The organism is Lysinibacillus sp. NPDC093190 (genome assembly GCF_050280425.1).
Taxonomy (GTDB): domain Bacteria; phylum Bacillota; class Bacilli; order Bacillales_A; family Planococcaceae; genus Lysinibacillus.
In genome coordinates this window covers 1-56,906 of sequence record NZ_JBNNVG010000032.1, presented here as the reverse complement: position 1 = coordinate 56,906, position 56,906 = coordinate 1, and the positions used below count along the sequence as shown (strand labels likewise).

At 37.5% G+C, this 56,906-nt stretch carries 46 protein-coding genes, 16 tRNA genes, 1 pseudogene, 3 riboswitches and 1 other annotated feature; of the genes and pseudogenes, 48 read left to right on the top strand and 15 right to left on the bottom strand.

Going from position 1 to position 56,906, the window contains the following annotated elements:
* Positions 1-14: 14 nt before the first annotated feature.
* From ACQKOF_RS20830 to ACQKOF_RS20745, 18 genes are all read left to right on the top strand, one after another.
* Positions 15-90, top strand: a tRNA-Asp gene (locus tag ACQKOF_RS20830).
* A 7-nt stretch (positions 91-97) separates the two neighbouring features.
* Positions 98-170, top strand: a tRNA-Thr gene (locus ACQKOF_RS20825).
* 9 nt (positions 171-179) lie between these two features.
* Positions 180-263 (top strand) — tRNA-Tyr (locus ACQKOF_RS20820).
* 4 nt (positions 264-267) lie between these two features.
* A tRNA-Trp gene (locus tag ACQKOF_RS20815) sits at positions 268-341 on the top strand.
* 47 nt (positions 342-388) lie between these two features.
* A tRNA-His gene (locus ACQKOF_RS20810) sits at positions 389-464 on the top strand.
* 9 nt (positions 465-473) lie between these two features.
* Positions 474-548: transfer RNA gene (locus ACQKOF_RS20805), tRNA-Gln, on the top strand.
* A 15-nt stretch (positions 549-563) separates the two neighbouring features.
* A tRNA-Lys gene (locus ACQKOF_RS20800) sits at positions 564-636 on the top strand.
* Positions 637-657: 21 nt separating this feature from the next.
* A tRNA-Arg gene (locus ACQKOF_RS20795) sits at positions 658-734 on the top strand.
* Between the two features lie 17 nt (positions 735-751).
* A tRNA-Pro gene (locus tag ACQKOF_RS20790) sits at positions 752-828 on the top strand.
* Positions 829-843: 15 nt separating this feature from the next.
* Positions 844-919: transfer RNA gene (locus ACQKOF_RS20785), tRNA-Ala, on the top strand.
* Between the two features lie 14 nt (positions 920-933).
* Positions 934-1,026, top strand: a tRNA-Ser gene (locus ACQKOF_RS20780).
* 7 nt (positions 1,027-1,033) lie between these two features.
* Positions 1,034-1,109: transfer RNA gene (locus tag ACQKOF_RS20775), tRNA-Phe, on the top strand.
* Positions 1,110-1,112: 3 nt separating this feature from the next.
* A tRNA-Gly gene (locus ACQKOF_RS20770) sits at positions 1,113-1,186 on the top strand.
* A 9-nt stretch (positions 1,187-1,195) separates the two neighbouring features.
* Positions 1,196-1,272 (top strand) — tRNA-Ile (locus ACQKOF_RS20765).
* Positions 1,273-1,276: 4 nt separating this feature from the next.
* Positions 1,277-1,353: transfer RNA gene (locus ACQKOF_RS20760), tRNA-Asn, on the top strand.
* A 1-nt stretch (position 1,354) separates the two neighbouring features.
* Positions 1,355-1,426 (top strand) — tRNA-Glu (locus tag ACQKOF_RS20755).
* A gap of 166 nt (positions 1,427-1,592) precedes the next feature.
* Entirely contained in the window at positions 1,593-2,066 is a 474-nt protein-coding gene (gene tnpA, locus ACQKOF_RS20750; RefSeq protein ID WP_427561209.1) for an IS200/IS605 family transposase, read from the top strand.
* A gap of 698 nt (positions 2,067-2,764) precedes the next feature.
* Positions 2,765-3,811, top strand: coding sequence for a nitric oxide synthase oxygenase (locus tag ACQKOF_RS20745; protein WP_427561207.1), 1,047 nt, complete (start codon positions 2,765-2,767; stop codon positions 3,809-3,811).
* A 44-nt stretch (positions 3,812-3,855) separates the two neighbouring features.
* Here the strand turns inward: ACQKOF_RS20745 and ACQKOF_RS20740 are convergent, their stop codons facing one another.
* Complete coding sequence (locus ACQKOF_RS20740; RefSeq protein WP_427561204.1) at positions 3,856-5,067, bottom strand: CynX/NimT family MFS transporter; 1,212 nt, start codon at positions 5,065-5,067, stop codon at positions 3,856-3,858.
* Between the two features lie 174 nt (positions 5,068-5,241).
* A riboswitch (Lysine riboswitch) is annotated at positions 5,242-5,418 on the top strand.
* Between the two features lie 85 nt (positions 5,419-5,503).
* Between ACQKOF_RS20740 and ACQKOF_RS20735 the strand changes: the two genes are divergently transcribed.
* Entirely contained in the window at positions 5,504-6,967 is a 1,464-nt protein-coding gene (locus ACQKOF_RS20735) for an amino acid permease (RefSeq protein WP_427561201.1), read from the top strand.
* Between the two features lie 498 nt (positions 6,968-7,465).
* On the opposite strand, the gene ACQKOF_RS20730 is transcribed toward ACQKOF_RS20735, so the two are convergent.
* The gene (locus ACQKOF_RS20730; RefSeq protein ID WP_427561198.1) at positions 7,466-8,731 is read right to left on the bottom strand and encodes an Nramp family divalent metal transporter; all 1,266 of its coding nucleotides are present in this window, start codon (positions 8,729-8,731) and stop codon (positions 7,466-7,468) included.
* A 498-nt stretch (positions 8,732-9,229) separates the two neighbouring features.
* Positions 9,230-9,381, top strand: a riboswitch (cyclic di-AMP (ydaO/yuaA leader).
* Positions 9,382-9,561: 180 nt separating this feature from the next.
* On the opposite strand from ACQKOF_RS20730, the gene ACQKOF_RS20725 reads away from it, so the two are divergent.
* From ACQKOF_RS20725 to ACQKOF_RS20705, 5 genes are all read left to right on the top strand, one after another.
* Positions 9,562-11,385: an APC family permease gene (locus ACQKOF_RS20725; RefSeq protein WP_427561195.1), complete on the top strand. Its 1,824-nt coding sequence runs from the start codon at positions 9,562-9,564 to the stop codon at positions 11,383-11,385.
* 196 nt (positions 11,386-11,581) lie between these two features.
* Positions 11,582-11,683, top strand: a riboswitch (purine riboswitch).
* A gap of 195 nt (positions 11,684-11,878) precedes the next feature.
* Entirely contained in the window at positions 11,879-12,463 is a 585-nt protein-coding gene (locus tag ACQKOF_RS20720) for a xanthine phosphoribosyltransferase (protein WP_387085733.1), read from the top strand.
* Complete coding sequence (locus ACQKOF_RS20715) at positions 12,463-13,761, top strand: nucleobase:cation symporter-2 family protein (protein WP_427561192.1); 1,299 nt, start codon at positions 12,463-12,465, stop codon at positions 13,759-13,761. The genes ACQKOF_RS20720 and ACQKOF_RS20715 overlap by 1 nt, the downstream gene beginning before the upstream one ends.
* 186 nt (positions 13,762-13,947) lie before the next feature.
* The gene (locus ACQKOF_RS20710; protein WP_427561189.1) at positions 13,948-14,469 is read left to right on the top strand and encodes a DUF2179 domain-containing protein; all 522 of its coding nucleotides are present in this window, start codon (positions 13,948-13,950) and stop codon (positions 14,467-14,469) included.
* Between the two features lie 320 nt (positions 14,470-14,789).
* Positions 14,790-15,359: a YitT family protein gene (locus ACQKOF_RS20705; protein WP_427561186.1), complete on the top strand. Its 570-nt coding sequence runs from the start codon at positions 14,790-14,792 to the stop codon at positions 15,357-15,359.
* 44 nt (positions 15,360-15,403) lie between these two features.
* On the opposite strand, the gene ACQKOF_RS20700 is transcribed toward ACQKOF_RS20705, so the two are convergent.
* From ACQKOF_RS20700 to ACQKOF_RS20685, 4 genes are all read right to left on the bottom strand, one after another.
* A complete protein-coding gene (locus ACQKOF_RS20700; protein WP_427561183.1) occupies positions 15,404-16,285 on the bottom strand; it encodes a DMT family transporter in 882 nt (293 codons plus the stop codon).
* A 102-nt stretch (positions 16,286-16,387) separates the two neighbouring features.
* On the bottom strand, positions 16,388-17,548 hold the full coding sequence (locus tag ACQKOF_RS20695; RefSeq protein WP_427561180.1) for a PucR family transcriptional regulator: 1,161 nt from the start codon (positions 17,546-17,548) through the stop codon (positions 16,388-16,390).
* A 201-nt stretch (positions 17,549-17,749) separates the two neighbouring features.
* Positions 17,750-19,168 carry an amidase gene (locus ACQKOF_RS20690; protein ID WP_427561177.1) on the bottom strand — a complete coding sequence of 473 codons (1,419 nt, stop codon included), beginning with the start codon at positions 19,166-19,168 and terminating at the stop codon, positions 17,750-17,752.
* Positions 19,158-19,343: a hypothetical protein gene (locus tag ACQKOF_RS20685; protein ID WP_427561175.1), complete on the bottom strand. Its 186-nt coding sequence runs from the start codon at positions 19,341-19,343 to the stop codon at positions 19,158-19,160. Before ACQKOF_RS20685 ends, ACQKOF_RS20690 begins: the two co-directional genes overlap by 11 nt.
* Before the next feature lie 496 nt (positions 19,344-19,839).
* On the opposite strand from ACQKOF_RS20685, the gene ACQKOF_RS20680 reads away from it, so the two are divergent.
* The 3 genes from ACQKOF_RS20680 (at position 19,840) to ACQKOF_RS20670 (ending at position 23,347) form a co-directional block, all read left to right on the top strand.
* Entirely contained in the window at positions 19,840-20,739 is a 900-nt protein-coding gene (locus tag ACQKOF_RS20680; RefSeq protein WP_427561172.1) for an EAL domain-containing protein, read from the top strand.
* Entirely contained in the window at positions 20,699-21,655 is a 957-nt protein-coding gene (locus ACQKOF_RS20675; protein WP_427561169.1) for a GGDEF domain-containing protein, read from the top strand. The genes ACQKOF_RS20680 and ACQKOF_RS20675 overlap by 41 nt, the downstream gene beginning before the upstream one ends.
* 297 nt (positions 21,656-21,952) lie before the next feature.
* The gene (locus ACQKOF_RS20670; protein ID WP_427561167.1) at positions 21,953-23,347 is read left to right on the top strand and encodes an L-cystine transporter; all 1,395 of its coding nucleotides are present in this window, start codon (positions 21,953-21,955) and stop codon (positions 23,345-23,347) included.
* 116 nt (positions 23,348-23,463) lie between these two features.
* Here the strand turns inward: ACQKOF_RS20670 and ACQKOF_RS20665 are convergent, their stop codons facing one another.
* From ACQKOF_RS20665 to ACQKOF_RS20655, 3 genes are all read right to left on the bottom strand, one after another.
* Positions 23,464-23,778, bottom strand: a complete 315-nt coding sequence (locus ACQKOF_RS20665) for a hypothetical protein (protein WP_427561164.1) — start codon at positions 23,776-23,778, stop codon at positions 23,464-23,466.
* 287 nt (positions 23,779-24,065) lie between these two features.
* Positions 24,066-24,620 carry a DUF1273 domain-containing protein gene (locus ACQKOF_RS20660; RefSeq protein ID WP_427561162.1) on the bottom strand — a complete coding sequence of 185 codons (555 nt, stop codon included), beginning with the start codon at positions 24,618-24,620 and terminating at the stop codon, positions 24,066-24,068.
* Positions 24,621-24,824: 204 nt separating this feature from the next.
* Complete coding sequence (locus tag ACQKOF_RS20655; RefSeq protein WP_427561160.1) at positions 24,825-26,000, bottom strand: DUF418 domain-containing protein; 1,176 nt, start codon at positions 25,998-26,000, stop codon at positions 24,825-24,827.
* Between the two features lie 103 nt (positions 26,001-26,103).
* Here ACQKOF_RS20655 and ACQKOF_RS20650 point away from each other — a divergent pair, with 103 nt between their 5' ends.
* From ACQKOF_RS20650 to cydS, 12 genes are all read left to right on the top strand, one after another.
* Positions 26,104-26,805: a response regulator transcription factor gene (locus ACQKOF_RS20650; protein WP_427561158.1), complete on the top strand. Its 702-nt coding sequence runs from the start codon at positions 26,104-26,106 to the stop codon at positions 26,803-26,805.
* A complete protein-coding gene (locus ACQKOF_RS20645) occupies positions 26,802-28,448 on the top strand; it encodes a sensor histidine kinase (protein ID WP_427561155.1) in 1,647 nt (548 codons plus the stop codon). Before ACQKOF_RS20650 ends, ACQKOF_RS20645 begins: the two co-directional genes overlap by 4 nt.
* Positions 28,449-28,782: 334 nt before the next feature.
* Positions 28,783-29,976 carry an FAD-dependent oxidoreductase gene (locus ACQKOF_RS20640; protein WP_427561153.1) on the top strand — a complete coding sequence of 398 codons (1,194 nt, stop codon included), beginning with the start codon at positions 28,783-28,785 and terminating at the stop codon, positions 29,974-29,976.
* A 25-nt stretch (positions 29,977-30,001) separates the two neighbouring features.
* A complete protein-coding gene (locus tag ACQKOF_RS20635) occupies positions 30,002-30,568 on the top strand; it encodes a hypothetical protein (RefSeq protein WP_427561150.1) in 567 nt (188 codons plus the stop codon).
* Positions 30,569-30,586: 18 nt separating this feature from the next.
* The gene (locus ACQKOF_RS20630; protein ID WP_427561147.1) at positions 30,587-31,993 is read left to right on the top strand and encodes an MBL fold metallo-hydrolase; all 1,407 of its coding nucleotides are present in this window, start codon (positions 30,587-30,589) and stop codon (positions 31,991-31,993) included.
* Between the two features lie 152 nt (positions 31,994-32,145).
* Positions 32,146-32,484 carry a rhodanese gene (locus tag ACQKOF_RS20625; RefSeq protein ID WP_427561145.1) on the top strand — a complete coding sequence of 113 codons (339 nt, stop codon included), beginning with the start codon at positions 32,146-32,148 and terminating at the stop codon, positions 32,482-32,484.
* 315 nt (positions 32,485-32,799) lie between these two features.
* Positions 32,800-33,837: a PAS domain-containing sensor histidine kinase gene (locus tag ACQKOF_RS20620; protein WP_427561142.1), complete on the top strand. Its 1,038-nt coding sequence runs from the start codon at positions 32,800-32,802 to the stop codon at positions 33,835-33,837.
* Positions 33,834-34,466: a response regulator gene (locus tag ACQKOF_RS20615; protein ID WP_427561139.1), complete on the top strand. Its 633-nt coding sequence runs from the start codon at positions 33,834-33,836 to the stop codon at positions 34,464-34,466. The genes ACQKOF_RS20620 and ACQKOF_RS20615 overlap by 4 nt, the downstream gene beginning before the upstream one ends.
* A gap of 477 nt (positions 34,467-34,943) precedes the next feature.
* Positions 34,944-35,720, top strand: coding sequence for a sulfite exporter TauE/SafE family protein (locus ACQKOF_RS20610; protein WP_427561136.1), 777 nt, complete (start codon positions 34,944-34,946; stop codon positions 35,718-35,720).
* A gap of 129 nt (positions 35,721-35,849) precedes the next feature.
* Positions 35,850-37,193, top strand: a complete 1,344-nt coding sequence (locus ACQKOF_RS20605; RefSeq protein WP_427561133.1) for a cytochrome ubiquinol oxidase subunit I — start codon at positions 35,850-35,852, stop codon at positions 37,191-37,193.
* On the top strand, positions 37,190-38,218 hold the full coding sequence (locus ACQKOF_RS20600; protein WP_427561130.1) for a cytochrome d ubiquinol oxidase subunit II: 1,029 nt from the start codon (positions 37,190-37,192) through the stop codon (positions 38,216-38,218). Before ACQKOF_RS20605 ends, ACQKOF_RS20600 begins: the two co-directional genes overlap by 4 nt.
* A 12-nt stretch (positions 38,219-38,230) precedes the next feature.
* Positions 38,231-38,329, top strand: coding sequence for a cytochrome bd oxidase small subunit CydS (gene cydS / locus ACQKOF_RS20595; protein WP_427561127.1), 99 nt, complete (start codon positions 38,231-38,233; stop codon positions 38,327-38,329).
* A 330-nt stretch (positions 38,330-38,659) separates the two neighbouring features.
* Here cydS and ACQKOF_RS20590 read toward each other — a convergent pair whose 3' ends face one another.
* Positions 38,660-39,565: a TetR/AcrR family transcriptional regulator gene (locus tag ACQKOF_RS20590; protein ID WP_370047108.1), complete on the bottom strand. Its 906-nt coding sequence runs from the start codon at positions 39,563-39,565 to the stop codon at positions 38,660-38,662.
* 157 nt (positions 39,566-39,722) lie between these two features.
* On the opposite strand from ACQKOF_RS20590, the gene ACQKOF_RS20585 reads away from it, so the two are divergent.
* Positions 39,723-41,237, top strand: coding sequence for a DHA2 family efflux MFS transporter permease subunit (locus tag ACQKOF_RS20585; protein WP_427561124.1), 1,515 nt, complete (start codon positions 39,723-39,725; stop codon positions 41,235-41,237).
* Positions 41,238-41,441: 204 nt separating this feature from the next.
* Here ACQKOF_RS20585 and ACQKOF_RS20580 read toward each other — a convergent pair whose 3' ends face one another.
* Complete coding sequence (locus tag ACQKOF_RS20580) at positions 41,442-43,628, bottom strand: MMPL family transporter (RefSeq protein ID WP_427561122.1); 2,187 nt, start codon at positions 43,626-43,628, stop codon at positions 41,442-41,444.
* 124 nt (positions 43,629-43,752) lie between these two features.
* On the opposite strand from ACQKOF_RS20580, the gene ACQKOF_RS20575 reads away from it, so the two are divergent.
* From ACQKOF_RS20575 to ACQKOF_RS20560, 4 genes are all read left to right on the top strand, one after another.
* Entirely contained in the window at positions 43,753-44,370 is a 618-nt protein-coding gene (locus tag ACQKOF_RS20575; protein WP_427561120.1) for a TetR/AcrR family transcriptional regulator, read from the top strand.
* A gap of 482 nt (positions 44,371-44,852) precedes the next feature.
* Positions 44,853-45,281 (top strand): DUF1641 domain-containing protein, encoded by a 429-nt coding sequence (locus ACQKOF_RS20570; RefSeq protein WP_079563022.1) that lies wholly within the window; start codon positions 44,853-44,855, stop codon positions 45,279-45,281.
* Positions 45,282-45,331: 50 nt separating this feature from the next.
* Positions 45,332-46,516 (top strand): NAD(P)/FAD-dependent oxidoreductase, encoded by a 1,185-nt coding sequence (locus tag ACQKOF_RS20565; RefSeq protein WP_427561117.1) that lies wholly within the window; start codon positions 45,332-45,334, stop codon positions 46,514-46,516.
* Between the two features lie 214 nt (positions 46,517-46,730).
* Complete coding sequence (locus ACQKOF_RS20560; protein WP_427561114.1) at positions 46,731-47,684, top strand: methyl-accepting chemotaxis protein; 954 nt, start codon at positions 46,731-46,733, stop codon at positions 47,682-47,684.
* Between the two features lie 165 nt (positions 47,685-47,849).
* On the opposite strand, the gene ACQKOF_RS20555 is transcribed toward ACQKOF_RS20560, so the two are convergent.
* From ACQKOF_RS20555 to ACQKOF_RS20545, 3 genes are all read right to left on the bottom strand, one after another.
* On the bottom strand, positions 47,850-49,091 hold the full coding sequence (locus ACQKOF_RS20555) for an MFS transporter (protein ID WP_427561111.1): 1,242 nt from the start codon (positions 49,089-49,091) through the stop codon (positions 47,850-47,852).
* A gap of 67 nt (positions 49,092-49,158) precedes the next feature.
* Positions 49,159-49,423: a binding site (T-box leader), on the bottom strand.
* A 110-nt stretch (positions 49,424-49,533) separates the two neighbouring features.
* Complete coding sequence (locus ACQKOF_RS20550) at positions 49,534-49,731, bottom strand: hypothetical protein (RefSeq protein WP_427561108.1); 198 nt, start codon at positions 49,729-49,731, stop codon at positions 49,534-49,536.
* The gene (locus ACQKOF_RS20545; protein WP_427561106.1) at positions 49,707-50,150 is read right to left on the bottom strand and encodes a hypothetical protein; all 444 of its coding nucleotides are present in this window, start codon (positions 50,148-50,150) and stop codon (positions 49,707-49,709) included. Before ACQKOF_RS20545 ends, ACQKOF_RS20550 begins: the two co-directional genes overlap by 25 nt.
* A 63-nt stretch (positions 50,151-50,213) precedes the next feature.
* Here ACQKOF_RS20545 and ACQKOF_RS20540 point away from each other — a divergent pair.
* From ACQKOF_RS20540 to ACQKOF_RS20530, 3 genes and pseudogenes are all read left to right on the top strand, one after another.
* Positions 50,214-51,183: pseudogene (locus ACQKOF_RS20540) on the top strand (quinone oxidoreductase family protein).
* A 674-nt stretch (positions 51,184-51,857) separates the two neighbouring features.
* On the top strand, positions 51,858-53,315 hold the full coding sequence (locus ACQKOF_RS20535; protein ID WP_427561103.1) for an MBOAT family O-acyltransferase: 1,458 nt from the start codon (positions 51,858-51,860) through the stop codon (positions 53,313-53,315).
* A gap of 18 nt (positions 53,316-53,333) precedes the next feature.
* Positions 53,334-54,371 (top strand): hypothetical protein, encoded by a 1,038-nt coding sequence (locus tag ACQKOF_RS20530; RefSeq protein ID WP_427561100.1) that lies wholly within the window; start codon positions 53,334-53,336, stop codon positions 54,369-54,371.
* A 240-nt stretch (positions 54,372-54,611) separates the two neighbouring features.
* Here ACQKOF_RS20530 and ACQKOF_RS20525 read toward each other — a convergent pair whose 3' ends face one another.
* On the bottom strand, positions 54,612-55,988 hold the full coding sequence (locus tag ACQKOF_RS20525; protein ID WP_427561097.1) for a PLP-dependent aminotransferase family protein: 1,377 nt from the start codon (positions 55,986-55,988) through the stop codon (positions 54,612-54,614).
* A gap of 94 nt (positions 55,989-56,082) precedes the next feature.
* Here ACQKOF_RS20525 and ACQKOF_RS20520 point away from each other — a divergent pair, with 94 nt between their 5' ends.
* On the top strand, positions 56,083-56,700 hold the full coding sequence (locus ACQKOF_RS20520) for a GNAT family N-acetyltransferase (protein WP_427561094.1): 618 nt from the start codon (positions 56,083-56,085) through the stop codon (positions 56,698-56,700).
* Positions 56,701-56,906: the final 206 nt, after the last annotated feature.

Below are 56,906 nucleotides of genomic sequence, written 5' to 3'. Positions count from 1 at the left end.
CCCGCAACCAAAATGGTCCCGTGGTGTAGCGGTTAACATGCCTGCCTGTCACGCAGGAGATCGCCGGTTCGATCCCGGTCGGGACCGCCATTTTTATGCCGGTGTAGCTCAGTTGGTAGAGCAACTGACTTGTAATCAGTAGGTCGTGGGTTCGACTCCTATCGCCGGCATCATCCCATGGAGGGGTAGCGAAGAGGCTAAACGCGGCGGACTGTAAATCCGCTCCTTAGGGTTCGGCGGTTCGAATCCGTCCCCCTCCACCATTTTAGGGGCATAGTTCAACGGTAGAATAGAGGTCTCCAAAACCTTTGGTGTGGGTTCGATTCCTACTGCCCCTGCCAGGTTTCGAGGTACTCGTTATCAAACACTGCTGTGATTACATATAGTGGCGATTGTGGCGAAGTGGTTAACGCACCGGATTGTGGTTCCGGCATTCGTGGGTTCGATTCCCATCAGTCGCCCCATTTAATAATTGGGGTATAGCCAAGCGGTAAGGCAACGGATTTTGATTCCGTCATGCCTAGGTTCGAATCCTAGTACCCCAGCCATTCATTTCTTAATATGAGCCATTAGCTCAGTTGGTAGAGCATCTGACTTTTAATCAGAGGGTCGAAGGTTCGAGTCCTTCATGGCTCATCATGTTTTTATAAAAATTATGCGCCCGTAGCTCAATTGGATAGAGCGTCTGACTACGGATCAGAAGGTTATGGGTTCGACTCCTGTCGGGCGCGCCAAAAAAGCCTAATAGTATCGGAATGTAGCTCAGCTTGGTAGAGCACTTGGTTTGGGACCAAGGGGTCGTAGGTTCGAATCCTGTCATTCCGACCATCTTTCCTGATTGTTGGGGCCTTAGCTCAGCTGGGAGAGCGCCTGCCTTGCACGCAGGAGGTCAGCGGTTCGATCCCGCTAGGCTCCACCATTTATATAATTTCCGGAGGTATACCCAAGTCTGGCTGAAGGGATCGGTCTTGAAAACCGACAGGCGGGTAACACCGCGCGGGGGTTCGAATCCCTCTACCTCCTCCATTTTTCCGGGTCAGTAGCTCAGTTGGTAGAGCATTAGATTGAAGCTCTAAGTGTCGGCGGTTCGATTCCGTCCTGACCCACCATCTGCGGGTGTAGTTTAATGGTAAAACCTCAGCCTTCCAAGCTGATGTCGTGAGTTCGATTCTCATCACCCGCTCCAAAAAATAATGGGCCTATAGCTCAGCTGGTTAGAGCGCACGCCTGATAAGCGTGAGGTCGATGGTTCGAGTCCATTTAGGCCCACCATTATTCCGAAGTAGCTCAGTTGGTAGTAGCACCTGACTGTTAATCAGGTTGTCGCAGGTTCGAGTCCTGCCTTCGGAGCCACGGCCCGTTGGTCAAGTGGTTAAGACACCGCCCTTTCACGGCGGTAACACGGGTTCGAATCCCGTACGGGTCATCAAGCATGTTGCACATTCGTGCAACATGCTTTTTTGTATGCTTTGAAAACCCCCTGCTGTGCAGGGGGTTCCGGAAAGCTTTTAGCTATGGACAACAAAAAAGCTCCAATCGTACAGTCAAGTCAGGTCTGGTTAACCGACTTCGTACGAAAGGAGCCTCCAAAAATGGATAATAAAAGTTTAGCACATACAACATGGAATTGTAAGTATCACATCGTGTTTGCCCCAAAGTATAGAAGACAAATTATTTATGGTCAAATTAAAGTCGATGTAGGAAGAATATTACGCCAATTATGTGAAAGAAAAGGTGTAGAAATCATAGAGGCAACAGCATGTCCAGATCATATTCATATGTTGGTAAGCATTCCACCAAAATTAAGTGTATCTGCGTTTATGGGCTATTTAAAAGGGAAGAGCAGTTTAATGATTTTCGATCGACATGCGAATTTAAAGTATAAATATGGTAACCGTCAATTCTGGTGTCGAGGATACTATGTGGATACAGTCGGTCGGAATAAGAAAAAGATACAGGAGTATATAAAAAATCAATTACAGGAAGATATCCTGCAAGATCAAATGACAAAGAAAGAATTCATAGACCCGTTCACAGGAGAAGAAATTAAGAGAAAGAAAAAATAAGTAAGCCGCTTTAGCGGTTTGTGTGGAAACGGAGTGCGGTTGGCAGACCTTTCAGAATGTCTTTAGACATGGGCCAGTCCCCCCAGCGTTTTACGCGCAGAGCAAACCACCAGTTATACTGGTGGTTCTGATTTATGCCAACTAAACTGACAAACAAAGGTCACCATTCGTTAAGGAAATTTTATTTCTAATGCACATGTAATAACGTCTGCTCCTAAATACTGCGAAGGTAGTGACAATGATAAACAAAATTGCAAATGTGACTGAAAGTGTCTCGTGTATTACCTACTTCGAAATAAAAGAACGTTATAATAGCAAGTCTATACTCAATAGTTTTTTCCTCTGTAACTTCCTCTAATTTTTATAATGTCTACTCAAAATAGGAACCCTAATCCATAAATAACTTTAGTTTTAACTTCTTTCAGTAAGTGTTTTGGTAGCGAAAGCGAAGCGTCAGCTACACAGACAAAATACGTTGTTGCTGACGCTACGCTTTCGTGCATAAAACATCTGCAGGCCTAAGCACAAAGCCGAATCTGGACGCAATTATGCCGAGGTATAATTGATAAAAAAGAAGAAATGATATGAAATATTGAACAAAGTATTTCATATATAAAATATGTATGTTTTCAGGCAGATTTTTTCGTGGTGATTATAGTTCCATTCCTCTAATATGAGGGTAGATGGAGGAATTCGATATGAATTTACATGAAGTACAGCGGTTTTTAGAACTTTATCAAGTAGAACAAAATGAGCCTAAAACATGGCTAGAAAATAAATTACAGCAAATTAAAAAAGCAGGCGAATATATACCGACAACGGAAGAATTAATCTTTGGTGCACGAGTAGCATGGCGCAATAGTAATAAGTGTATTGGTCGATTGTTTTGGCAATCGCTGCATGTTGTTGATGCCCGAGATATTTCAAAAGAAGAGGATATTTTCAACGCATTGCTTGAACATATTCAATATGCAACAAATGATGGGAGAATTCGGCCAACAATAACGATTTTTGCACCGGGGCGAGTTCGTGTATGGAATCATCAGCTAATCCGTTATGCTGGCTATGAAACGGAATCTGGAACCGTTGGTGATTCGCATTCTGTTGAGTTTACAAAAGTATGTGAGTCACTTGGCTGGCAAGGTAAGAGAACAGCATTTGACGTGCTTCCGCTCGTTGTACAGGTGGATGGAAGGGAACCACAAGTCTTTACTATCCCTGACGAATATGTACTAGAGGTGCCGATTCGTCATCCGGAATCTGCTCAAGTAGAGAAGTTAGGATTAAAATGGTATGCAGTGCCGATAATTTCGAGTATGCGCTTCCAAATGGCAGGTATCGATTTTGAAGCAGCCCCATTTAATGGCTGGTATATGGGTACAGAAATCGGGGCACGTAATTTAGCAGATCATGAGCGTTATCATATGCTGCCCGTTATAGCAGAAATTTTTAACCTTGATACAACGAAACAGGCTTCTCTATGGCGTGATCGTGCATTAGTTGAGCTGAATATTGCAGTCCTACATTCCTTTAAAGAAGACGGTGTCAGCATCGTAGATCATCATACAGCTGCACAGCAATTTAAATTGTTTGAGGAAACAGAAGAAGCAGCGGATCGTGAAGTTACAGGTAATTGGACGTGGTTGATTCCACCTCTTTCACCAGCTACAACTCATATTTTCCATAAGCCTTATGTTAATGTTTACAATACACCTAACTATTTCTATCAGAAACCACCTTATTAGTAGAGAAAGGCAGCTCACTTTAACTATGAGCTGCCTTTTTTAATTCACATATTCACATATTCATTTTTAGAAGCCCTGAATGAACATAAGAAAAGTATCAATACTACGATAACAAATAACCAACCAGTGATATTCCAGCCACCAAATAAATCATGCAAATAACCAAATAAGATTGGACCGATTGCGGCTAATAAATATCCTAATGATTGTGCAAAACCTGATAAATCAGCTGCCTCAAAAGCTGTACGGGTACGTAGAGTAAAGAACATCATCGCTAATGCGAATGAAGCCCCTCCTGCTAAGCCTAGTAGCACCATCCACAGTACAGCGAGGCTTGTCCATTCCATCACTACTCCGATAAAGCCAACTAAGTAAAATATCGTAAACATTAATACGAGAGGACGTTGAGATGTCATTTTACTAGCGATAATAGGCACAGCTAAAGCCATTGGAACTTGTGAAAATTGCATGATGGAAAACATCCAGCCTGCACGATCAGCAGCTAATCCTTGTGATATATATATTTCAGGAATCCAAGCGGCAGTTGTATAGAATAATAATGACTGAAATCCCATAGCCCCCGCCACTGCCCAAGTAACAGGTGATTTCCATAATGGTGTACGTTCTTTCGTCGTTTTAACAGTAGACTCAGGCTTATTAAATTTCAGCTGTGGAATCCAAATTAATATGGTTAACACCACAAGAACAAGTGCGATTGCTAAAGCTCCCTGCCAGCCAAATGATGAATTGGCAATAGGATAACTAATGCCAGCACCGAGTCCAGCTGTCAAATTCATCGACATTGTGAACAATGCCATAAGTAAACCTACGTGATAGGGAAATTTCAATTTAAGTAATCCGGGAATTAGTACGTTACCGAATGAAATGGCTATACCAATTAGCATAGTACCAAATATGAGTAAACTAGTTGTGCCAAGGGAGCGTAGGACAATTCCTACCGCTAAAAGAATAGTTGATAAAAATAATGTTAATTCTAGTCCAAATTTACGTGCGACAATTGGTGCGAATGGTGAAATGATTGCAAATGCTAGCAATGGGATCGTTGTTAGAAAGCCCGCTAGTACATTGGATATGCCGAGGTCTTCACGGATAAAGGATATAATAGGTCCAACAACTGTTAGCGGCATCCGTAATGTCGAGGCAATACAAATTACTCCGATAACTAGTAATAAGGTTGTACCTTTCCAGTTAATTTTCCTGCTAGGATAAGTATCGGTATGTTCATGAGTAGTCAAATAAGTCCCCCCTGTTAGAACAATTTTGATTGAATCACTATACCACTTTATCACACTAATGAAAATAGTGGAAAATTCGCAAAATAAAGAACATTACTCGAGTTATTGAAATGTCATAGGTCGTATGTTAAACTAATACCCATCATAAATTTAATATTTAATGCCTCATGTTTATATTGAGGTAGAGGTCGCGGTATTTAAGAGTATGTTAATGGAAATGACAAGCATTAGAGAAATTAACTGAAAGGAAATACTGCCGAAGTGTGAGGGGACTTGAAAACCTCATGCTGGGGCTGTCTCCGAAAGGAACAGAACTGTCACGTTTGGACAACGTGTTGAGCTATCATTTTGAAGGAACAGAGGATTTACTTAGCCATCACAGCAACGTTCATGTGATGGCATTTTTTTGCCTCTTAAAAAGGAAGGAAGCTATATTGTGAGTGAAATAAAAGTCAATCAGCTCGGCCATAAAGCACCGAAGCTGAAAAAAGAATTAAAAAGCCGTCATATTACAATGATTTCATTAGGCGGTACAATCGGTACAGGATTGTTTTTAGCAAGTGGTGGTGCCATTGCACAAGCAGGCCCTGGCGGTGCACTACTCGCCTATGCATTAATCGGTATCATGGTGTATTTTTTAATGACGAGCTTAGGCGAAATGGCAGCTTATATGCCATCATCGGGCTCATTTAGTACGTATGCTACAAAATTTGTAGACCCAGCTTTAGGCTTTGCACTTGGTTGGAACTACTGGTACAACTGGGCGATTACAATTGCGGCAGAAATTTCTGCTGTCTCATTAATTATGAAATATTGGTTCCCAGATAGCTCATCAGCACTTTGGACTGTTTTATTTATTGCTGTAGTTTTAACGTTCAATCTATTATCGGTAAAAAGCTATGGTGAAAGTGAATATTGGTTTGCAATGATCAAGGTTGTAACTGTAATCATTTTTATTATCATCAGTTTCTTAATGATTTTTGGTATTTTAGGAGGACACGCTCCGGTAGGCTTTACGAATTTCTTTATCGGTGATGGACCATTCCATGGTGGGCTCCTTGCTACATTTGGTATTTTCTTAGCTGCGGGATTCTCATTCCAAGGGACAGAGCTACTTGGAATAACAGCAGGTGAAACGGATGACCCTGGTAAAAATATTCCGAAAGCCGTGAAGTCTGTTTTCTGGCGAATTCTATTGTTTTATATTTTAGCGATTGCTGCAATTGGGATGCTGATTCCATTTACAGATGCACGTTTGCTATCTGAAGATATCGCTGTTTCACCATTCACACTTGTGTTCGACCGTTTAGGAATTGCCTTTGCTGCATCATTGATGAATGCTATCATTCTAACGGCAATGCTGTCAGCAGGGAATTCAGGGCTTTACGCATCGTCACGTATGCTTTGGCAATTAGCGGTAGATGGACATGCACCGAAAATTTTCACTAAACTAAGCCGTCGAGGTATTCCGATTTACGCATTAATGGCGACTTTAGCAGTAGGGTGCCTAGCATTTTTAGCTTCATTCTTTGGTGATGGTGTAGTCTATATGTGGCTGCTAAATGCCTCTGGGATGTCTGGCTTCATTGCCTGGTTAGGAATTGCATTTAGCCATTACCGTTTCCGTCGAGCGTTCGAGGTACAAGGCTTAGATCCGAAATTGTTACCGTATAAAGCAAGGCTATTCCCATTCGGCCCGCTATTTGCCTTTACGGTTTGTATGATTGTTGTTATTGGACAAAACTACAATGCCTTTATGGGTGAAACAATAGATTGGTACGGAGTCCTTGTCTCATATATCGGTATTCCACTGTTCTTATTCTTATGGCTTGGCTATAAAATCAAGCATAAAACAAAAATGCTTCCATTAGAGCAATGTGATTTAAAAGTCGAACAATAAAAAATAAAACTGTCCTGTGAGCCATAGAAAATGACTTGCAGGGCAGTTTTTTTAAGTTAGAAAATATTAATGAATTTGTAACCCCAGACGTACATTCAAAATACTAAAATAATGTTTAACGTTTAAGCCCCAAAGCCTCGTATCCTCATAATAGCAATCATCGATCCGTAGATGACAAGAATAAGCAAAATGATGAGTAATCCTAAATATTTAGAAATACCTTTTCAGCGGGTGTCCAAACATCCGCTGCGTTAGCACTACGCTTTCGCGCAAAAAACATCTGCCGCTGACGCTTCGCTTTCGCGCAAAAAACATTTGTTGGCCTAAAGCTTCCGGCGGATGGATAAAAAATAGCCCATCACCAAAAGTAGGGATGACGTTTGTTAGACTAGACACCCAGGAAAGTGCCCAGTCGGAACGGAAATCAGCCCCGGAGCCCCTTACATGTAGAAATGCCAGACACAAAACCAAATGAAGGTCTTTGTGTCTGGCATTTTTTTAGCCAAATACCGTTTGCCATAATAAATAAAGATTTAAAGCAACTACAATCGCCACGACAATCCATCCTAATATGGTTGTAAAACGATGGTTGACTAGGCTTCCCATGACGTCGCGCTTACTTGTAAACATAACAAGCGGTACAAGAGCAAATGCAATACCAAAGGACAAAACAACTTGACTTAGGACAAGTGCATAAGTTGCATTAACACCGGATGCAATGATAACCAGAGGAGGTAGCATTGTAATAGCACGGCGTAAATAGAGTGGAATTTTCATTCTTATAAAGCCTTGCATCACAACGTCACCGGCAAGTGTACCAACTGAAGAGCTAGCAAGACCTGCAATGAGAAGGCCAAGACCAAAGGACACTGCCGCCATCGGACCAAGCGCCTCTTTTAATCCGTTATAAGCGATATCTAAATCTTCAACTACTACACTTTGTGTATGGAATACTGCTGCAGCAATAACAAGCATACTCATATTGATAGCGCCAGCGATAATCATTGCGATAATAATATCAATAAACTCAAAACGGAATATCCGTTTTTTTTCAGCATCATTTCGACCAACGACCCGATTTTGGGTTAATGAAGAATGCAAGTAAATAGCGTGTGGCATAACAGTTGCCCCTAAAATACCTGTTGCAAGTAAAATAGAATCTACTCCATCAAAGCGCGGTGTGAACATGCCTATTGTTACTTCGCCCCAATTTGGCTGTGCTAAAAATGTCTGGAATGCAAATGCTAATACGACAATAAGCACCATACCAGAAATGCCCGCTTCAAAAGCTCTAAAGCCTCTGCGCTGTAATTCTAAAACAGCAAATGAGCCGACTGCTGTAATAAGCGCTGCAGGTAACATTGGAATATTGAATAACAAGTACAGCCCGAGTGCAGCTCCAATAAATTCTGCTAGGTCTGTTGCAATAATGACCAATTCAGCCTGTATCCATAAAAAAATAGAAGTTTTTTTAGAAAAATGTTCACGTGCTACTTCGGGTAAATTTTTTCCTGTCGCAATACCAAGCTTTGCCGACAAAGATTGAATTAACACCGCCATTAAATTAGAAAAGGCGATTACCCAAAGCAGTAAGTATCCATATTTTGAACCTGCTGTAATATTTGTTGCGAAGTTACCTGGATCAATATAGGCAACTGCTGCGATGAATGCTGGGCCAAGAAACGGTAAGATTCGTCGCCAGCCTTTTATATCTCCATCTAAAACCGCCTCAGCAGGCGATTTATTCATTCGTTTGTAAACCATGTTGTTCCCTCATTTCAAAGAGTATCGCAAGCGAAATAAAGTTTCCTAGAGGAAAATGTATAGTACTATTTTATAGCTAGAACCCAAAAATGTGAAGAAGTTTGCTCAATTTTTTACTTAATTCGAAATGTTTTTGATATAGTAAACCAATTGTAATTGAAGAATTCTGCTTTTGTATCAATGATGGAAGCATCATAGTGGAATATTCGATTCATATGAAAACGATCAAGGATTAATGTACGTATCCATTTTAAAAGAGGGAATATACTTATAAAGAGCTTTTTTATTTGATTTCCAATTCAGGTATTCACATATTTTCTACCAATATTAAAATGTTATTCTTCAAATAATAATTCATCACCAAAAGTTGGAATGGCATTTTGAGGGTCATATAAAACTGTTCGAAATATCGAGTGAAAAAAATTTTTTGAAACCATTCTTTTCATCTTTACTTTTTTAAATTACAGGCGTAATATGACATCATTATAAAAGTTTCAAATTTCTAAATCGCTGAAGCAATTAAACGCGGGGGACCCAATTTTTACGGATTACATAGGTAATCCTTGGGGTGAATCTCTTCATTTATTGAGGGGTAGGGCTACTCAGGCCCGAATCCGACAGCTAACCTCGTAAGCGTTAAGAGCAGAAAAGTGGAGCTTGGCAGACGAATGAGTGTCTACAAGTCTTATTTAGTGATGACTTGTAGACTTTTTTTATCTTCATTCTAAAAGTGAAACAAAGCCCCGGTGAACGGCACAAAAACGATTATGCTAAAGTGTAATCGATTTAGAAATGTGAAACACATTCTATGAAACTAGAAGGTGTCGAATATGAAATCCTCATTAAAACGTTATATTATCGGTAAACCATTGAGATCTGATGTGTTAGGGGAACAAAAGCTTAGTAAAACAAAAGCACTTGCCATACTATCGTCTGATGCTTTGTCATCAGTAGCGTATGGACCTGAGCAAATTTTAATTGTACTCATGACGGTAAGTACTATTGCCTTTTGGTATTCTCTACCGATTGCTGCTGGGGTAATTGTGTTACTGACAGCACTTATTTTCTCGTATCGTCAGGTTATTTACGCGTATCCACATGGTGGTGGAGCATATGTAGTTTCTCGGGAAAATTTAGGTGTCAATGCTGGCCTAGTCGCTGGTGGATCATTGCTTGTTGATTATATTTTAACCGTTGCGGTAAGTGTATCGGCTGGAACAGATGCCATTACTTCAGCATTTCCAAGCTTGCATCCACATAACGTTGTAATCGCTGTGTTTTTTGTTATATGTTTAACGATTTTAAACCTACGTGGTGTCACAGAATCTGCATCTATTTTAGCGTATCCAGTTTATTTGTTTGTGATAGTGATTCTGATGTTAATCGGGGTAGGGGTTTATAACGTAGTAACAGGGCAAGTTCCAGCAGATTTGCATCCAAAGGTCGGTACACCAGTTGCAGGTATTAGTCTATTTATATTATTAAAAGCATTTGCATCAGGAAGCTCAGCTTTAACTGGTGTTGAAGCCATTTCAAATGCTATTCCTAATTTTAGAGATCCAGCACCGAAAAATGCATCTAAAACATTATTGGCTATGGGCGGTATTTTGGCAGTGCTATTTATTGGTATTGTGAGTCTAGCTTATTTTTATGGAGTTGCTCCAAATGCGAAAGAAACGGTTGTCTCACAAATTGCGGAGGCAAGTGTAGGTCGTAATTTCTTTTATTATATAGTACAAGGAACAACAGCGATGATATTAGTACTTGCTGCGAATACAGGTTATTCGGCCTTTCCTTTACTAGCTGTCAATTTATCGAAAGACGGTTTTATTCCGAGAATATTCCAAATTCGTGGGGATCGACTTGGCTATTCAAATGGCATCATGATGCTTGGTTTAGCTGCCATTGTTTTAATCATTTTATTTGATGGAACAACAGAGCATTTGATTCCACTTTATGCAGTTGGTGTGTTTATTCCGTTTACGTTAGCGCAGGCTGGAATGATGCGAAAATGGTGGCGTGAACAGCCAAATGGTTGGGTGGCTAAATTTGCAATCAATACGATTGGAGCGGTCATTTCCTTTATTGTAGCCATGATGTTTTTTGTGACAAAATTACCTCAGGTATGGCCAGTGTTTATCTTTTTACCGATTATTATTTGGACGTTTCACCGTATTAAGCAGCATTACAAAACAGTTGGTGAACAACTAAGATTAGATAATGAGGAATTACCGAATGTTGAGGGTAATGTTTTCATTGTCCCCGTCGCTGGTATTACGAAAGTAGTCGAAAATACATTGCATTACGCGCAGTCATTAAACGTTGATAAAATTATTGCCTTTTATGTAGCCTTCGATCAAGCGGACGCAAAAGCGTTTGAGGAGAAATGGAAAGCTTGGCAGCCAAATATACGGCTTGTAACATACTATTCACCCTATCGAAGTATTACACAGCCGTTGATGAAATTTATTGATAAGGTTGAACATCATTGTACGAAAACGGGCCATCAAGTAACAGTGATCATCCCACAGTTTTTACCGAAAAAAGGGTGGCATCATATGTTACACAATCAATCGAGTCTATTAATTCGCGCTTCGCTATTATTTCACAGAAATATCGTCATTATGACAGTGCCCTTCCATTTATCAAAATAATGACTAGCAAGCTCGAAAAGAGTCTGATATAATCATAACGTTGATTGTAAAACACGAACGTTTACAATTGAAACTTACTAAAATAATAGTAAATTCCGAAAAACAGACTTTATTCAGTGTAAGATATAAGCACATACCGAATAAAGTACCAATTTTGGAAATGACGCTAAGGCGTAATGAAGATAAGGAAGTTCTTACAGCTTAATACTATTTCACTCATATAATAGCGAGAATCTGGCTCGCAAGTTTCTACCGATTTACCGTAAATAAATCGACTATGGGTAGCAATGCTTTAGAAGACTTCATATAAGATGTTTTCTATTTGTTTCGACGTTTTTACGCTGAATGCTTTGCTCCACTCGTAGATGATTGGAATCAAAGTATTCAGCGTTTTTATTTACTTGGAATGAGCATTTTCTGTGATGCTGCCGTTGCGCTTTCGTTTATTTGCTCATAAAAAGTTATTACTATAAGAAAGAAGGATATCAAAGAAATGAAGTTATTACACGACAAAATCATGCAAGAGGGTAAAGTTCTATCTTCATCTGTATTAAAAGTAGACTCATTTTTAAATCATCAAATTGACCCAATGCTTATGAAGGAAATTGGTCATGAGTTTGCAAATCGATTCTCTGATCAAGTCATTACAAAAATATTAACGATCGAATCTTCAGGTATCGCACCATCTGTTATGCTAGGGCTTGAAATTGGTGCCCCTGTAGTGTTTGCACGAAAACGTAAATCATTAACACTTTCAGATAATCTTTATTCTTCAAAAGTACATTCTTTCACAAAAAATGAAACAAATGATATTTCAGTATCACGTAATTTCTTAAATGAAGATGATAACATTCTAATTGTAGACGATTTCTTAGCTAATGGGGAAGCTGTCAAAGGTTTGCTTGATATCGCAGCACAAGCTGGTGCAAATGTTGTCGGTGTAGGTATTGTTATAGAAAAAGGCTTCCAAGACGGTGGGAAATTATTACGCCAGCAAGGGGTTCGCGTGGAATCATTAGCAATTGTAGATTCTCTTGAGGATGGCAAAGTAACATTTGCTGCGGAGGCTAATGCGTAATGAATACCGTTAAATCGACGACGCTAGCTATTCAACATTTACTTGCGATGTATGCAGGAGCCATTTTAGTGCCGCTGATTATCGGTGGGGCAATTGGCTTTGATTCAACACAAATGACGTATTTAGTAGCGATTGACATTATGATGTGTGGGATCGCAACGCTTTTACAAGTGTATTCAGGTAAAATGATCGGTATTGGTTTGCCAGTAGTACTAGGCTGTACATTTACAGCAGTTAGTCCAATTATTGCAATCGGTACAAATCCCGAACAAGGTATTACTGATATTTATGGATCTATTATTGCATCAGGTATAATCATTATGATTATTGCAGGCTTTTTCGGTAAGCTAGTAAAATTCTTCCCGCCAGTTGTTACAGGCTCGGTGGTGTCGATTATCGGTATCTCTTTACTACCAGTAGCTTTAAACAATATGGCAGGTGGACAAGATGCAGCAGATTTTGCATCTAGTTCTAATGTAACTTTAGCGTTTATTACATTGGTTATTATTTTAGTCGTTTATCGTTTTTCTACGGGCTTCATTCGTGCAATTTCTATTTTAATCGGATTAGTTGCGGGGACAATCCTAGGAGTATTTATGGAGAAGGTTGATTTTAGCCCTGTTTCAGATGCTGCCGTATTACATATGGTTCAGCCATTTTACTTCGGGATGCCAACATTTAATGCATCTGCGATTATTACAATGACGCTTGTAGGAATGGTTTCTTTAGTAGAATCAACAGGGGTTTATTTTGCGCTAAGTGATATTTGTAAGAAAAAATTAGATTCAAAAGATTTATCACGTGGGTACCGTTCAGAAGGTCTTGCCTCTGTTATCGGTGGTATTTTCAACGCTTTTCCATATACAACATTCTCACAAAACGTGGGACTTACTCGTATGTCAGGTGTAAAAGACCGTAAAGTCATTTACATCACAGGTGGATTACTAGTAGCACTTGGTTTCCTACCAAAAATCGCAGCGTTAACAACAATTATTCCAACACCAGTACTTGGTGCGGCAATGCTAGCAATGTTCGGTATGGTAATAACTCAAGGTATGGGCATGCTAGTACCTGTTATGAATGAATCAGCGGAGAACGCCATGATTGCTGCCATTGCAGTTAGTCTCGGTGTCGGTGTATCGGTTGTTCCTGGAATTTTCGATGCACTACCAGAAAGCGTTTCTCTTCTAACATCTAACGGTATCGTCTGTGGTTCTGTTACAGCGATTATCCTTAATATTTTATTCAACATGATTGGGCCTAAGCATAAGGAAGACCCGATGCATGGGGAAGCTTAACGGATTTCTATAATCAAAAAAATGTCATCTACTTTGATAGTAGATGGCATTTTTTTATAAAAAGAAGATGTTTAAATTTTAATTGTTAGGGAATCTAGAAAATAGATACATCTTAATAGAATGCAAGTCGATGTCTCGACATACATTTATAGTATATAAAACTACTTTTGGAAAGGTCTCTTACAAATGCAAAGTATATTTCTGATTTTAATACTGCAATTAATTTATGTGCCTTTTTTAACGTTACGTACAATACTTTTAGTGAAGAATGTTACTTTCCTTGCCGCCATATTCGGTATGCTGGAGATGTTAGTGTATGTATTTGGCCTTTCACTCGTTTTTAGTGGGAAACAAAGTATGTTAGCTATGGTCTTTTATGCAGTTGGCTTTGGGTTAGGAATATTTTTAGGGGCAACAATTGAACGTAAACTAGCGATAGGCTATGTTTATACGACCATTAATACGCAAAATAAGAATGAGGAACTTGTGAAATTTCTTCGTAATGAAGGGTTTGCAGTCACGATTTACATTGGTGAGGGGCGAGATAGTAATCGTTATAAATATGAAATATTAACAAAGAGAAATCGCGAGACAGAATTGTTCCAAATTGTTGAGCATTATGAACCGAATGCTTTTATTATTTCTTACGAGCCCAAATCATTTAAAGGCGGATTTTTGCTGGATCGAATGAAGGCGAAACGCAAATAGTTTTTCTAACATTGCCCTCTGTTTATATGCAGAAGGGCATTTTTTTGTGTGTCCACACAATCCATCGAAACGACGAATTGTGTTCATTGTGCTTCGTCACCAATTCTCAATCAATTATGCCTCGGCATAATTGCGTCCGGAGGCTTTAACTTCTTTCAGCGGATGTTTGGACACCCGCTGAAAGAAGTTAAATATGAGAAATTTAGCGACCAAGCTCGATAAAAAATATTAATACTATTACACCGACAGACATGAACAATAACATGTTCAAATCGATTTTTTCATACTATAAAAACATGCAAGTCTCGGAGGGGTGTTGTATGTATTTTTTTACGAAAGGCTTGGTCATTCTTATAGGAAGTGCCGCGGTATCATTAGGAATTAATTTATTCTTAACACCCTATCAAATTTTAGATGGGGGCGTTGTAGGAATAGCGCTTATTTTACACTATATATATAAGCTTAAAATAGGTTTAATGATCATTGTTATTAGTATTCCAATATTTGTTATTTCTTGGTATAAATACAGAGCGTATTTTTACAATAGTATACATGGATTATTCGCATATTCTCTTAGTATCGATTTACTAAAGCCCGTACGGAATCTTATCCATGTAGATGCCATCTATAGTGCCATATTTGGAGGGGTACTTATGGGTTTTGGTGTTGGTTTGATGCTTAGATTTCAGACAAGCACTGGTGGTACAGATTTGATTGCACAATTTTTAAGTGATAAAACCGGAATTAATGTCGGGATGCTTATTTTTATGATAGATTCAATCGTCATCGTCATAGGGGGACTGCTTTTATCTTCTAGTACATTATTGCTTTCTATTATTACAATTTTGGTAGCAGGGATTACAACAAGTATCATGACTAGCCGTGTTTAATAAAAAATAGCTTCAGTATAGGACTGAAACTATTTTGATATTCGTTATCGAGAGCTTTTCATCATTCGTTTTTTAGGGTGTGCAGGCTTTACTTCTGCAATTAATATGGCGAGTAAAATCAGTACAGCCCCTACAACCATCCGACTTGTTAATACCTCATGTAAGAATATAACGGATAGTACCATGCCGAAGAAGGATTCTGTAGACAGGATAATAGCTGCCTTTGTAGCAGATGTATATTGATTCGCAATATTTTGAAAAAGATAGGCGAGAGTAGTTGAAAAAATGGCTAAATAAATGATTGAATAGATTGCTTCTTTTTCAAGAGTAGTTGGGATATCTCCCTGACTGACTACGACCAAGACACCTAAAAAAGATGCTGTGATAAATTGAATAATCGTCAGAGCAATGGCATCTTCCTTTTGGACAAACAGGTTCGTACAGAAAATATCAAAAGCAAAGGCGACAGCACAAGCTAAGGAAAGCGCATCGCCGATATTCATCGTCAGTGAGCCCTGTAAAGATAAAAAACCGATGCCGGCAATAGCTATAATCGAACCGATCATCTCATAGCCATCTATACGACGCTTGTAAACCGCAAACGCAATTAATGGAACAATAATGACATTTACAGCAGTTAAAAATGCATTTTTAGATGGTGTTGTATATTGTAACCCTACTGTCTGAAGGGCAAAGGCAATATATAAAATGGTCCCTAACAAAATACCTTTCCAGATAACTGATTTAGAAGCTTTTTTTAATCGATACCCAAATAAGACTGTCAGTATAATCGAAGCTAATAAAAATCTACCTGCCATTACTTGATAGGCTGTTAAATATTCCAATGCGATAGCCGTTATGACAAATCCGCTACCCCAAACGATTGCAGTGACTAATAGCATACCATCAGCTATGTATTGTTTCATCATTCGTCCTCCTAACTTCAATAGAATAGCATGAGAAGGAAGAAAATAGTTTGATTTTAATTCTAAAAATTCAGGTGTTTTTTTGTACTTATTCCAAAGCTGTCATTCGACATTCATTTTGCTATGTAATAAGTACAATTTAACGGCTGCAGCTATACGCTCATAAAAAACATAATCATTTTCTAAAGGTGCTACTAGCTGACGTATTTTTGACATACGATAACGGATTGTGTTTGGATGGCAGAAATGAGCCACTGCTACTTCCTTAATGTTGCCTTGTTTTACGACATAAGTGATTGCTGTGTTCATTAAATCTGGATCAACCTTTTCCTCAAGTAGGGGACCAAGATAGCTATTTACATAGTCCATAGCAAATGTAGCGTCCTTACGAAACAATTCAATTAACAACCAATCAGAAGCGAGGTTCTCATAATGACATATAGGAGCCGTTTCTATTTCAGCCATGATACGTGCATAAAAAGCTTCACGAACAGCAATAGGGAATTCTGTTTGTGTTACGTGACAACGACTATAGCCAAAGGTCATTGATTCAGTTGAGATTGCATACATCGTCAACCATTCATTGAGAAGTTTTTCAAATTGAAATGACTGTGATGGATGGGTCATTAAAATAAAGAGGCTCTTTTTATAGGTACACATCATACTAGATTTCAATAGAGGCTCTAATTGAAAAAGAGATTGCATCCATTGACTATTTGCATGATCTTGCATTTGAATATTAGTTACAAATACATATTTTTCAAAGGGCTTATTGATTTGCTGTAATATCGACTTTATTTGTTCATCAGTTACTTCTTCCTCCATAAGTCGTCGCATAATCGTTTCTAAAAAGTATGAATAATCCTGTGTTTTTGCATAGGCCATCGTTTCTAAAATAATCTTTTCAAAAAATTCGTCTCCGCCAAATCGCAATATCGGGAAATTTTGTTCATCTGCATAGACTAGCACTTCCTCTGGTAACTCCTCATAGATGACCGGCTTATAAGCTAAAGCACTTGCCCCCAGCTCAATAAGGCTTTTCACGGCATTCCATAAATATTCTGGCTTTTGCTTTGCGAATAATAAACTGCTTAAAACAACACTATTCGGTGTGAAAATCGTTTCTCTCACAGTTTGAATATCAGGCGAAAATTCAAAGTCTAGAATTTCCACATTTTGAACGGGTTTATGTAAACCATTGCGACCAGCAACGACTGTAAAATCTTTTGTAATTGGGAGTTGTAAAAAGTTTTCTACGTTCATTGAGATATCAAGCACCCTTTCTTGTGATTGAGCTTCTATTACTTATTATAACTGATAAAGCACAGTGAAATAGCTGATAAGGCAATTCGAATCGCTAATAAAGTACCTCAAATCGCTGATAAACCAACCAATTAAAAAGAATCTGCTGAAGTTCTACAGACAAAGTCCGTAAAGCAAGCAGATTCTTCTACATTATCAAAATTAGATGTTAGCGAAAATATTTGGTTTTCTATTTTTCATAGGATTCGTTTGTTCAATGGCGTAACCAACGTTAAGAATACGACCTTCTTTAAAGGCTGGTCCAATGATTTGGAGACCAACTGGTAAATTACCTTTAAAGCCACAAGGAACGGAAAGGGCAGGTAACCCTGTTAAGTTACTTGGGCCTGTAAATCGAATGATATTATCAATTAAATCAACTTTTTCACCATTTAAATATGCAAAGTCATCACCAACAGTACTTGCCACTACAGGTAATGTAGGGGTAATAAGCACATCAACCTGATTGAAAATTTTTGTGAACTCCTGTTTTATTTGTCGTCGTACCTGTTGAGCCTGTAAGTAATCAACTGCAGACGGTAATTCACCAAGTTCAAATAACAGACGAATATCATCTCCGAAATCCTGTGGTCTTTTCTGTAAATCAGAATGATGGATTGCAGCTGCCTCCGAAAGGGAAGTAACGAGCTCTGCCCATTCTGCATATTGCAAGGATGGGATTCGAACGATTTCAACCTTTGCCCCTTGATTCACTAAGCTTTGAATACTTGCTCGAACAGCCTTTTCTACATCTGAATCTACGCGGTTAAAGAAATATTCTTCGTTGATGCCGATGACTAAATCCTTCACATTACCCGAGATTTGCTGTACATAATTCTCTGTTGGAACGTCTGTACAAGTAGGGTCTCTGTGGTCAAATCCAGAAATAATCTCAAGTAAGCCGGCTGCGTCTTTTACTGTCTTTGTCATTGGACCAATATGGTCTAAGCTCCAAGCAAGAGGGTAGCAGCCATATTTACTTACGCGACCATGAGTAGGCTTTAAGCCGACAATCCCACAGGCAGATGAAGGGATTCGAATAGAGCCGGCAGTATCTGTACCTAATGATGCAACGCTTGCCCCTGCTGCAACTGCTGCGCCAGAGCCGCCACTAGAACCGCCAGGGATCTTATCTAAATCCCATGGATTGCGAACGGGTCCGTAATGAGGGTTATTATTCGTGATGCCCCATGCGTACTCATGCATGCTTAATTTACCCGTGAAAATAACACCGGCATTACGAAGCTTTTCTACAACCGTCGCATCATAATTTGAAACGAAGTCCTTATGAATCTTTGATGACATCGTTGTTATCTTATCTTTAAAGTACAAATTATCTTTTAATGCCATAGGAATCCCGTGATACATTCCTCGATACTGTCCATTCAAAATTTCTTTTTCTAACACTTGCGCTTGTGCTAGGGCTTCTTCACGATAAAAAGCCATGTATGAATTAATTTTAGGCTGACTTTCTTCAGCAAAATCTAAAATTGCTTTCGTCAACTCGACAGGAGAGAGTTTTTTAGTTTCAAGTAAAGGTGCTAACTCTTCAACAGATTTTAAGTGTAAATCAGTTGTCAATGTGGTCACCTCCAGGAATGCTGCGGATAGCGATATCAGCATCATCAATAGCGATGCCTTCTAAATTACCACGAAGGTATTGCATACCTTCCCACCGTGCTTTTAGAAGTTCAAGGTGTTCAGATTTTGGTGTAATTTCTTTGTTCTCCAATAATTGTTGAATCGACAAACTCATTAACAGGATCCTCCCTTGAAAATAGTTTTTATCTAAATAGGTTTCCCTATAAAGAACAGATCTTTTATTATAAAAAATCATCGCCATAACGTGAGGGTGATTTCGGTTCCGATTGGGTGCTTCCCTGGAGTCCGATGAGACTTGCGCACTGGGTTATCTGTGACGCTATGAGCGTTTTTACAAAATGTCATCCTTAGTGTATGGAGATGAGTTATTATCTTACTATAAAAATAACAAATTTCTATAAAAGGTAATAAAATACTATTATCACAAGCATACACTATTTACGATATATAGCAATAAATTGAATGAATATATAGTATATTGCGAAAAATATACTACTCTATCAAGTAATTAAGATTACTTTTAATAGAGCGATGTCAACTGTTGAAAAGGAAATCTAGTGCTAGAGACACCTGTTTTTACATAAAATTCACAGTGCTTTTACAATGAAAGCGTACAATAGATCCTAATAACCGGTTTAAGAGGTGCGAGAATGGAGTCTGTTGTGAGACAAAGCATAAAAACAAGTAATTTATTTTCTTATTTAAAGTATTTATACGGGCAGCATCAAAACAATACGCTCTATATAAAACGTTTAAAAGCATTGAAGCAAATTATTCAGGACAAGAATTTACATACTTATTTTCAGCCTATCGTCGATTTACAGACGAGGCAAACGGTTGGTTTTGAGGCACTGAATCGTCCAGAGCCTTCAGAATTGTTTCATAGTGTCGATCAGTTTTATGAATTTGTTGGGCAAACGGACTGTGTATTTTTATTTGAATGCTTTTGTCGTAATCTTTCATTGCAGCGTTTTAAAGAACGACTGCACGAAGAATGGGTGAACAGAGATTTTTTAGTGTTTGTTAATATACATCCTAATGTTTTACTAGATAAGAGCTACCATAGTGGTGAAACCTTGCAGCTATTAAAGGAGCTTGGCATAAAACCGCAACAGGTAGTGTTTGAGCTCACTGAACGTAGTGCAGTGGTAGATTTTGTAGAGTTTGAACGTGTATTATCGCATTATCGATCACAGGGTTATCGAATTGCAGTGGATGATGTGGGTTCAGGCTATAATAGCTTGAAAACTCTAATTTACTTAAAGCCTGAATTTATTAAACTAGACCGTTCTTTAATACAATTTATTGATAAAAACAGCGAGCAGCAGCAGCTTGTTACATTGCTGATGCGATATGCAGAGCAGGGTGAGACGAAAATTATTGCAGAGGGTATTGAACGCCAGGAAGAGCTGCATTATTTACATAATATTGGTATCCACTATGCGCAAGGTTATGCGATAGGGAAACCCGCAAAGGAATTACATTTGGGGAAAATAAGGATGGATGACCATGATGATAGGGGAAGTCATAGAAAACGTTCCTTGTATTGATGAATTTGTGAAAAATCAAGAGGTGGATTTGCTTTTTACAAGTAATCCGTCATTACGGAGTGTGGTTGTTGTTCGAGATGACAAACCAATTGGGCATATAACGCGTACACATTTCTATCAAAAAATTGGTACACGCTATGGCTATAATTTATTTATGGGGCGGCATAATCAGCTTATTATGAAAGAGAATCCTTTAATGGTAGATCGCAATATACCTATAACAGAAGTCAGTACGTTAGCAATGTCTAGACCTCCAGAGGACTTATATGATGATATGATTGTAACAAGAAATGACTTATATTATGGTGTAGTCAGTATTCGGGAGCTACTGTTAAAGCTCGTAGACACACAAGTAGCTATTGCTAGTTTTTTAAATCCATTAAGTAGTCTTCCTGGCAATAAATTAATTGATGAAAAGCTAGAGGAAGCATTACAGCTACCACAATATAGTTTAATGTATTTTGATTTAGACCATTTTAAATCTTACAATGATACGTACGGTTTTAATAAAGGGGATAAAATTTTACTGTATTTAACAGATATTTTGAAAAGAAATATAGTTTGTACAGAAGATTTTTTAGGGCATATTGGTGGAGATGATTTCGTTGCAACTCTTCCGCATTATGAGGCTGCGCCAATCTGTCAAAGGATTATTGATGAGTTTGATGCATGTATTTTAAGCTTTTATGATGTAGAGGATTTAACAGACTTACAAGTACAAAACAGGGCTGGTAAACTAGAACCTTTATCTTGTACTACGCTATCCATTGCGGTGATTACTAATCAATATCAGCAATTTGAATCTGTTGATCAATTGTCAGATGCGGTGACACGTGTGAAAAAACAATGTAAAAGAATTTCGGGAAGCTGTTACCTTATTAATAACCATGAAAAAGAAACTTACCTCGTTCATTAAAAGAAGTAGGTCAGACTGTTGGCAAGCTCGTAATAATTTGAGCTTGCCCACAGTCTTTTTTTATAACGGACGCTTTCCACAACGGAGATGGGCTGCTTAAGGCGTCATTTACTGTCGTTAAAAATTCAATATCTGTTGTGCATAATTATTAAATTCGGTTTTTGGGGCATAATCAAAAGAAATAAACTGTTTTCACTTTAGGAAATTATTAATCTAAATAAAACATACTTGAATTATAGGGATTATAGGTATATAATTCGATTTACATTATAATTAAACAACTTAGGAGGCTGTCTAGTGTCTACATTACAAATTATTCTTAACGTTGCCGTTTTACTCGTATTCGTTGGGATTTTATATTTTATGAATAAAAAGCACGTTAAGTTTTCAAATCGCGTTTTTACTGGTCTAGGCTTAGGGATTGTACTTGGTCTTGGACTGCATTTAATATATGGTATTGATTCTGATGTGTTAGCTAAAACATCAAGTTGGTACAATATTATCGGTACTGGCTATGTAAAATTACTACAAATGGTTGCAATGCCATTAATTTTTATTTCCATCTTAATAGCCTTTACGAAAATGAAGGTTGGTAAAAACTTCGGGAGAATGGCAGCTCTTATTTTAGCCATTTTAATCGGTACAACTGCTGTATCAGCTGCTGTTGGTATTTTTTCAGCAACAGTGTTTCATTTAGATGCTTCACATATTATGCATGGTGCTGCAGAGGCAGAGCGTGGAGCGTATTTAGAGGAAAAAACTTCTGGATTAACTGCACCGGATTTACCAACGCAAATTATTGAGTTGTTCCCAGCAAATCCATTCCTAGATTTAACAGGTGCTCGTTCTACATCAACAATTGCTGTTGTAATTTTTTCAGCGTTCTTAGGTTTTGCTTACTTACGTGTAGCACGTAAAGATGAAGACACTGCAGCTACTATTAAAAAGGGCTTGGATGCCATCTATGCATTAGTAATGGGCGTTGTAACAATCGTCTTACGTTTAACACCATACGGTATTTTAGCAATTATGGCACGTACAGTTGCTACATCTGATTTCGGGGCAATCTATAATCTTGGTAAGTTTGTTATTGCGTCTTATGTAGCATTATTTATCGTGTTATTCGTACACTTACTAATTCTTACTTTAAGTGGTTTAAATCCATTTACGTATTTAAAGAAATCTGCGGAAACATTATTGTTTGCCTTCACTTCACGTTCAAGTGCAGGTGCGTTGCCAATGAACATTAAAACACAAACGGGTCGTCTTGGTGTACCTGAGGGTATTGCAAACTTCTCGGGCTCATTTGGCTTATCTATTGGTCAAAATGGCTGTGCTGGTGTTTATCCTGCAATGCTAGCGATTATGATTGCACCTACAGTTGGGATTAATCCGCTTGATCCAGTGTTTATCATCACTGTTATTGCAGTGGTAGCAGTCAGCTCATTTGGTGTAGCTGGTGTCGGTGGTGGTGCGACATTTGCAGCAATTCTTGTATTATCAGCACTTAATTTACCGATTGCACTTGCGGGTGTATTAATCTCCGTTGAGCCATTAATCGATATGGGACGTACTGCTCTTAATGTAAGTGGTTCAATGACTGCAGGCGTAACAACAGCACGTATTACAAAAGAATTGGACACTGAAATGTACAACAATAAAGAATTAGGTGCTCAAGTATCAGACCTATAATAAAGTCGGAGCTACTCTCATTTTGAGGGGAGCTCTTTTTTAACGGATATAAAAAGTGGGTTGTTATGTAAGAAACAACCTACCCCACTTTAGTGATATGAAATCAATTCATCACTTTATATTATTTTTACATAAAAATCTTTGCCATTAATTAGTTCGTTAATTTCAATGTCGTAATTGGTTTTATAGTATTTATAGATGCTTTGCGCTAATCCAGAGTGTCCATTTAAATATGTTCCTTTTTTAATCTCCTTACGAGGATTATGGAAATCAAAATACAAGCGTGAATCGTGGCACATTGCATCCAAAATTGCTTTAAACTCTTGTTCTTCAATATGAATCCCACGTGTATATCTGCACTCTCTGCGGTACGTATCATGAGAAACGTTCACCGGTGATGACTCAAGAACCATTTCGATTTTTTTACTCAAATGTTAGCAGCTCCTTTTTAGAAATTAGCACTAAAGGGTAGAAAAAAAGACTTGAAAAAGGAATACCATTTTTATATAAGTTGAGTGGAGACTGGGTGACTCCTTGGGGATCAGCGTCACAGATGAGACCCTGGAGCGAGCAGCGCGAGTGAAGCGGCTCATTGGACGCCCCCAGGAAAGCGCCCAGTCGGAACGGAGATCAACCACACGCTATTGTGATGAGCCATGAGTCTATGACTAATATAGTTCCAGTATATAATTATCAGAAAATTATATCAATACTTTCCCTACCAATCTTGTTGCTGTATTTCTTCTGCTACTACTTGTAAATCATAAGCGGTAATCATTAAAAGTGTATATTCATGAGTTTCCATATATTTTTCTACTAGACGTTTCATATACTTCGGGGAGCCTTCATTTTCTTCATCATAAATTAGCAGCAGACCATCTGTGTTTTGTATAATAAATTTGTCTTTTTCGATAAATTGCCACGGAGCCTCGTATGGCTTTTTCGTTACACTCGTTACGAAGTCTGCTTGAGCTACTAATGTCTGATATTTGTCTTTTTTATGTTCCTGCCAATTTTTCTCCTGCTCTAAAAAAGGAGTGATCACAGCATATTTTAAATGAGGAAATTCATTTCTTAGCGTTAGAATAACCTCAGCGCCCCATGTTTCTACACCTTGCTGACCACTAATAATCACCCATTCCAAACCTTCATCGATCAATTTACGTAGACGGTTTTCGAGTGCTTTTTTTATGATGGCAATGCCAGGGTGCTTGTCATTAAAAATGCCCAATTCATGTGGTCTATAGCCTGTAATAATAATTCGCTGTAGCAAAAAAACGCCCCCTAAGCTTTATAGTATGTGTAGTCATAGTATACAGTAGGGGGCAAGTGAAAACGAATTCCAAAATGTTGTTGTATAGTTGTTCCCAAGTAAAGTGGATTGTTTTATTAAAAAGCAAATAGTGTTAAAACTACAGCTACAGCAGCACAGATTCCTAGGAACCACCATGTATCCGTAAAGTCCTCTTTGGAGTCACTATTCATGTAAAGTACTTCCTTTCTGCTTTATTTTAATCTGTCCGTTCCAAGACCAATTCGTCCAAACACGCAGTATAGTTTCGAATGGTCCGCGTTTAAATTTCTTGAAATAGGCAAGGCTGAAAACACATTGCAAGCTATACACGACGATTCCGAATAAAATACCGCCAAATACGCCGAGCTTGCCGTATAAGCCTAAACCATATCCATAAAATACTGTTGTACAAATAATGGTTTGCATTAGATAATTGGTTAATGATAGTTTACCGACACTCTCAAAGGCGGGAGCGAGACGTTGTACAGGGCGGGTTTTATATATTAAAGCTGCAAGGCAGACGTAGCCAACTGCTAGTAATTCGGATCCACCTGTTAACAACATGCCAGAAAAATTGCTTTCTATAAAACTCAGACTTTTACAAGCTAGCCCTATTGGAACAAGTAGAGCGCCAAGCTTATACCATTTCTTTTCGTCCTCCATATTCACAAAAGCTTGCTTTTTGGCGAGCCCCATGCCGAAAAGGGTCAATGAAGTGGTATACATTGGTGCAAGGAAAATTAATAAGAAAAAGACTAAACCTGCATCATCCATGCCTGGAGGTAGAGCATTTGCACGGAAATCATAAATGTCTAAGTAGCTTCCGTTAGCGTATACATTGTCGGCTTTCTCTACATAGGAAGCTATTTCTTTCTGTTCTTTTTTAGTTTTTTCAGCGGAATCAAATAATGATAAGCTAGTAATAAGTAATAAGAAGATGCCAGCCCAAATAAATAAAGTTTTTGGTTTACGATTAATAAAGGGGATCAAAAATAAAATCATAAATCCATAGGAAAATAGAATGTCGCCTTCCCATAAAAATGTTGAATGGAGCCAACCGATTGCGATTAGTCCTGTTGCACGGCGTAAAATGGACCATCGACTCTTATTCTTTTTTCTACGAATAGACTCTATAAGTTTAATAAGAGAGAAGCCAAATAAAATGGTGAAGATCGGCATAAATGATCCCTCTATAAAGATTTTTACAAAATACCAGGCTCCATGATCGAGGGCGGATAGATCTTTTAGTTCATCGTTGCCATACATGCCAAATTGGAAAATCAACAGATTTGCCATTAAGATGCCGAATAAGCTAAACCCACGCATTGTATCTATGAAGGTAACACGGTTAGTTGTCATTGCGTTTTATCTCCTTAATTAGTTATCTTATACATAGTGTAGTTGGGAAAGCTTATGGTGAAATGATGGTTACCTTAAAGAAATCTTAAAAGAAGGTGATAGCATGCAAGATGCGTCAATTTTAGTATTAGAGGACGAACGTGCAATTGCAGAAATGATTGAAATTATTTTAAGAAAAGAAGGATTTTTAAACATTACACTCTGTGACACTGTTCAAGAAGCAAAAAAGAAAATTGAAACGAAGGTTTTTGATTTTTATCTATTAGATATTATGCTCCCAGATGGTAGCGGACTTGATATGGCGAATATGATTCGAGAGCAAAGTGAAGCACCTGTATTCTTTTTAACTGCAAAAGGTAGTGATGCAGATAAGCTTCGTGGTTTTATGAACGGGGCAGACGATTATATTACGAAGCCATTTAATCCACTTGAGCTTGTTGCGAGGGTGAAGGTGCAGCTTACACGATATATGAAGAAAAAAGATGTGCCAGAAAGTCATTTATTTACATGTAATCGGTTTACATTCGATATCGATGCAGCAGAGGTAACTGTAAATGGCACAAAGGAAATTATTAGTGGTAGGTTATTTTATTTATTGAAATATTTATGTGAAAATGCAGGGCAAGTATTATCGAAGGAGCAAATTTACGAGCGCGTATGGGGTGACTGTTTGTTTGATGATAATACTGTGATGGTTCATATTCGAAAACTGCGAGAAAAAATAGAAAAGAATCCAGGTAAACCAACCTGCATTATTACTGTAAGGGGTATCGGTTATAAACTTGTTGGAGATGTTCATTCATGAAGCCAGCTAGAAGATTAACGCTTCGTTTTGTATCTTATTTCATCATTTTTTATTTACTAATTATTACAGGCTTTATTATAAGTTTGGTGTTTTTTGCAATCTTTATCAATGGTCATGTCGGTGACGATATTCATATCATGAGTTCTTCTGAAATTAAAGATGATGCAGTCGTAGAAAAAGGAAAATCTATTAAGATTGCTGATTATTTAGTGAAGCGAGCCGAGGAGAACTTAGGGCAATTATATTTGTTCAATCAATCGATGGACATTGTTGATTACACGGGAGACACATGTGAACTATGCAGTATGCCAGATAGCGAAAAAATGGTTCTTAAACGGCCAGGAATGCACACGTGGGAGATTCCTAAATACCATTTGTTATTCCTTCCGACTTTACCTGTCCAACCACTTTTTGAGGAAGTAGTGCAGGATTGGAAGGATAAAGGGGAGATTCCTTCAGAACTGCTTCAGCGTTTACAGGATAAGAAGGCCACTGTTGAAATTTATAATGAGCAGTGGGATCGTGTAGAAGTCATTGGTGAACGCCATAAAAAGCTCCATAAGCCTCAACTGCTAGAAGAGAACTACGATATTTTTGAGTATAAAGAGCTTACGCGAAATGCTTCTTTAGAGGATGGCTCGACACTAGTTGTACGGATGCCTAATCCGGCATACAAACCATTTGATGAGCCTTTTACTAAAGCAATGCTTTTATTTGTTTCCATCTTCTTTGGTGGACATATTATATTGATATTAGGGATTATCTTTTTATCGATTAGCATTTCCCGTCAATTTGTGCGTCCACTCGTTTATGTATTATCTCGTATCGAGCGACTAACGCAGTTTGACTACAGTAAAGTAAGAGATAAAAGTATCCATCATCGGGAGACAGGGAAGTTAAAGAGGAAATTTAAATTATTTCAGCCAGTTGATGAATCGATTAATAATTTATCAAAACGCCTCTCTTCCAATGAAAGGCAAATTAAGCATGCAGAGCGATTACGTGAGGAATGGATAACAGGCTTATCCCATGATTTAAAGACACCGTTAAGCTCTATTTATGGTTATTCAACAATGCTAGCTTCCGCGGATTATGAGTGGACAAAGGAAGAAATGCGCGTCTTTGCAACTACGATGCAGGAGAAGGCGACGTATATGGATGCTCTTATACGAGACTTAACATATACGTATCAATTAAAAAATAAAGCGATACAGCTTGAAAAAGTGTTGTTACCACTCAACGTATGGTTACCTCAATTTGCAGATGAGCGAGTGTCTGTAAAGGTTTATGGGGATGTCATGCTTGAAGCGGACGAGCTTTTATTAAAGCGCATTTTAGATAATCTAATAACCAATGCTAAAAAATATACTCCTGAGGGTACAAAGGTAAGCGTAGAAGCGCAACATATAGGCAAGGAGATTATGCTGACAATTGCCGACCAAGGTCCGGGAATTCCTCAGGAAGAGCTCGATAACCTCTTTGAGCGATATTATCGAGGTACGAATACTACGGATGATACAACGGGTACAGGGCTAGGATTGGCTATTACGAAGCAGTTAATTGATTTACATGATGGTACCATTAGTGTCCAATCAGGAGCGGAAGGTACAGTCTTTGTATTGAAATTTAAATGTAAATTGTAGTTTTTTGGCTCATTGTCAAAAGTTGGGGATAATATTTGTTAAAACGTAAGTTGATTGGAGTGAGGCTGGACGCCCCCAAGGAAGACGCCTAGACGGAACGGAAATCAACCCTACGTTATGATGATGGGCTAGTTTTTTATTGAAAAAGTAATACACTGTTAATTTGGGCAGTACAAGTGATGAATCATTCACTTTGTACTGCCTTTTTTGTGGTATTGAACGATGGAGTGTAATTTTTTAGGGGATTACCCCTATATGAACAGTTTTTGCTTACAACTATTATAAAGGTGTAAAAGTTGTATACGAAAGACAGCATGATAAGGAGGATATACACATGAAGACTTCTTTTAAAGTAGTCATCGTTGGAGGAGGAACTGCTGGTATTTCTGTAGCTGCACGTTTACTTCGTCAATCTCATTCACTTCAAGGGGAGATTGCCATCATAGATCCTGCAGAAAAACATTATTATCAACCACTCTGGACATTGGTGGGGGGTGGTGCAGCAAATAAGTGGGACTCTGAACGTGAGATGCTTTCTATTATTCCTGAAGGAGCTGTTTGGTTAAAAGAAGCTGTTAGTAGTTTTGACCCCAATCAAAACCAGGTAATTACACAAGATGGTACAACATATACGTATGATTTTTTAGTAGTTGCTGGTGGTATAGAGGTTAACTGGGGTGCTATTAAAGGGCTGAAAGAGGCACTTGGGACTAAAAGTGTATGCAGTAATTATTCTTTCGAGCATGTGGACTATACGTGGGAAACGATCCGCAATTTCAAAGAGGGGACAGCATTATTTACACATCCAAACTCTCCAGTAAAATGTGGCGGTGCTCCACAAAAAATTATGCATTTAGCAGAAGACCATTTTAATAGAGTCAATGTTCGCGACAATATTAATGTTATTTTTGGTTCGGCTAATCCGACAATTTTCGATGTTTTGAAATATCGTGAAGCACTTGAAAAGGTAATAGAGCGGAAAAATATTGATGCTCGATTCCGTCGTAATTTGATTGAAATTAAGGCTGATGAAAAAATAGCTATTTTTGAAAATTTAGATACAGGCACATTAGAAGAAATTAAATACGACATGGTTCATGTGACACCTTATATGTGTTCACCCGAGTTTATACGAACAAGTGCATTAGCAGACGAATGTGGCTGGGTAGATGTCGATAAATTTACTTTGCAACATAAAAAGTATAGCAATGTGTTTGGAATAGGTGACAATGCCAATCTCCCAACATCTAAAACGGGTGCAGCTATACGAAAGCAAGCACCTGTCGTTGCACAAAATCTTATTGCTCTAATGCGACAACAGCCTATGACGCAAATGTATGATGGTTACTCTTCTTGTCCAATCGTAACAGGCTACAACAAACTGATATTAGCTGAGTTTGATTACAATAAAGAGCCTGTCGAATCTATGCCTTTCAACCAAGCAGTGGAAAGATCCAGTATGTATTTCATGAAAAAGGATTTACTGCCTGTTATGTACTGGGATGGCATGTTGAGAGGTACTATGTAATTACGAATGAAGGGAGGCGGCAAGCATGGCTAATGCAACGGTAAGTATGAGCGAGGAATTATCTCAAATAATTGAAATGCTTGAGAAACCAGAAGTTCGACACTCTTTACAGCGATTGTTAGAAAAATTACCAAATGTAGAACAAACGATAGAATCAGCAGAAAATGTTGTGGATTTTGGAAAATCAGTACTAACTGATGAAAAGATCGTAGATAGATACGAGCAATTTGTTGCTACTTATAATGTAGGCTCAGAAACGATTACGGCTATTGTGCAGCTAATGGAGAAATTGCCGAAGCTTGTTCAAACCATTCATCAGTTAGAAAACATCATTGATTTTGTCACAGCAGTACTTCAGGATAAGCAAACGACAGACTATGCAATGAATAATTTAAAGAGCTATGTCGATCCATATGTTGAAAAAGGAAAGACAGGCACGGAGTTCTTAAAAATGGTACAGCAAAGGGCAGAAGAGAAGCCTCAGCAAATCAATGTTTTTTCAATTATAAAATGGATGAAAGATCCTTCTGTTCAAAAATCACTTAATTATGTTCAGGCTGCATTAGATATTTTAAAAGAAAAAAATAGATGATAAAGGGGAGTTTTACACATGTTATTACGATATTTTTACGATGAAAAATTAGCGCACGCTTCTTATGTTGTGGGATGTCAGGCGAAAGGTGAAATGGTCATTGTTGATCCGATGCGTAATATTGAGCCCTATCTTGCATTAGCAGAAAAAGAGAAGATGCAAATTGTTGGCGCATTAGAAACGCATATCCATGCTGATTTTGTAGCGGGGTCTCGTGAGTTAGCAGACCGTGTTGGAACAACGATGTATATTTCCGACGAAGGGGATGCTGATTGGAAGTATCAAAATCTTGAAGGGATTCCTCATCATTTATTAAAAGATGGTGATGAATTTAATATAGGTAATCTTATCTTTAAAGTCATGCATACACCGGGACATACGCCAGAAAGTATCTCCTTCTTATTAACGGATCGTGGCGGCGTAGCAGATAAGGCAATGGGTATTTTTACGGGTGACTTTGTCTTTGTAGGTGATATTGGACGCCCTGATTTGTTAGAAAAAGCTGCTGGTATTCAAGGTACATCACTATCTGGTGCAAAAGCAATGTTTAAATCATTAGAACGTTTTAAGGCTTTACCAGATTACATGCAGCTATGGCCAGCTCATGGAGCAGGTAGTGCTTGTGGTAAAGCATTAGGAGCTGTGCCATCTTCAACAGTAGGGTATGAGAAGCAATTCAACTGGGCTATGCAATTTGATGATGAACAAAAATTTATTGAAGCGTTACTAGATGGTCAACCGGAACCTCCTTATTATTTTGCTGTTATGAAGCGTGTCAATAAAGTAGGAATAGAACTTCTTAAGAACTTACCAACAGTAAAGGCAGTGTCAAGCTATGAAGAGATTACTCAACTTCTTGCAGATGGGAAGCAAGTGATTGATACTAGACCGGCGGAAGATTTCTCACAAGGATTTATCACAGGTACACTAAACATCCCTTACAATAATTCATTGACCAATTGGGCTGGTTGGCTAGTAGATTATACAAAACCATTATATTTATTAATTAATCCTTCCCAACTAGATGATATTTTAATAGCATTACGTTCTATCGGTATCGACAATGTTGTTGGCTATGGAGATGTGACGAAAGTTTTGGAAGAGGCTACATATCTAGAAAGTTATGAAAATATAACTCCTTTAGAAGCAAAACCGTTAATTGAAAGTGAAAAAGTCCATGTGCTTGATGTGCGCAATCAAACAGAATATGATGCAGGGCATATTGAAAATGCTCAACATATTATGGTTGGTACACTAGCTAGACGTTTAGATGAATTGCAAACAAATAAAAAAATTGTTGTTCAATGCCAAGGTGGTGCTCGTTCTGCAATTGCTGTAAGTGTACTAAAAGCAAATGGCATTCACGACATTGTAAATTTAACGGGTGGTTATATGGCTTGGCAACAAGAGGTAGTGACTAAATAAAAGAGGTTGTTCTAAAAGAAAAATAGCATACTAGTAATCCTAGTCTGCTATTTTTCTTTGCTTAAAAGGTTTTAGTAAGGCGTTGTGAGATTCGTCAATGGAAAGCTAAACGGGTTTAGACAACCTTTTTTCTCGAAAAAAGGGGTTAAAAAATGATTATTGTAAGTATGAGTATATTCCTTCTTATTATTGGTAGAATTATTTATAAACGTCATGTTCCAGTATGTCAAATACAGGAGTGTTTACCTCAGGAGCTAAATGGAGGTATGGCGATAGTGGATGTACGTGATTATAATGACTCTTACAAATCACCTACACCAAATGCGTTAAATTTACCAATTGCCTATTTAGTACGTCATAAACATGAGCTACCAAAAAAACCCCTTCACATTATTGCATCAACACAGCTAGAAAAAAATATGAGTGTTCGTATCATTCGAAAAGCAGGGCATGAAGTGAAGAGCTATAGCTTGATAGAAGGAGAAATATAGGGCAAAGTGTTTATCTTCATTCAACAAACGTCAGTTAAAGAAGACGCCACTCTGAAGGTGGTGAGATGAATGCGGATGTGATTCCTTTTAAGAGGGTGATCAAACACTATTGAATGAAGATAAAGCCTCCGGCGGATGTCACGGATTTTGAAAGGAATGAATTGTGCGGGCACAATTCAAAATCCGGACGCAATTACGCCTAGGCGAAATTGATTAGTAGTAACAAGTAAACTTGAGAGGAAGGCACTAACTTCAAAGTAGAAAAGAAGCTTATTTTTTCAGTGCCTTCATTTTTAAGCCAGGAGTGTGTTTAGATTGGAGAAAGAACAGCTAAAAAATAAATATTTACAGCAAATATTCCAATATATTCAAGATGGAATCATCATTATGAATCACAACCGTGAAATTTTAATGATGAACCCCTCAGCGAAGCGGTTATCGGGGTGGAATTTAGGAGATCGAGTACCCTTTTGTTCATTTTGTGAAAACCGTCAAAAGTCTCCAGGAGAACATACATGTTATTTAATAGAACATAATGAAGTCCCCTATTTTTTATCGAAAATGCCCACGTATCATGGCAGTAAGATAGATGTGGAAATGAGTACGGCCCTAATGTATACAGACAGTAAAACAAACGAGCAGGAGTTTCTTCTTGTATTGCGCGATCAGACAATTCAGTTGAAGGAAGAAGAGGCTCGGATTTCAAAACTTATTATAAAAAAACTGATTGAGGCAAAAGAGGAAGAACATAAAAGGTTAGCGCAGGAATTACATGATGGCGTTGGTCAATCATTGTATACAATATCAGTTGCATTGCAAGCGATTGAATCTTATGTCAAAGACAATGAAAAGCTAAATACGTATATTGAAGAAGTACGCAATGAGCTAGAGCAAGTAATGAATGATATTAAATTATACTCCTATCAGCTTCGCCCCCATAGCATTGACCAGTTAGGGATTTCACCTACATTAGGCACGCTTGTAGATTCAGTTCAGAAGGTTCATCCCGGTATTTCTATAATATTAGAAGCAGATTTTGAAGAACGCTGTCATCCATCTGTAGAAATCAATGTTTATCGCGTCGTACAGGAGGCTTTACACAATATCATTAAATATGCAAAGGCTTCTAAGGTCGTCATTCTACTCGAAAAAAAAGCTGCAGATTTAGCGCTCTATATAGAAGATAATGGTGTAGGATTTGATCTGCAGCATGTGAAAAAAGAAGGGCTTGGCTTAAAGCATATGGAGGAACGAATAACATTGTTAGGCGGATCTTTTACTATTACTTCTGCCCACAATAAAGGTACACAAATTAGCATTCAAGTACCTAATTGGAAGGATGACTATAGATGATTCGTGTTTTAGTAGTAGATGATCATGTGTTAATTCGTAAAGGAATTGTTCTTTTATTGGAAAATTATAAAGATGTAGAGGTTGTAGGTGAAGCAGGCGATGGAGCAGAGGCAATAACTCAAGCAATATCATTGGACCCCGATGTCATTTTGATGGATGTATCTATTCCGAATGGGCTGGATGGGTTTACGGCTACTCAAGAAATTTTCAAACAAATGTCTAACGTGAAAATTATTATGTTAACAATGCACAATGAAGTTGCTTATATTCAAAAAGCAATTGCTGTTGAAGCTCATGGTTATATTTTGAAAAATAGTCAAGGTGGAGTGCTCTATGAGGCTATCCATGCTGTTTATAGTGGTCGCATATATTATAACGTAGGTATTCCGAAGGAACAGATGAATAAATTGTTTGCACATAAAGGGCAGGAAGATAAATGCATTTTAACTGTGCGTGAGCAGGAAATAATGAGGTTAACAGTTCTAGGCTATACGAACGTCCAAATTGCTGAGCAGCTATATATCAGTAGTAAAACGGTTGAGAATCATAAATCAAATATTATGCAAAAGCTCGATTTAAGTAATAAAGCTGAGCTTATTCAGTATGGACTTGCAAATAACTATATGTAACAACTCGTTGCTATTAGAAGCTGGTGCTATCTGTAAATTAAAATATATGACTTTTCGGCAAAACGAGAGGTTGATTTACGTTCCGGCTGGGCGCTTTCCAGGGGGATCATTTTAGTATGTAATCATAGCTATAATGCTAATTTGGTTCAGCTTTTCAACTCATACTGATGGTGAGGAACTGTTGATTTTCACGGAGAGTGGCGACTCCTGCGGGATGAGCTTGCGCTGAAAGCCCCGCAGAAAGAGCCAACTCGGAGTGGAAATCAACCTTTGTATATTGATACATGTTAGTTTATATTTATTCTTTTGTCGACAAGCTGAGATCACTCAAACGATGAGTGGTCTTTTTTTATTTCTATTCAAAATAATTTGCAATATTGTCACAGTGAGTAAAGCTAATAGTGGAAAACCCCTATATGTCTGAAATAGTAGCGGGACTATACTGAAAGCACATGAATAAAAGGAGATGCAAGAACGATGGATATTACATTTATAATTGTGATTTTCCTGATTGGATTCGTTGGCTCATTTGTGTCCGGTATGTTGGGCATCGGCGGTTCAATCATTAAATACCCAATGCTACTATATATACCGCCACTTTTTGGTTTAGCGGCATTTTCAGCACATGAAGTTTCAGGCATCAGTGCAGTACAAGTGTTTTTTGCGTCGATTGCAGGCGTTTGGGCATATCGAAAAGGTGGTTACCTTAACAAGCCCCTCATTATTTATATGGGAGGAGCAATTTTAGCCGGTAGCTTTGTTGGGAGCTACGGATCACAGTTTTTATCTGAAAACGGTGTGAATGTCGTATACGGTATTTTAGCCTTGATTGCAGCTGTGATGATGTTTATTCCTAAGAAACAAATTGATGATAAGCCATTGGATGAAGTAACCTTCAACAAGCCGTTAGCTGCAATTTTAGCATTTATTGTTGGGATTGGTTCAGGGATTGTTGGTGCTGCAGGTGGTTTCTTGCTTGTTCCGATAATGCTTGTAGTACTCGGTATTCCAACGCGCATGACGATTGCCACTAGCTTAGCTATTACGTTTATCTCATCGATTGGTGGAACAATCGGTAAGTTAATGACAGGACAAGTCGAGTACTATTCCGCAGGTATCATGATAGTGGCAAGTTTACTGGCGGCTCCTCTTGGCGCAAAAGTAGGTAAAAAAATGAATACAAAAATTTTGCAAAGTATTTTAGCCGTACTCATTTTAACGACAGCGATTAAAATTTGGGTTGATCTATTATGATAAAAAAACAAAAAGTGGTTGCCTATAAATCACATGAGAAAAAGCTAATAATGATAAGTTTTTTAGTAGCTGGGATAATGTTTCTTTCATTAATTGGAAGAATTTTTGGTACCTAGGAGATGAAATTAAATGAATGATTCAGCTGTAATGTGGAGTCGGGCCTTAACAGAGTTAACATTGTCATTCCATATTGTTTACGCAACAATTGGCGTTGGCATACCTTTAATGATAATGATTGCTCAATGGGTTGGATTGAAAAATAATGACGAACATTATTTACTACTCGCAAGAAGATGGGCAAGAGGGTTTGTGATTACTGTAGCAATTGGTGTTGTGACTGGTACTGCTATTGGATTGCAGCTATCACTACTATGGCCAAATTTTATGGAATTGGCTGGTCAGGTTATAGCATTACCATTGTTTATGGAAACATTTGCGTTCTTTGTTGAAGCAATTTTCTTAGGGCTTTATTTATATACTTGGGATCGCTTCAAAAATCCAAAGCGACATCTATTATTATTGGTTCCTGTAGCTATTGGTGCTTCTATGTCGGCCGTTTTTATTACAATTGTGAATGCATTTATGAATGCACCACAGGGCTTTGATCTTGTAGATAGGGAGCTTGTGAATATTCAGCCTGTACTGGCCATGTTAAATCCTGCAATGCCAACGAAGGTAGCGCATGTATTAGTGACATCTTATATGACGGCAGCATTTTTATTAGCTTCTATTGCAGCTTACCGTATGCTGCGAGGATCGAAGCATGTGTATCATAAAAAAGCATTACATCTTTTATTGAAACTTGGACTAGTATTTTCGCTAGCAGCACTGATTGTAGGTGACTTTTCTGGGAAGTATTTAGCGGAATATCAACCTGAAAAATTAGCTGCTGCTGAGTGGCATTTTGAAACAAAAGAGGATGCTTCGCTTGTGCTATTTGGAGTATTAGATGAAGAAGAGGTTAAGTATGCCATCAAAGTACCGTATGCATTAAGTGTATTGGCGCATAATAATCCTTTTGCAGAAGTAAAAGGTTTAGATCAATTTCCTGAGGACGAACAGCCGCCACTTTATATCCATTATTTGTTTGACATCATGGTAGTTATCGGAACTTTACTAATTGTCGTTGCAGCTATTTATGTGCTAGGTAAGTTACGTGGATGGAAGTTTATTTCTTCAAAAAGTTTTAAGAGAATAGTAGTGGCGGGTGGTCCGCTATCGCTTATTGCTGTTGAGGCAGGCTGGTGGTTTGCGGAAGTAGGGCGTCAACCTTGGATACTTCGTGGTTATATGAAAACGGCGGAAGGTGCTACAACAAGTGGCCAAGTCGATACTATGCTAATACTATTTGCGGGGCTGTACATTGTATTAGCGGTAGGAAGTATCGTAGTACTTATTCGTATGTTCCGTAACAATCCGATTGAACGTGAAATTGAAGAACATAAACAAGTGGAAGGATGTGCAGGGCAATGAGCTTAGAAATATTAGGAATTTCGGTACTGTGGTTATTTCTATTCGGCTATGTCATTGTTGCGTCCATAGACTTTGGAGCGGGCTTCTTTAATGCTTATAGTGTCTTAATTGGTAAAGATCATATATTAGCAAATGTTATTAAACGCTATTTATCTCCGGTGTGGGAAATTACAAATGTCTTCCTTGTATTTTTCTTTGTTGGAACGGTAGGTTTCTTTCCTCAAACGGCTTATTATTATGGCACAATTTTGCTAGTGCCAGTCAGTATCTCATTAATATTAATTGCAATTAGAGGGAGTTATTACGCATTTGAATCCTACAGCGGAAAAGGTGGACATATCGGATATACAATGATGTACGGAATTACTGGTTTATTTATACCTGCATCCCTATCTATTGTATTAACGATATCTGAGGGAGGGTTCGTAAAAATTGTAAATGAAGAACCGCATTTACAATTTGCTAAACTTTTCACCAATCCGTTAACTTGGTCTATTGTGCTATTAAGTATAGTGGCAGTTTTGTATATTTCAGCTGTTTACCTAACATGGTATGGGAAAAGAGCGCAAGATGAACATGCTTCTAATTTAATGAGAAAGTATGCACTCGGTTGGTCTTTGCCGCTCGTAATAAGTGTAATAGGGATTATGGTGGAGTTAAAGGGGCATGTGCCTGAGCATTATGAAAATATGTTAGATCTGTGGTGGCTTTTCGCCATTTCAGGTGTGCTATTTCTTATAACGCTAATTCTTTTATTTAACAAGAAAAACTATGGCATAGCTGTCTTTTTAATGGTTGCCCAATTTGGATTTGCATTTTTCGGCTATGGTATTTCACATTATCCATATTTACTGTATCCGTATATATCAGTCTATGATAGCTTTACAAATGAAACAATGGCAATTGCATTAGTGATAGCGTTTGTTGGAGGATTAGTTCTACTCATACCTTCACTTTATTTAGTAATGAAATGGTTTGTGTTTGATCGTGATTATGCTTGCGGTAAACATGATCACCATGCATAGGGGGGAACTATAATGAATCAATTTATTATTTTGTATGCACCTTTTCTTGTAGTAGCTATTAGCATTGTGATTGGCTTTTGGATAGGGCCGAAAGATCGTCAAATTAAGTAATAAATGCATACATCACTGTAATGTGTGGTTGATTTCCGTTCCGACTGGACGTTTTGTCGCTGACGCTTTGCTTTCGCACAGAAAACATCCGCTTCGCTGCAGGGTCCCGGGCCAACAGGATGTTGGTCACGAAGGCGTTATCACAGGATGTGATGGTATTAGCCTTTGTATCCCCAAGGAGTCGCCCAGCCTCCACTCCAATCAACTTATAGGTTTATCAAATGCGCATAATAAATTAATTTAATAGGATAAAAACCTGAAAAAAGGGGCTATATGGAAAGTCGTGAGTGTTTGACTTTCTATATAGCTCCTTTTGTTTATGTGGTTAATTTACTTGATGCAGCGCTCTGATGGTCGTTCAATTTTTACATAGCGCCACAAGCTATTAGCGATGTCACGTGCCTCTTCTGCGTGTTCGGTCCCAACGAATGCTTTACGGAAAGGCGTAAGAAGTGATTCAATGATAAAGAGTTTTGGTTTCTCGCGCTGTAGTTCCTCTAATAAGAATTCTACGTACTCTAACCCTTCCACTGTTTCATTCTTAGATAACCCTTTTTTAAAGCCTGTTAATTGCTCGATGACTATTTCCTTATTAACTGGTCTATAGTTCACGACGTTTTGTATCGTGTTGATCATTTCCGTACTAATGAGGATCTCTTTTGATTCAAGCATAACGGGTATAATTACGCTAATATTGCGTAATGCTACACGTACAATGGCTTCGCGATTTATATATTTATAGTCAGCGATTAAGACTGCACGCAATGTGAGGTTAATCATACCAAGTGTCTGCACAGCACATTCATAGCTAATTGGGCTAATTTCTTCTCCAAAGACTTGTACAAGTCGGTTAGCAAGCCACTCCAGTTCTTGTAAATGATAGTTTAAAATAATTTTTTTCAGTTCATTATCACGAGAATGGAAAACCGATTCAAAAATTTGAATTAAATTATGTTCTCGATTGACATACATGAGTACTGCAACTTGCTGTGTTAATACTTCTAAATCAGTAGGATCTTTGCCGAAAAGAAGCTCGTGTCGGCGATTACTTGCCTCCTCGCGCCCTTCATCTAATATGGCGATTAAGCATTCATTTTTAGAAGATAAATGATTATAAAATGTGCCTTTTGAGATTTTGGCTTCACTAATGATGTCGTTAATCGATGTATCCACGAATCCCTTTTCAATAAATAGGGCACGAGCAGCAGTAATAATTTGTCTTTTTCTTTTGTTCATAACCTCACCTTTTTTAAAATATTATACTCTTATTCTATATCGAAAACGCCTATATATCAATGTTTTTAAAATTTATAATCTTAATTGTTGAAAAAAGTAGACTGCGAGTATAAAATAAGTTTTATCGAAAAAAACAAGAAAGAATTGAGGGATATAAATGAATAGTGGTCAAACACTACAAAAGCCACCCTATGGTATGATTGGTATTTTATTTGTGGGTGCTTTTGTTGCTTTTCTAAATAACACATTGTTAAATGTTGCATTACCAACAATCATGAAAGATTTTGGTATAACGTATTCAAAGGTACAATGGTTAGCAACAGGTTATATGCTTGTAAGTGGTATTTTAGTACCTGCTTCAGCATTCTTTGTAACACGCTTTAAAAATAGACATCTATTTATTGCAGCGATGTCAGTCTTTACAATCGGTACAATTATGGCTGGCTTTGCACCTAACTTCGGTATGTTACTGGCAGGTCGTATGGTGCAAGCAGCGGGTGCTTCAAGTATGTCACCACTTTTAATGAATGTAATGTTAATTAGCTTCCCGAAAGAAAAACGTGGGGCGGCAATGGGGATCTTTGGTTTAGTCATGATTACAGCACCAGCGATCGGTCCAACATTATCAGGATATATTGTTGAGCATCATGATTGGCGTATGCTATTCCAAATGATTATTCCGTTTGCTGTAATTAGTTTATTGTTTGGCATTTGGAAATTAGAAAACGTGATGGAGACACGTCAAGTTCATTTAGATTTCCTTTCAGTACTATTATCAACAGTTGCATTCGGTGGTATTCTATATGGTTTCAGTACTGCAGGGGATAAGGGTTGGTCAAGTCCTTGGGTATATGGCACAATTTCAGCTGGTCTTCTTGCTTTAATCATCTTCATATTTAAACAACTACGTATGGATCAGCCTTTACTAGAATTACGTATTTATAAATACCCAATGTTTGCGTTAGGGTCAGCTATCTCGGTTATCGTGTCAATGGCTATGTTCTCTGGGATGATTTTAACTCCTGCTTATGTACAATCGATTCGTGGAATTGATCCATTTAAAGCGGGCTTAATGATGCTTCCTGGAGCAGTTGTAATGGGGATTATGTCGCCGATTACTGGGAAGCTTTTTGATAAATTTGGACCGCGTATACTAGCGATTATCGGTTTAACGATTACAACAATTGCGACATTCGGTTTAACAAAGTTAGAAATAGATTCAAGCTATACATTTATTGTGTCCTTGTACACAATTCGTATGTTTGGTTTGTCAATGGTTATGATGCCGATTATGACAAACGGTTTAAACCAATTACCACAAACGATGAACCCGCATGGTACAGCTATTAATAATACTGTACAGCAAGTGGCAGGGGCAATTGGTAGTGCCGTGATGGTAACGTTCATGAATAACCGTACAAAAGCAACAGCCGAAGATTTAATTGCAGAAGCAAAAGCCAATGCAGCGCAATCAGGTGTTGCGATGACACCTGAGCAAATGCAACAAATGCAGGATCACATTACGCAAACTGCTTTATTAGATGGTATTACACACTCATTCTTAATAGCAGCTTGTGTTACAGTCCTTGCGCTAGTGCTTGCCTTCTTCCTAAAACGTGTAAAAATTGAAAGTACAGCGGCTTCTATGGATTTAAAAAAACCAATTAAATAATAATGAGCTGATATGCTCCCCTATAGGTAGACGGATGAAAAAATATAATTCTGTTTATCAAAGGGGAGTTTTTTGATGCTTCACATAGCAATACGTAGATGCAATATTCGATGTATAGGCACTCAAAAAAGCACGGACATTAGCAAAAGCAAAAGGGTGGATAAAATCATCCAAATCTTTTGCGCTAATATCCGTGCAGTAATTTTAAGCATCCTTTTTAAATAATGCTCCTGGCCAAAACGCATATCTACCGAGAACAGTAGTAATGGCAGGTACGAGCAATGGACGTACAATGAACGTATCAAGCAACACGCCAATTGCCGTAACGACACCGAACTGAACAAGTACTTGAATAGGTAAAGTAGCTAGGACAGCAAATGTTCCAGCTAAAATAAGACCAGCAGATGTAATAACACTTCCTGTTCGTACGACACCTTCCTCAACCGCTGTTAAATGATCTTCTGTTCTACGTTTCTTCCAAATTTCCGAAATCATAAAGATATTATAATCTTCCCCGAGTGCTACTAAAAATACAAACGCATATAGTGGGATTGCTCCTGAAATTGCCTCTGCTCCCATTACGTGGTGTAAAATAAGCCATCCTGCACCAAGTGCCCCGAAATAAGAAATAATAACCGTTGCTAATAAATAAACAGTCGCTGTTATTGAACGCAGATAAATAAATAATAGTAAAGCAATTAAAGCAATCATTGTTGGCATAATAACGGTTTCATCACGTACAGTTATTTGTTGTATATCATATTGACTGGCTGTCTCGCCACCAATCCATATATGATTTTCTGCATTTTTTACACCTTCAGCTTCAAGTATTTTTGCAACCTCTGCCTTGAGCTCTGGAATATGAGTTAACGATTCCTTAGCATAAGGATTTGCATTTAAAGAAAGTTCGTACATTTGAATGTCATTATTTTTCTTTCCGATTTGGACCTCTGCAACACTATCGATATAAGAGATTTCCGTTAATGGCTGCTGCAAATTAATATCTGTTCCCTCTGTGTCAAGGACAAGATGTACAGGTGCTAGTTCTCCAGGTGAGAAATTTTCTTCTATTAAAGTAAAGCCTTCACGTGATGGCATATCCTCAGGGAATGACGATAATAAGTCAAAAGTATACTGAATACGTGGTACGAATGCTGCTAATCCACCTAGTAACAGTAAAGTTCCAACAATGACAATCCATGGTTTATGCGTCACGAAGCGCCCAATTTTATGGCTGATTTTATGCGTTGGTTTGTGCTGTTTTTTACCCTTCTTATGAGCCATTTCTTCTGTTCGAGGTATGAATGGGAAGAAGGCAACGCGACCTATCATGACAAGAATTGCTGGAAGAACAACAAGTGCTGCAATTCCCATCACGAGTACGCCAAAGCTAAATGGAACTGCAAAGCGTTGGAATGCACCATAATGGGCAAGACTAAGAGTAGCTAGACCGATGACAACCGTTAAGGCACTCATCATAATTGCACCGCCAGATTCCTTTATAGCAAGCTTCATGGCAGTAGTCTTATCCTCAATATCAAATAATATCTCTCGGTACTTTGATATTAAAAATAAACAATAGTCTGTACCTGCACCAAAGAGTAATACAGTCATAATAGATACGGCCTGCGAATCCTTATCTATCCATCCATGATTGGCCAAGAAGCCGAGCGTTGGACTTATGACACCATAGGCAAGAACAACAACGATTAGTGGAATAATAGCTAATAATGGTGAACGATAAATAATAATTAGTAATACTAAAACAAGGAGCACTGTTGCAATTAATAATTTTACATCAGCCTGAGAGAATAAACTGACAGCATCCGTAGCGATACCAACTGGTCCGGAATAACGCACATGAAGATCGTCACCAGCTAATTTTTTATCTAGTTGGACATTATACGTATCCATTGTTTTTGTTAATGTTTTTAAACTCTCCCGCAATGCATCCGTAGCTACACCTTTTTCAAAGAAAACAGGCGTTACGATAGTCGTGCCGTTTTCAGAAGCAGATGCTACGAAGGCTTGTGGCGGCATTTTATCATAAGGTGGAATAAGAGTTTGGTTTTCTAAAGGTTTATCTTTAAGCTCTCCGTAAACCTTTTGGATGGCTACGAAATCATCGGTAGTTAACCCACTTTCTCGATGCCAAACGAGTAATAATGGTGTGCCTGCTTCATTCGGAAATTGTTCTGCAATAATAGCGGCTGCTTGCTGAGACATTTCGCTCTTGAGTAAATTTTTACCAGATTCACTCTTGATACTATTAATCTGTGGCCAGGCAAAAGAGAGTACAATCACAAGTAAAACCCAAAAAGTAAGGGCTAATAAGCGCCCCTTTTTACTTGCTACCATTGAACCCCATTGATCAAGTGGATGTTTTTTCATGATAGGACCTCCGTTTCATGTAAGTAATTTTAATTATATATACCAGAAGGTTAATTAATCAATTGTGAAAAATTTATATGCTATACTATGTCTAAAAATAATTCTTTATAAGGGGGCGAACTTGTTGAAGCAGTCACCGCGTATTCTTGGGAGACCTCGCCATAATGAAAATGCGAAACCCAAAAAAGATATTGTCCTTGAAACGGCAATAAAGCTTTTTATAAAAGAAGGCTATAAAAATATTTCGATGGATGATGTAGCAAAAGCTTGTAATGTTACAAAGGCGACTATTTATTACTATTACCCAACTAAAGGGGATTTATATACATCAGCGTTGCTGGCAATGATGGATCGAATCAGACTGTCCATTATGCAGATTTTAGGGCAGTCAATAGCATTTAAAGAACGGTTGGAGCAGCTTATTGAAATTCATTTATCAGCAACTGTAGATATTGATATGAAAAATTTTATGAGAGAGGCGACAATTAATTTATCGAAATCTCAATTAAAAGAAGTGCAGGCAGCAGAAAATAATATGTATAAAACGATAGAGCGGGCGATGCAGCGAGAGATGGAGCAAGGCACAATTCGGAAGGGAAATGCTCCTTTTTTTGCACATACGTTTATAGCATTAATGTCAGTAGGATACTTTAAAGATGGAGAAGGGAAAAGGTTATTTCAATCAGAAGCTATGGCCGCGAAAGAAATTATAGACTTTTTCTGGAAATCTGTTGAAAAATGATTTCTTTCATTATATGTAAGATGTATTACATGAACGATTTAGGGGAAGTTTAAATAAACCAAATACTATTGAAAATCAAATATTTTATAGTGACATTTTAATAATTCGGGACCGAAAATATTGTATTTTTTAACAGTAGGGACAAAAGGCAAACTTAAAAACGATGTATAGTTGTCAAAATCAATGAATTTTGAAAAGATTGTCGAAATTGTGATTTAGCTCATTGAAATAATGTGCAAACAGTCTTATAATGGAGTTTGTAATGTCACCAAGACAAGATAAGGATGGAATTATGATGCACTTTTTGCAAAATAAAGTTAACATTGTAATAACAAATTATACGAATTGCTATCAAGATCTTGAGACTGGTGATTTGTAAGATATACGCGCTGTAACGACTGTTAAGAAGTGCCTTAATGGTCTTTTTTACATGGAAGCAATAAAATTAAAATAGTAATAGTGATGGCAAAGGAGAGTTCAAAATGTCAGAAACGAATAACCAAACACAGTCTGAACAATTAACTGTAAGTCAAGAACAATTGGATGTGCTAGATCAATTATTAAAGCCTGAGGTTCAGGAATCACTTACAACTTTAGTTGAACAATTACCAAAGTTAACTGAAATGATGACGCTATTAACAAAATCTTATGAGTTTGCTCAAGCTGTTGCAACTGACGAAGTGCTAAAAAATGATACTGTTGGTGCGGTAACAGAAATGGCTGGCCCAGTAGTAGGATCAGCTAAAAACCTTGCAGCTACTGCAATTGAAGCGAAAGACCGTGCTTCTGAAAGCCAAGAAGTAATTGGTTTATTTGGTCTTATGAAAATGTTAAAGGACCCACAAGTTCAAGGTGTTTTCCGTTTTGTTAATGCTTTCTTACAAGTAAGCGCTGAACGTAAAGCTAAATAAGACTCGACTCGAGATACATTCAATTCGTAAGGACGGAGGATTAATTAATCATGTCAAAAGAAATCGTCATCTTAGGTGCTGGTTACGCTGGCGTTCTAACTGCATTAACAGCACGTAAGTATCTATCAGCTGATGAAGCTAAAATTACTGTAGTAAACCAATTCCCAACACACCAAATCATCACTGAACTTCACCGTTTAGCTGGTGGTACTATTGCTGAAGGTGCTGTTGCTTTACCACTTAAAAAAATCTTTAAAGGTTTAGATATCGATTTACAAATCGCTAAAGTTACAAAATTCAATGTAGACAATAAAAAAGTTGACCTAGATACTGGTTATACTTTAAATTACGATACTTTAGTAGTATCTTTAGGTAGCCAAACTGGATTCTTCGGTATCCCTGGATTAGAAGAAAACTCTATGGTACTTAAATCAGTAAACGAAGCAAACAAAATTAACAAACACATCGAAGACCGTATTAAAGCATATGCACAAACAAAAGACGAAGCAGATGCAACAATCGTTATCGGTGGTGGCGGTTTAACAGGTGTAGAGCTTGTTGGTGAAATCGTGGACAACTTCCCGAAAATCGCAGCAAAACACGGTGTTAACTTTGCTGATCTTAAAATCAAACTTGTTGAAGCTGGTCCAAAAATCTTACCAGTACTTCCAGATGTACTTATCCAACGTGCTACTGAAAGCTTAACAAAACGTGGCGTTGAATTCATTACAGGTACTCCTGTAACAGGCGTTGATGGTAATGTCATCTCTCTTAAAGATCGCGAACCAATCGTTGCTAATACGCTTATTTGGACAGGTGGGGTAGCTCCACTTCCAATCGTAGGCGAGTCTGGTCTTGCAGCAGACCGCGGTAAAGCTACGATTAACGAGTTCTTACAATCTACATCTCACAATGATGTCTTCGTAATTGGTGACGCATCTGTTGCATTACCAGCTGATGGCGGACGTCCGCTATACGCACCAACTGCTCAAGTTGCATGGCAAATGGGTGAGTGCGCTGGTTACAACTTATTCGCACAATACAAAAACCAAGAGATGAAATCATTCTCAGCAATTAACTCTGGTACACTTGCAAGCTTAGGCCGTAAAGACGCTGTTGCGACTATCGGTGCTAGCAACACAGAACTTAAAGGTCTTCCTGCAACACTTATGAAAGAAGCGTCTAACATTCGCTATCTTACACACATTAAAGCGCTATTCGGCTTAGCGTATTAATTTATATTTTCCTAATTAAACCACTCTTGCAATGGACATAATGTCAGCTGTGAGAGTGGTTTTATATTTGAAAAATTTCTGTTGAATTGGGAAGAAAGTAGCTATTTCTCGTGAAATAAAACCGGATAAATTTGTTATTTGCTTTATTAATCGTTATAAAACAAGTAAAATTAGTACATGTTATATAAGAAAATTTATCTAGAGGTGATAAGTTATGCTAACAATGTTTCAATCAAAAAAAGAGGATATAGAGCAATTTAAGATAAAAATAGATGAGCTTAATGCAAAGCTTGATAAAAAGGATCATGAATTCCAAATATTTTTAAATGACTTACATAAAGAACTTATTTCGACTATTGAACAACATGATATAGTCAATAATCAACATATAGTTTTAGGGAAAATGGTTACCAAAATTCTAGATGAATTTAATAAAGTAGAAGATAGCACAATTCACTCTAACGCTATATCCGAAAATGCACTCGAAAAAGGTAATTCTCTAATTACTTCATCAGATGAGATGGTGACACTTTCAATTGAAAGTAAACAAGCTGTTCAAGAAGTGGAGTATTTAATCGATTCTCTAGGTGAGCAATCCCAAAAAACTTCATCGAGCATGAACCAATTAAGTGATCGCTCTAAACAAATTGCAGAAATTGTAAAAGTGATTAGTGATATCTCCAATCAAACCAATTTACTTGCGTTAAATGCGTCAATAGAAGCAGCTAGAGCGGGCGAGCATGGAAAAGGATTTTCGGTTGTTGCCGAGGAAGTAAGAAAACTAGCAGAAAATACAAAAACTAGCACAGAGGATATAGCCAACCTTACGAAAAAAATAGAAGAGCAAATTTCAGAAGCCTATGAAGATAATAAGAACAATATGCAGTTAGTTACAGAAGGCATAAAAAAGAGTACCGAAACCTCTGAACAAATAAATGCATTATTGCTAATGATTACAAATGTTCAAGGTGAGGTGAATGAACTACTTGATTATATCAAAAATCAAAAAATTTCCAATGAAGATGTTATGAATAAATTTAATACTACTACGATTTTATTTGACGAGACAAATAAAGTACTAACAGATCATATAGATGAATCGGAAGTTGTAACACAAAAATTATTGGAAGCAGTAGATAAAGTAAAATGCTTTCCAACTACTTCCTAATGGTAGACGGACGCTAAAACATACGGTTTAAACTTCGAAAAAGACAACCTCTTGCGCATACAAGAAGTTGTCTTTTTTTATTTTCCTTTACTATTTTAAGTGTGATGATTCACGTTTCAAATTCACGGCGAAGAAGGATTTTATTCGCACTTTATTCTCTAGTCTCTAAAGCTTAGAAATATTTGAATAAAATCTGGCCTTTGAAGGTTGAACATTAAAAATTAGCAGTATAGTTGCTACTACAAACATGATGATGGCTGCAGATACAACAACATATCGAATAGATATAATTTCGGCTACAACGCCAAAGATGGCAGTTATGATAATAATGAACAAGGCTTCTACAAAGCCGTAAATACTTCCTATTCTCCCCATGCTGTCGACAGGAATATTGTTTTGATAAAAAGTATAGAAGCCCGTATTGGCAAAGGCTGTTGCAAAGGATATAATAAAAAATCCTAAAGAAGCTATAAGAAATGTATAAGAGGATGTAGAAATTAAATAGCCTAAAGCTGTTATTAGTGATCCCAAACCTATAAGCCAAGCAGTTGGTATTTTTCCAACGATTGCTGTATTCATTAAAGAACCAACTAATACACCAGCACCTGCTATGCTCACTAACACACCGTATTCACCTTCGGATAATGAAAGTACTTGAGTAGCGAAGGCAACCTCTAAAGAATCCGTTGCTGTCATCATGACAAGCATCGCACTAAATAAAAAATAGATTATCATAATATAAGGATTTTTAAGGCTAAACCTTATAACAAGCTTCCAATCATTGAATAATACCTTGTAGGAAATTTTCACATCTGCTTTACTAGTCAGCTGTTGATTGGCTTCAACATTAGGCATACCTAATGTAATACAGGCTGATAAAAATAAAGCAATGGCATTCAAGTAAATTGCCATAGTAGGCGTTCCAATCGTAAACAGCAGTCCTGCAATGGCTGGACCGGTTATGAATGCGCCAGAATCAAGTAAGCTACGAAGAGCGTTAAAACGTTTTCTTTGTTCAATTGGTATTAATTTCGTAATGTAAGTCATGGAAGTAGGATGATACATAGAACTAGCCATTGTGATCACAAAGACCATGAAATATATCCAAGTCAACGTAGAGAAGAAAGGTAGTATGACAATTAGTAAAGATTCAAAAAGATTGAGAACAATCATGAGATATTTTTTATTTAAACGATCTATCAAACTACCTGACCAAAAATTAGCAAAAAGTGTAGATGACGCTCTAACGATATACAATCCGGACACAGCTATAGCTGACCCTGTAAGGTTAAAGACAATAAGATTTAAAGCTATAAAATATATCCAGCTTCCAACGCTGGAAACACCAATACTAAACAATAATATAGCCGGATAACGCCACGCTTCTAATAATTTAATCATGCTCATATAAATTCCTCCTTGTAGTTATGACAAGTAACTAAAACAAAAAAATCCCACCCCCAAGACGATTTGTCTTAGGGACGAGATTGTGGAATTTATACTCACGTGGTGCCACCCTAGTTCGCTATTATGTCACCATAATAGCCTTTTCAGTACGGCATAAATACTTATGCTTATACTGTTTCTCTGTAACGGGAGTTCCCGTCGCACCATCATTCAAACAGAAATCCAATGCGCTACTCCGAGGCTTGTTTCAATAATTCGTTCTTACTCGTTTTCAGCAACCCGAGCTCTCTGGGAAGAACAGCCTTATTTACTCTTCTCTTCAATGTATTTTCGATAGTGTAGCACATGTTTATAATTTTGGTAAAGTGTTCCTGTAAATTTTGAAAGCATTCCGATAAATTCAGGAATTATACCGATAAATCCTGAAAATGTTCCGATATTTTTATTGAAGATAAGCTTTAAGCTTCTTTAATAGTGACTGACAAATGATGATGGACTCAACTGTACGATTTGCTATTTCAAGAGAATGGTCAGCATTTTCTACAATAGCAAGTTCATGTGAAGAAAGTTGTTCTAAACTTTCTTTAGAGTAGTGAGGGTCAGCTGTACCGATTGCTAGAAATGCCTGCTTACCAAGCAAATTTTCATAACATGATCAAGTGACAGCAGGGGTGTTAAAAGCACAAAACGAGAAGGAATAGATGAAGCCTGCTGCATATAAAAATCTGTGATAGGCAATGTTCCGAGTGATTTTCCTATGTAAACAGCTTCTGTATAAGATTTTGTATTTAAAATATATTCCACAATAGGATTTGCGGCATTATAAACCATTGCTGAAATAGCTTCTGGCCCCTGTTCAAATGGCTGCGAATTAAATCCATAGCATACTTGTACTACATCATAGCCAAGCTCTAGCATCAGCTCAGTGGAATAATAAAGAAGTGGTCTTTCATATGTATAGCCTGTGCCAGAGAACATAAAGCACACCTTGTCACGTTCTATATCAAAGTAATTGTATGTAACATCGTTGTATTGTTCTTTTCTCGGTTTGATTTTCATGGAATACCTCCATTAATTTCTTTTTTATTTTATAATCTTACTATAACAAGGAGGGAGAAATTTATGAAGGCTGTGATCATTAATGAGTTTGGTAGTTCTGATGTTTTAAAGTACGTGGAATGTCCAAAGCCCACTATTTCAGCAGGGGAAATATTAATACGTACGGCGTATACGAGTGTGAATTTTGCTGATATTAAAAACAGAACAGGTAATAAAGCAAAAGCAAATTTCCCGATGATACTCGGTTTAGATGTAGCTGGTGTAGTTGAAGAGGTTTTTGATGAAAGTAGTGCTTTTAAAGCTGGAGATGTCGTTCTTGCATTCCCTAAAAAATGGAGTCTATGCAGAATATGTGGTGGCGAAAGAGCGGCTCGTCTTTAAAATTCCGAATGATGTCTCTTTGGAAAAGGCAGCCGCGGTGCCAACAGTTTTGTTTCTATCCTATCTTTTGACACATCAAATTGCGCCAATTAGTAAAAATGATAGCGTATTAATTCATGCTGCATCTGGTGGTGCAGGGACAATGCTTATTCAAATGGCGAAAAAGCTAGGCGCCAAGAAGATTATTGGCACGGTTGGTGATATGAAGAAAGCGCCAATTGCCCTTGAACTAGGTGCACATCATGTACTGACATACGAAAATTTTAGTGCGCAAGTCAATGAATATACGGATAGTCATGGTGTTAACATTATTTTTGACTCCATTGCAGGAAATATTACGGAAGAGAGCTTTAACTGTTTAGCTCCGCATGGTACATTGGTGCAATTTGGAAATAGCGGTGGCAAAGCCGGAAATATAAAAACATCTGATTTACATAGTAGCTGCCGCAATGTGAAAGGCTTTAGCCTAGGAACGACTCGAACTTCCAAGCCTGAAATGCTACAACAAATTGCACAGGAGATGTTTGCAATATTGAAGGATGAAAGCTTCCAAGTACCAATTGCTAAGATCTTTGCCTTAGAAGACATGCAGAAAGCGCATGATTTGATGGAAAGTCGCAAGCATCAAGGGAAGATTTTAATTAAAATATAAAATGAACAACCTCTGTATAGTGATCAACACGCTATACAGAGGTTGCTTTTATTTTAGTGCCTGTAGATCGAAAAGGGTATTGTAGAATCGAGTCCACCCATCAATAGAATTAAAAGCAAAAAACAAAGTAGATAAAACTAGTAAAAATCCTATTATTTTTTTCAAAGGATCACCTCATTAATCCTAACTAAAACCTCCTTTCATTTTTCGACAACAAATAGGAATTTCCTTTAAATATTTGTTAAAATGAGGTATTATTATATGGATTTTTGTCTTTCTTTACCTTATTTTGATATTGTTATTTGTGTTAGTTTTACTTTTTATTATAATATTATATTTGGTCTCTTTACATACATACTGAACTTAATGATGGTATTTATTTCATTTAGATTTTACTAGTGTGCCAATGTTAAAGTGTTATATGGCTAATTTGAAATTGTTGTAAATATAATACTAAAATAGTAAATATGATAGACACTTCACCAACAGTTGTTAAACGTATGCCAAGTTTTTAGGTTGATTGGGGTAGAGGCTGGGCGACTCCTTTTGATCAGCGTCAAACGAGGCGGCTCATTTGTCACGCCTGGTCGGAACGGAAATCAACCTCAAATTGTGGTGAGGAGTCTATTATTTTGTATTGAATATAAAGGAATGGCTATTAGGGGAGTGGTGCAATGCTTTTTAATTCCTTTGAATTTATTTTTCTATTTTTACCAGTAACATTTATTATCTATTTTTTATTAAATCGTTTCAGGAACCAGCAATATGCGATTTATTGGTTGGTACTGAGCTCTTTGTTTTTTTATGGCTATTTTAAGTTAACTTATTTAACAATTATCACGATCTCAATAGTTGTGAACTTTGCTTTGAGTCGGGTGATTAGTAGTACCAATAGTCGGTCGAGAAAAACTTATATGATTATTGGCGTAATCTTCAATATTTTAATTCTTTGTTACTATAAATATACAGATTTCTTTATTGATAATGTAAATAGTTTATTTGGTACAAATTTTGCACTGTTGCACTTATTGCTACCATTAGGACTTAGTTTTATTACATTCCAACAGATTGCTTTTATTGTTGATAGTTATCGTGATGGAACAGCTCATTATAAATTTAGTCATTATGCGCTGTTCATTTTGTTTTTCCCGCAGCTAATTGCAGGACCCATTGTTCAGCATGATGAAATGCTTCCGCAGTATGATACTAAGGAAAATCGTAAAATTATTCATGAAAATGTTGCACGAGGCTTATTTATTTTTGCAATTGGTTTAGTCAAGAAGATTGTTATTGCTGATACGGTTGGTATATGGGCGAATGAAGGCTTTGCTAATTATAGTAACTTAAGCTTTATAGAAGCTTGGATTACCTCATTATCATATACAGTGCAACTTTATTATGATTTTAGTGGATATTCTGATATGGCGATCGGTTTGGCATTATTATTTAATATTAAACTGCCAGTAAATTTCTACTCTCCTTATAAAGCACGTAATATTCAGGAGTTTTGGAAAAAATGGCATATGACGTTGAACAGATTTTTAACTACATATGTTTATTTTCCGTTAGGTGGTAGTCGTAAAGGGGCTTTTAGAACCTATTTAAATATATTAATTATTTTCTTCATCAGTGGATTTTGGCATGGAGCTGGGTGGAATTTCATTTTGTGGGGACTTCTACATGGCTTTGCGTCTGTTGTTGTGAGACTTTTTAGTAAAACAGGTATTAAGCTTCCGTATATACTTTCGTGGTTTATTACTTTCCAATTTGTTAATATCGCTTGGATATATTTCCGTGCAACAAGTCTTGAGCAAGCGAATACTATTATAGCCAAAATGTTTACGCCAAACATGACATCTATAAATAATTTCTTTACGGAGCCGCTTACTAATTTTGCTCAAGCGGAGGCATTTAATATTTTGGGACTAACATTAAGTGATCCAATAGTGATTGTTGTTGGACTCTTAATCACACTTGTTATTGCCTTTACGGCCTTAAATTCTATTCAATTAATGGATAAGATGATATTTAATTGGGGAGCAATCATTTATACTCAATTTATGATTGCACTAGTGCTAGTATCGATTTACTATATGCAAAAAAATAGTATATTCTTATATTTTAATTTCTAAATAAAGGTGTGAATTAACTTGGAGCCGAAAAAATGGTTAGTAAAATTGTTTGCCACATCTTTCATAGTAATAGGATTACCTGTTTTCGGAATTATGGGTTTCAATTATTATATTGACCCTCTTTGGAATTACACACATTCGAATGACTCTAACGACTATCAGCTTGGCTTTGATGAAAGACAATTAAAAACAAATTATATGAATAGCCATGATTTTAACTATGATAGTTTGTTAATAGGAACGAGCAGGATTACGTATCTTGATGAGAGGGCCTTTAAAAAAGAAAATGTTTATAACTATTCATTAAGCGGGCTGCATATAAAAGAATATTTGCCTTACATGCAATATGCTGAAAAGAACAATGGTAAGCCGTTTAAGAGAATTTTTATTGAGTTATATTTTGATTCAACGAATGCTGGCAAACCTAGTACATTGAATCCTCCACAAACATATTTTGAGACGTCGGAGACACCGTTTTATGCAATAAAGTCCTTATTTTCGGCAAGCACGATGCATTATGCTCTTTTTAATTATGATATTTCAAAAGCAAATCATTACGACGGTGCTCGTAGTTACACGCGTAATAATATTGCCCAAACGACGTACCCAAATGATGATATTGAGCAGAAATGGCAAAAATTTAAGAATAACTTTAAAGCAGAGACAGCCAAGCCTTTTCTGTACGATACCGACTATCGAAAAAGGCTTCAAGCTATAAAAGATGCATTCCCAAATTCAGAACTAGTAGTCTTTACAGAGTTAATGCCTGCAAAACGGCTTCAAACAATTTTGCATAACGATAATCGTTACGAGGCTTATAGTAGATGGATGAACGATATGGTAGATGTGTTTGGAACTGTTTATAGCTTCCATGGTGTGAATGAAGTAACGACAAATGAAAACAACTTTTTTGATTGGTTGCATTATTATCCAAACGTTGGGAATTTAATCATTAAATCTTTAGAGAACAGGGAAGAACGATCAACTATTATGCAAACTGTAGATAAAGGGAATCTTGATGAGTACCTTAAAAATGTAGTGGTAGATATAAAGTGAAACTTTAATCAGTGGGGATTTTCTTTATCCCCACTGATTATTAGTTTTCACCAATCGGGCATTTACGGGCAGTTAATCTCGTGTTGAATTGAGAGTCTTGTACCTGTCGATTCGCTTTCGGTACAGATAAATTACTGCCCGTTAATGCGGGGTTAATATTGATTAAATGATGAAAAGATGACTCTGATACGTACTGTCGGAGTCATCTTTTTTGATCTATAAAAGGTTTTTAACTTGAAATTATTCTGGCATGGATGATGACCAAACTGTTGCAAGTAACGCGATGCCTTCTTGGATTTGCTCAAGGGTTAGCCCACCGTAGCCCATAAGGACCATAGCATAGTCAGTGCCTTGCTGATAGGAGGTTGAACATGGGTAGACTTTGATTCCTACCTCATGTGCAAGCCTAATTGCATCCTGTTCAGAAAGCCTTTTTGGTAACTTCAAAACGATGTGTAGCCCAGATTTTTCACCAATTACTTCGAATTCATTAGAAAAATGGGTGTTAATAGCTGCTAGTAATGTCTGTTGCTTTTTACGATAAATAGTACGCATTTTAGCTAAATGCATATCGAAAAAACCTTGAGCAATAAAATCGGCTAACACAAGCTGATCTATTTTAGAGACAACAGATTTTTGTTCCTGATTAAATAGCATAAATTCTTCGACTAACGATTTAGGCAAAATCATGTAACTTATGCGCAGCGATGGGATAAGCGTTTTAGAAAAGGTTCCGAAATAAATAACACGTTGCAGCTGATCCATCTTCGCTAAAGAGGGGATAGGTTGCCCCTTATAACGAAATTCTGAGTCATAGTCATCCTCAATAATATATGCCTTCTCAGAAGTAGCCCATTGCAGAAGTGCTACACGCCGTTCAACAGGCATGACCATACCAAGCGGAAACTGGTGTGCGGGTGTTGTGTATAACATGTGGATTGAATTTTTCGGTATGGTAACACCGGAGTTATCAACAGGAATAGCATGAGTTGTTAATCCACATTGTTGCAATGTTGCACGTACTCTTTTAAAGCCAGGTTCCTCTAAGCCAACGTGTGCTTTGGGGCCAAAAAAGTGACATAGAGCTTGAAGTTGATTTTGTGTACCACTATAAACAAATACCTGTGATGCTTCACAAGTAACTCCTCTTGATCGTTCTACATAGCGTGCGATTTCTGTCCGCAATATAGCTTCTCCTTGCCAAGGACTTGTCGTTAAATTATCCACATTGAAGTGTTTTTTCAACAGTTTATGCCAGATAGAAAAAGGAAAAGCCTCCTTATCCACATGTCCGTTATTAAAATCAAATTTTATAGTATATGTAGTTGGTGTTATAGCTGTGGATATATGCTGCTTTTGCTGCTGTCCCCATTCAAATTCAAAGGGTGCTATAAAATAACCAGAGCGCTCCTTACTATAGATATAGCCTTCAGCTAGTAATTGCTCATAAGCCTCCTTAATCGTATGGATACTAACATAAAGCGTTTTAGCAAGTGTTCGTTTAGAAGGTAATTGCTCATGGGCCAGTAGTTTTTTTCTTAAAATTGCTTGTTTTATTTGTTCGTAAATTTGCACGTATTTCGATGCATCTCCAGTAAATGAGATTGATAACTCCAAAACATTGCACCTCCTGGTACGGTGTGTTTTTTGAAAATTGGTTCTATCTATCATATCAAAAATGCGTTAAATATTAAAAAAGGAGTGAAGCAAAATGAATTTTATAGCGTTAGAAAATGAGGTCGTATTACTTAAGCCATTACAACAAGAGGATATGCAAGGGATATTAGAGGCAGGTAGTTATCCAGAGATTTGGCCACATATGTCCACAACAATTGAGAAGATGGACGATGTGAATAACTTTGTGGACAAGGCATTACTAACAAAACGTGAAAAAACTGAGTTCCCATTTGTCATTGTGGATAAAAAGTCTGGACAAATCATCGGTTCGACTCGGTTTATGGATATTGATGAAACGCATCAACGGCTTGAAATAGGTACTACATGGATTACACCTGCTTTTTGGCGTACGTCCATTAATACGAATTGTAAATATTTATTATTACAATATTGCTTTGAGGTATTAAATCTACAGCGTGTACAAATTAAAACAGATCATGAAAATGTGCGTTCCCAAAAGGCAATCGAACGTATAGGTGCAACAAAGGAGGGGGTCTTACGTAATCATATGGTGCGTAAGGATGGCACAACCCGCCATACTGTGATGTACAGTATTACTTTGCAAGAATGGCCACAAGTGAAAAACCATTTACAGCAGTTGCTAGTTGAGTTTTTAAATGATAATGGAGAAAATACTATAATTTATCACTGAAAATTGGACGCCCTCAGGAAAGCTCAGTCGGATTGAAAATCAGCCACAAGCTATGGTCATGATCCATTATTATACAAAAAAAGAATGGTTATTAGTCGACCATTCTTTTTTTATGATGATTTGTCAAATTAAGTGCAACAATTGCTCATTAAAAGCCTCGTTTGCAGTTTTCCAACCAAGACATTTTCTTGGTCGGTTGTTGATAT

Bases quoted from the DNA above. Each gene is read 5' to 3' on its own strand.
- tnpA (WP_427561209.1), top strand. From the start codon at position 1,593: ATGGATAATAAAAGTTTAGCACATACAACATGGAATTGTAAGTATCAC.
- ACQKOF_RS20745 (WP_427561207.1), top strand. From the start codon at position 2,765: ATGAATTTACATGAAGTACAGCGGTTTTTAGAACTTTATCAAGTAGAA.
- ACQKOF_RS20730 (WP_427561198.1), bottom strand. From the start codon at position 8,731: ATGGTTTACAAACGAATGAATAAATCGCCTGCTGAGGCGGTTTTAGAT.
- ACQKOF_RS20725 (WP_427561195.1), top strand. From the start codon at position 9,562: ATGAAATCCTCATTAAAACGTTATATTATCGGTAAACCATTGAGATCT.
- ACQKOF_RS20720 (WP_387085733.1), top strand. From the start codon at position 11,879: ATGAAGTTATTACACGACAAAATCATGCAAGAGGGTAAAGTTCTATCT.
- ACQKOF_RS20715 (WP_427561192.1), top strand. From the start codon at position 12,463: ATGAATACCGTTAAATCGACGACGCTAGCTATTCAACATTTACTTGCG.
- ACQKOF_RS20710 (WP_427561189.1), top strand. From the start codon at position 13,948: ATGCAAAGTATATTTCTGATTTTAATACTGCAATTAATTTATGTGCCT.
- ACQKOF_RS20705 (WP_427561186.1), top strand. From the start codon at position 14,790: ATGTATTTTTTTACGAAAGGCTTGGTCATTCTTATAGGAAGTGCCGCG.
- ACQKOF_RS20700 (WP_427561183.1), bottom strand. From the start codon at position 16,285: ATGAAACAATACATAGCTGATGGTATGCTATTAGTCACTGCAATCGTT.
- ACQKOF_RS20695 (WP_427561180.1), bottom strand. From the start codon at position 17,548: ATGAACGTAGAAAACTTTTTACAACTCCCAATTACAAAAGATTTTACA.
- ACQKOF_RS20685 (WP_427561175.1), bottom strand. From the start codon at position 19,343: ATGAGTTTGTCGATTCAACAATTATTGGAGAACAAAGAAATTACACCA.
- ACQKOF_RS20680 (WP_427561172.1), top strand. From the start codon at position 19,840: ATGGAGTCTGTTGTGAGACAAAGCATAAAAACAAGTAATTTATTTTCT.
- ACQKOF_RS20675 (WP_427561169.1), top strand. From the start codon at position 20,699: ATGATGATAGGGGAAGTCATAGAAAACGTTCCTTGTATTGATGAATTT.
- ACQKOF_RS20655 (WP_427561160.1), bottom strand. From the start codon at position 26,000: ATGACAACTAACCGTGTTACCTTCATAGATACAATGCGTGGGTTTAGC.
- ACQKOF_RS20650 (WP_427561158.1), top strand. From the start codon at position 26,104: ATGCAAGATGCGTCAATTTTAGTATTAGAGGACGAACGTGCAATTGCA.
- ACQKOF_RS20645 (WP_427561155.1), top strand. From the start codon at position 26,802: ATGAAGCCAGCTAGAAGATTAACGCTTCGTTTTGTATCTTATTTCATC.
- ACQKOF_RS20640 (WP_427561153.1), top strand. From the start codon at position 28,783: ATGAAGACTTCTTTTAAAGTAGTCATCGTTGGAGGAGGAACTGCTGGT.
- ACQKOF_RS20635 (WP_427561150.1), top strand. From the start codon at position 30,002: ATGGCTAATGCAACGGTAAGTATGAGCGAGGAATTATCTCAAATAATT.
- ACQKOF_RS20630 (WP_427561147.1), top strand. From the start codon at position 30,587: ATGTTATTACGATATTTTTACGATGAAAAATTAGCGCACGCTTCTTAT.
- ACQKOF_RS20625 (WP_427561145.1), top strand. From the start codon at position 32,146: ATGATTATTGTAAGTATGAGTATATTCCTTCTTATTATTGGTAGAATT.
- ACQKOF_RS20615 (WP_427561139.1), top strand. From the start codon at position 33,834: ATGATTCGTGTTTTAGTAGTAGATGATCATGTGTTAATTCGTAAAGGA.
- ACQKOF_RS20610 (WP_427561136.1), top strand. From the start codon at position 34,944: ATGGATATTACATTTATAATTGTGATTTTCCTGATTGGATTCGTTGGC.
- ACQKOF_RS20605 (WP_427561133.1), top strand. From the start codon at position 35,850: ATGAATGATTCAGCTGTAATGTGGAGTCGGGCCTTAACAGAGTTAACA.
- ACQKOF_RS20600 (WP_427561130.1), top strand. From the start codon at position 37,190: ATGAGCTTAGAAATATTAGGAATTTCGGTACTGTGGTTATTTCTATTC.
- cydS (WP_427561127.1), top strand. From the start codon at position 38,231: ATGAATCAATTTATTATTTTGTATGCACCTTTTCTTGTAGTAGCTATT.
- ACQKOF_RS20590 (WP_370047108.1), bottom strand. From the start codon at position 39,565: ATGAACAAAAGAAAAAGACAAATTATTACTGCTGCTCGTGCCCTATTT.
- ACQKOF_RS20585 (WP_427561124.1), top strand. From the start codon at position 39,723: ATGAATAGTGGTCAAACACTACAAAAGCCACCCTATGGTATGATTGGT.
- ACQKOF_RS20580 (WP_427561122.1), bottom strand. From the start codon at position 43,628: ATGAAAAAACATCCACTTGATCAATGGGGTTCAATGGTAGCAAGTAAA.
- ACQKOF_RS20570 (WP_079563022.1), top strand. From the start codon at position 44,853: ATGTCAGAAACGAATAACCAAACACAGTCTGAACAATTAACTGTAAGT.
- ACQKOF_RS20565 (WP_427561117.1), top strand. From the start codon at position 45,332: ATGTCAAAAGAAATCGTCATCTTAGGTGCTGGTTACGCTGGCGTTCTA.
- ACQKOF_RS20560 (WP_427561114.1), top strand. From the start codon at position 46,731: ATGCTAACAATGTTTCAATCAAAAAAAGAGGATATAGAGCAATTTAAG.
- ACQKOF_RS20555 (WP_427561111.1), bottom strand. From the start codon at position 49,091: ATGAGCATGATTAAATTATTAGAAGCGTGGCGTTATCCGGCTATATTA.
- ACQKOF_RS20545 (WP_427561106.1), bottom strand. From the start codon at position 50,150: ATGAAAATCAAACCGAGAAAAGAACAATACAACGATGTTACATACAAT.
- ACQKOF_RS20535 (WP_427561103.1), top strand. From the start codon at position 51,858: ATGCTTTTTAATTCCTTTGAATTTATTTTTCTATTTTTACCAGTAACA.
- ACQKOF_RS20520 (WP_427561094.1), top strand. From the start codon at position 56,083: ATGAATTTTATAGCGTTAGAAAATGAGGTCGTATTACTTAAGCCATTA.